General features: G+C 36.7%; 44 protein-coding genes (1 of these 44 only partly in view). 40 read left to right on the top strand and 4 right to left on the bottom strand.

Annotated features, from left to right (window positions below):
• Window positions 1–319 precede the first annotated feature (319 nt).
• From spoIIID to AC6CHR_RS14405, 11 genes are all read left to right on the top strand, one after another.
• A complete protein-coding gene (spoIIID, locus tag AC6CHR_RS14455) occupies window positions 320–595 on the top strand; it encodes a sporulation transcriptional regulator SpoIIID (RefSeq protein WP_498249671.1) in 276 nt (91 codons plus the stop codon).
• Window positions 596–866: 271 nt separating this feature from the next.
• Window positions 867–1,868 (top strand): rod shape-determining protein, encoded by a 1,002-nt coding sequence (locus AC6CHR_RS14450; RefSeq protein ID WP_498249669.1) that lies wholly within the window; start codon window positions 867–869, stop codon window positions 1,866–1,868.
• A 274-nt stretch (window positions 1,869–2,142) separates the two neighbouring features.
• Complete coding sequence (locus AC6CHR_RS14445) at window positions 2,143–2,946, top strand: flagellar hook-basal body protein (protein WP_498249667.1); 804 nt, start codon at window positions 2,143–2,145, stop codon at window positions 2,944–2,946.
• 21 nt (window positions 2,947–2,967) lie between these two features.
• On the top strand, window positions 2,968–3,798 hold the full coding sequence (locus AC6CHR_RS14440; RefSeq protein ID WP_498249665.1) for a flagellar hook-basal body protein: 831 nt from the start codon (window positions 2,968–2,970) through the stop codon (window positions 3,796–3,798).
• A gap of 12 nt (window positions 3,799–3,810) precedes the next feature.
• Complete coding sequence (locus AC6CHR_RS14435; protein WP_498249663.1) at window positions 3,811–4,119, top strand: DNA-directed RNA polymerase subunit beta; 309 nt, start codon at window positions 3,811–3,813, stop codon at window positions 4,117–4,119.
• Between the two features lie 137 nt (window positions 4,120–4,256).
• Complete coding sequence (gene fabZ / locus AC6CHR_RS14430; RefSeq protein ID WP_498249661.1) at window positions 4,257–4,697, top strand: 3-hydroxyacyl-ACP dehydratase FabZ; 441 nt, start codon at window positions 4,257–4,259, stop codon at window positions 4,695–4,697.
• A 199-nt stretch (window positions 4,698–4,896) separates the two neighbouring features.
• Complete coding sequence (locus AC6CHR_RS14425) at window positions 4,897–5,217, top strand: hypothetical protein (protein WP_498249659.1); 321 nt, start codon at window positions 4,897–4,899, stop codon at window positions 5,215–5,217.
• 197 nt (window positions 5,218–5,414) lie between these two features.
• Window positions 5,415–5,678, top strand: a complete 264-nt coding sequence (locus tag AC6CHR_RS14420) for a spore coat associated protein CotJA (RefSeq protein ID WP_498249657.1) — start codon at window positions 5,415–5,417, stop codon at window positions 5,676–5,678.
• A gap of 2 nt (window positions 5,679–5,680) precedes the next feature.
• Window positions 5,681–5,941 carry a spore coat protein CotJB gene (locus AC6CHR_RS14415; protein ID WP_498249687.1) on the top strand — a complete coding sequence of 87 codons (261 nt, stop codon included), beginning with the start codon at window positions 5,681–5,683 and terminating at the stop codon, window positions 5,939–5,941.
• 62 nt (window positions 5,942–6,003) lie between these two features.
• Entirely contained in the window at window positions 6,004–6,573 is a 570-nt protein-coding gene (gene cotJC, locus AC6CHR_RS14410) for a spore coat protein CotJC (RefSeq protein ID WP_498249655.1), read from the top strand.
• Window positions 6,574–7,046: 473 nt separating this feature from the next.
• Window positions 7,047–7,937 (top strand): peptidoglycan-binding domain-containing protein, encoded by an 891-nt coding sequence (locus AC6CHR_RS14405; protein WP_498249653.1) that lies wholly within the window; start codon window positions 7,047–7,049, stop codon window positions 7,935–7,937.
• A 255-nt stretch (window positions 7,938–8,192) separates the two neighbouring features.
• On the opposite strand, the gene AC6CHR_RS14400 is transcribed toward AC6CHR_RS14405, so the two are convergent.
• Window positions 8,193–8,720 (bottom strand): YwpF family protein, encoded by a 528-nt coding sequence (locus AC6CHR_RS14400; RefSeq protein WP_498249651.1) that lies wholly within the window; start codon window positions 8,718–8,720, stop codon window positions 8,193–8,195.
• Window positions 8,689–9,102, bottom strand: coding sequence for a helix-turn-helix domain-containing protein (locus tag AC6CHR_RS14395; protein WP_498249649.1), 414 nt, complete (start codon window positions 9,100–9,102; stop codon window positions 8,689–8,691). Before AC6CHR_RS14395 ends, AC6CHR_RS14400 begins: the two co-directional genes overlap by 32 nt.
• 251 nt (window positions 9,103–9,353) lie before the next feature.
• Between AC6CHR_RS14395 and AC6CHR_RS14390 the strand changes: the two genes are divergently transcribed.
• Both AC6CHR_RS14390 and ssb read left to right on the top strand, forming a co-directional pair.
• Window positions 9,354–9,758, top strand: coding sequence for a hypothetical protein (locus AC6CHR_RS14390; RefSeq protein ID WP_498249647.1), 405 nt, complete (start codon window positions 9,354–9,356; stop codon window positions 9,756–9,758).
• Between the two features lie 218 nt (window positions 9,759–9,976).
• On the top strand, window positions 9,977–10,324 hold the full coding sequence (gene ssb / locus AC6CHR_RS14385; protein WP_498249646.1) for a single-stranded DNA-binding protein: 348 nt from the start codon (window positions 9,977–9,979) through the stop codon (window positions 10,322–10,324).
• A 309-nt stretch (window positions 10,325–10,633) separates the two neighbouring features.
• On the opposite strand, the gene AC6CHR_RS14380 is transcribed toward ssb, so the two are convergent.
• Both AC6CHR_RS14380 and AC6CHR_RS14375 read right to left on the bottom strand, forming a co-directional pair.
• Complete coding sequence (locus tag AC6CHR_RS14380; RefSeq protein ID WP_498249644.1) at window positions 10,634–13,399, bottom strand: DEAD/DEAH box helicase; 2,766 nt, start codon at window positions 13,397–13,399, stop codon at window positions 10,634–10,636.
• Window positions 13,392–15,026 (bottom strand): SWIM zinc finger family protein, encoded by a 1,635-nt coding sequence (locus AC6CHR_RS14375; protein ID WP_498249643.1) that lies wholly within the window; start codon window positions 15,024–15,026, stop codon window positions 13,392–13,394. The genes AC6CHR_RS14380 and AC6CHR_RS14375 overlap by 8 nt, the downstream gene beginning before the upstream one ends.
• A 312-nt stretch (window positions 15,027–15,338) precedes the next feature.
• Between AC6CHR_RS14375 and AC6CHR_RS14370 the strand changes: the two genes are divergently transcribed.
• The 27 genes from AC6CHR_RS14370 to AC6CHR_RS14240 all read left to right on the top strand — a co-directional run.
• On the top strand, window positions 15,339–15,482 hold the full coding sequence (locus tag AC6CHR_RS14370) for a YwzD family small protein (protein WP_498249641.1): 144 nt from the start codon (window positions 15,339–15,341) through the stop codon (window positions 15,480–15,482).
• Window positions 15,483–15,668: 186 nt separating this feature from the next.
• Window positions 15,669–16,220 carry an REP-associated tyrosine transposase gene (locus AC6CHR_RS14365; RefSeq protein WP_498249640.1) on the top strand — a complete coding sequence of 184 codons (552 nt, stop codon included), beginning with the start codon at window positions 15,669–15,671 and terminating at the stop codon, window positions 16,218–16,220.
• 120 nt (window positions 16,221–16,340) lie between these two features.
• On the top strand, window positions 16,341–16,733 hold the full coding sequence (locus AC6CHR_RS14360; protein WP_498249639.1) for a hypothetical protein: 393 nt from the start codon (window positions 16,341–16,343) through the stop codon (window positions 16,731–16,733).
• Window positions 16,734–17,105: 372 nt separating this feature from the next.
• Window positions 17,106–19,514: a beta-glucosidase gene (locus AC6CHR_RS14355; protein ID WP_498249638.1), complete on the top strand. Its 2,409-nt coding sequence runs from the start codon at window positions 17,106–17,108 to the stop codon at window positions 19,512–19,514.
• A 38-nt stretch (window positions 19,515–19,552) separates the two neighbouring features.
• A complete protein-coding gene (locus AC6CHR_RS14350) occupies window positions 19,553–20,863 on the top strand; it encodes a prolyl oligopeptidase family serine peptidase (protein ID WP_498249637.1) in 1,311 nt (436 codons plus the stop codon).
• 310 nt (window positions 20,864–21,173) lie between these two features.
• A complete protein-coding gene (locus AC6CHR_RS14345) occupies window positions 21,174–22,202 on the top strand; it encodes a sugar-binding protein (RefSeq protein WP_498249636.1) in 1,029 nt (342 codons plus the stop codon).
• Window positions 22,199–23,689, top strand: a complete 1,491-nt coding sequence (locus AC6CHR_RS14340; RefSeq protein ID WP_498249635.1) for a sensor histidine kinase — start codon at window positions 22,199–22,201, stop codon at window positions 23,687–23,689. The genes AC6CHR_RS14345 and AC6CHR_RS14340 overlap by 4 nt, the downstream gene beginning before the upstream one ends.
• A gap of 14 nt (window positions 23,690–23,703) precedes the next feature.
• Window positions 23,704–25,152, top strand: a complete 1,449-nt coding sequence (locus AC6CHR_RS14335) for a response regulator (protein ID WP_498249634.1) — start codon at window positions 23,704–23,706, stop codon at window positions 25,150–25,152.
• Between the two features lie 125 nt (window positions 25,153–25,277).
• Window positions 25,278–26,579 (top strand): ABC transporter substrate-binding protein, encoded by a 1,302-nt coding sequence (locus AC6CHR_RS14330; protein WP_498249633.1) that lies wholly within the window; start codon window positions 25,278–25,280, stop codon window positions 26,577–26,579.
• A 183-nt stretch (window positions 26,580–26,762) separates the two neighbouring features.
• On the top strand, window positions 26,763–27,647 hold the full coding sequence (locus tag AC6CHR_RS14325) for a carbohydrate ABC transporter permease (RefSeq protein WP_498249686.1): 885 nt from the start codon (window positions 26,763–26,765) through the stop codon (window positions 27,645–27,647).
• Between the two features lies 1 nt (window position 27,648).
• Window positions 27,649–28,470 carry a carbohydrate ABC transporter permease gene (locus tag AC6CHR_RS14320; RefSeq protein WP_498249632.1) on the top strand — a complete coding sequence of 274 codons (822 nt, stop codon included), beginning with the start codon at window positions 27,649–27,651 and terminating at the stop codon, window positions 28,468–28,470.
• A 337-nt stretch (window positions 28,471–28,807) separates the two neighbouring features.
• Complete coding sequence (locus tag AC6CHR_RS14315; protein WP_498249631.1) at window positions 28,808–30,283, top strand: glycosyltransferase family protein; 1,476 nt, start codon at window positions 28,808–28,810, stop codon at window positions 30,281–30,283.
• Window positions 30,284–30,387: 104 nt separating this feature from the next.
• Complete coding sequence (locus tag AC6CHR_RS14310) at window positions 30,388–30,765, top strand: GtrA family protein (RefSeq protein WP_498249630.1); 378 nt, start codon at window positions 30,388–30,390, stop codon at window positions 30,763–30,765.
• Window positions 30,766–31,761: a glycosyltransferase family 2 protein gene (locus tag AC6CHR_RS14305; protein WP_498249629.1), complete on the top strand. Its 996-nt coding sequence runs from the start codon at window positions 30,766–30,768 to the stop codon at window positions 31,759–31,761.
• A gap of 343 nt (window positions 31,762–32,104) precedes the next feature.
• Window positions 32,105–32,998: an ROK family protein gene (locus AC6CHR_RS14300; RefSeq protein ID WP_498249628.1), complete on the top strand. Its 894-nt coding sequence runs from the start codon at window positions 32,105–32,107 to the stop codon at window positions 32,996–32,998.
• Window positions 32,999–33,552: 554 nt separating this feature from the next.
• Window positions 33,553–33,684, top strand: a complete 132-nt coding sequence (locus AC6CHR_RS14295) for a hypothetical protein (RefSeq protein WP_498249626.1) — start codon at window positions 33,553–33,555, stop codon at window positions 33,682–33,684.
• 271 nt (window positions 33,685–33,955) lie between these two features.
• On the top strand, window positions 33,956–34,702 hold the full coding sequence (locus tag AC6CHR_RS14290; protein WP_498249625.1) for a YveK family protein: 747 nt from the start codon (window positions 33,956–33,958) through the stop codon (window positions 34,700–34,702).
• A gap of 46 nt (window positions 34,703–34,748) precedes the next feature.
• The gene (locus AC6CHR_RS14285) at window positions 34,749–35,393 is read left to right on the top strand and encodes a CpsD/CapB family tyrosine-protein kinase (RefSeq protein ID WP_498249624.1); all 645 of its coding nucleotides are present in this window, start codon (window positions 34,749–34,751) and stop codon (window positions 35,391–35,393) included.
• 114 nt (window positions 35,394–35,507) lie between these two features.
• A complete protein-coding gene (locus AC6CHR_RS14280) occupies window positions 35,508–36,272 on the top strand; it encodes a tyrosine-protein phosphatase (RefSeq protein WP_498249623.1) in 765 nt (254 codons plus the stop codon).
• Window positions 36,273–36,496: 224 nt separating this feature from the next.
• Window positions 36,497–38,317, top strand: a complete 1,821-nt coding sequence (locus AC6CHR_RS14275; protein ID WP_498249622.1) for a polysaccharide biosynthesis protein — start codon at window positions 36,497–36,499, stop codon at window positions 38,315–38,317.
• A 29-nt stretch (window positions 38,318–38,346) separates the two neighbouring features.
• Window positions 38,347–39,234, top strand: a complete 888-nt coding sequence (gene galU / locus AC6CHR_RS14270; protein WP_498249621.1) for a UTP--glucose-1-phosphate uridylyltransferase GalU — start codon at window positions 38,347–38,349, stop codon at window positions 39,232–39,234.
• A 60-nt stretch (window positions 39,235–39,294) separates the two neighbouring features.
• Window positions 39,295–40,524 carry a DegT/DnrJ/EryC1/StrS family aminotransferase gene (locus tag AC6CHR_RS14265; protein ID WP_498249620.1) on the top strand — a complete coding sequence of 410 codons (1,230 nt, stop codon included), beginning with the start codon at window positions 39,295–39,297 and terminating at the stop codon, window positions 40,522–40,524.
• Window positions 40,524–41,639, top strand: coding sequence for an ATP-grasp domain-containing protein (locus AC6CHR_RS14260; RefSeq protein WP_498249619.1), 1,116 nt, complete (start codon window positions 40,524–40,526; stop codon window positions 41,637–41,639). Before AC6CHR_RS14265 ends, AC6CHR_RS14260 begins: the two co-directional genes overlap by 1 nt.
• 69 nt (window positions 41,640–41,708) lie before the next feature.
• Window positions 41,709–42,614 (top strand): NAD-dependent epimerase/dehydratase family protein, encoded by a 906-nt coding sequence (locus AC6CHR_RS14255; RefSeq protein WP_498249618.1) that lies wholly within the window; start codon window positions 41,709–41,711, stop codon window positions 42,612–42,614.
• Window positions 42,595–43,209, top strand: a complete 615-nt coding sequence (locus AC6CHR_RS14250; RefSeq protein WP_498249617.1) for a sugar transferase — start codon at window positions 42,595–42,597, stop codon at window positions 43,207–43,209. Before AC6CHR_RS14255 ends, AC6CHR_RS14250 begins: the two co-directional genes overlap by 20 nt.
• Window positions 43,209–44,471 carry a glycosyltransferase gene (locus tag AC6CHR_RS14245; protein WP_498249616.1) on the top strand — a complete coding sequence of 421 codons (1,263 nt, stop codon included), beginning with the start codon at window positions 43,209–43,211 and terminating at the stop codon, window positions 44,469–44,471. Before AC6CHR_RS14250 ends, AC6CHR_RS14245 begins: the two co-directional genes overlap by 1 nt.
• A 100-nt stretch (window positions 44,472–44,571) precedes the next feature.
• Window positions 44,572–45,118, top strand: the 5' portion of a protein-coding gene (locus AC6CHR_RS14240) for a glycosyltransferase family 2 protein (protein ID WP_498249615.1). 404 nt of this gene lie beyond the right edge of the window; the window shows 547 of its 951 coding nt (coding positions 1–547); its start codon is at window positions 44,572–44,574; its stop codon lies off the right edge, out of view.

Raw genomic sequence — 45,118 nt, 5'->3', positions numbered from 1 at the left:
TACCGACAAATTTCTCGGGAAATAATCAATGATTCTACAAAAATAATCTGTTAATATTCACGCTAAAATATTCTGAAATAAAAATAAATTTACATAAACCCTTGTCCCTCTTGACATTTCGTGCATAATCCCTAACCCAAGCTAATAAAATGTTACAAACCTATCAAAGAGAGTGTTTGAGGTGAGGGATCGTGAGTGTATGTTCAAAACGCAGTAATAGAGGCATCATACGATCATCTAAGAGAAAGTCAGCCAAACTATCTTAGTATGCGAGTCTCATTTCACACTTCTCACATCCATATTAGGGAGGTCGAGTGGTGTGCACGATTACATCAAAGAACGCACAATCAAGATTGGGAAGTATATCGTGGAGACAAAGAAAACAGTTCGCGTAATCGCGAAGGAATTTGGAGTTTCCAAAAGTACTGTTCACAAAGATTTAACAGAAAGGCTACCAGAAATTAACCCTGATCTTGCAAATGAAGTAAAAGAAATACTTGATTATCATAAATCAATCAGACATTTACGAGGAGGAGAGGCCACTAAGCTTAAATACAAGAAGGACGAGATTTTAGAGGAAGCACCAGTTAAATAATTTCAAAAGAAAAAGATTTAATATAAATACGAAACGAGCAACGATGATAGGCTTTATCCGAAAGAAAAGGCAATGTATGAAAAACAACAATCATTTCGAAAATAGCTTTTGAATATCAAGCTATCTATCTGATTCTTTGTGAATCGACATATCCCTACATAACCTATGAAATTTTTTTACAAAATCATACTATTTTTTCAATTTTATGATACAATATTTAATTAGGTTAGTTATTCTGGGAATGAAGATTTGCAAGGAGGATATAGATAGAATGTTTGCGAGGGATATTGGTATAGATCTTGGTACTGCTAATGTATTGATCCATTTAAAAGGAAAAGGCATTGTGCTTAATGAGCCATCGGTTGTAGCCTTAGATAAGAATTCAGGAAGAGTACTTGCTGTAGGTGAGGAAGCTAGACGTATGGTAGGACGTACTCCTGGGAATATTGTTGCAATTCGTCCATTAAAGGATGGAGTTATTGCAGATTTTGAAGTAACAGAGGCAATGCTAAAGCATTTCATTAATAAGTTGAATATAAAAGGCTTATTTTCAAAACCACGTATGCTTATTTGTTGTCCAACGAACATAACATCAGTTGAACAAAAGGCAATTAGAGAAGCTGCTGAAAAAAGCGGTGGAAAAAATGTTTTCCTTGAGGAAGAACCGAAAGTAGCAGCGATTGGTGCTGGTATGGACATCTTCCAGCCTTATGGAAATATGGTTGTTGATATTGGCGGTGGAACAACAGATGTCGCTGTGTTATCAATGGGCGATATTGTCACCGCCTCTTCAATTAAAATGGCAGGGGATAAGTTTGACCTTGAAATTTTAAATTATATTAAACGAGAGTACAAGCTCCTAATCGGTGAACGTACTGCTGAAGACATCAAAATTAATGTTGCAACGGTATTCCCAGGCGCACGTTATGAAGAGATTGATATACGTGGTCGTGATATGGTAACAGGTTTACCTCGCACAATTACAGTGAATTCAAAGGAAATTGAAGATGCACTTCGTGAACCTGTCTCTGGAATTGTACAAGCAGCTAAAAGTGTATTAGAACGTACTCCACCAGAGCTATCTGCAGACATCATTGATCGCGGTGTGATCCTAACAGGTGGCGGCGCTCTTCTAAATGGTTTAGACCAACTTCTTGCAGAAGAGCTTAAAGTACCAGTCTTGGTTGCAGAAGCACCAATGGATTGTGTAGCGATTGGCACGGGTATTATGCTTGATAATATGGATCGTCTACCACGTAAAAAATTCAGTTAATAGATAATTTATAAAAAGAGTCTTTATTAGTAGACTCTTTTTATCCATATTAAACGAATGAATATCAATCAATTTCCACAACTTGACCTCTCATTCAAACCTCATCGAATTTTATAATTTCGAAATAAAAAAACAATTTAATTAGTATCTAACAAACTTTTCCTGAAAATATGTAATGAGAAAAAAATGGTTATCCCTTATAATAAAGTTTAGGGAATTCTGTCGAAAAAAGAATTCAAATGGACGGAAATAGTTAAATGAAGGTGGCGAACACATGTTAAGAGGTTTATATACATCAACAGCAGGAATGCTAGCACAACAAAAACGGACGGAAATGCTTTCTAATAATATCGCTAACGCTAATACACCTGGTTATAAAGTGGATCAGGCTTCCGTTCGTGCGTTTCCAGAAATGTTACTTAAAAGAATGGACAATCAAGCTGTACCTAGTACTGTTGGGTCCGTAAATACGGGTGTCTATTTGCAAGAGATTACTAGTCAATTCAACCAAGGTGGTTTGCGAGAAACAGGTTTAGCGAGTGATGTAGCTCTAATTGAACAGAATGTACCGTTAAATCCAGAAACAAATGTAAAGGGAGCACTCCTTTTCGCTGTTGAAAATCAAGCTGGTGAAGAACGCTATACTCGAAATGGGCATTTCACACTTGATGAAAATGGATTATTGCTTTCAGATGGAAATCAAGTCCTTTCAACTACGGGACAGCCAATCTCAATTCAGTCTAGCAACTACCAAATCTCAGGTGATGGCGAAGTTTTTGTAGACAATGAATTCATTGGGCAACTTGACGTCCGTTTTGAAGCAGATGTCCGCAACCTTGTAAAAGAAGGAAATGGTTTATATCGTGCAGTGGACGGTCAAGTCTTGCCAACTGCCCTAAACAATCCTGAAATACAATACAATGTGAAACAGAACTTTTTAGAAACCTCTACAGTTGATGTTGGACGTTCCTATACAGATATGATGACAGCGTATCGTTCTTTTGAAGCAAATCAAAAGGTATTACAAGCGTATGATAAAAGTATGGATAAGGCCGTGAACGAAATTGGTCGCATCTAATCTTAACAGGGGGAACCAATGATGTTACGTTCGATGATTACAGCAACGAATACAATGGGACAGCTTCAACAACAACTTGATACAATTGGCAGCAATTTAGCGAATGTTAATACACAAGGATATAAAAGAACAGAGACAAGTTTTTCTGAACTGGTTCGTCAACAATTTAATAATCAACCAAATATAAATAATGAAATTGGTCGTACTAGTGAATTAGGTATTAGACAAGGAACTGGCGCTAAGCTAGGAAGTACTCTTGTTTTCTCACAGGGAAGTTTACAACAAACGGGTAGATCGTTGGATATTGCCTTTACTTCACCAAATCAATTTCTTCAAATCGATGTCGACGGGGAAACCCAGTATACAAGAGATGGATCGTTGTATTTATCACCAACGACTGATGGAACAAACCGATTCATGCTCACAACAGCTGAAGGTAGACAGGTTCTAGATGAAAATCAAAACCCAATTATTTTTGATGATACATTTAAGGAATTACTGATTTCAGATGATGGGACAATTACAGCAGTGCCAAAAACGGATGCTGATCCCGCGCAGATTTATGGACTAGGTGTCGTTCAAGTTGACCGCCCACAAATGCTTGTTTCAAATGGTCATAATCGTTATGGCTTAGGTGACCTAGATGGTGTGCAAATAAATGACGTACTAACATATTTAGAAGGTGCCTTACGCGGAGATGTAGCTATGCAGCAAGGCTCACTCGAAATGTCCAATGTTGATTTATCAAAGGAAATGACCGATTTAATGATCTCACAACGGTCCTATCAGATGAATGCTAAGTCCATCACAATGGGTGACCAAATGCTGGGATTAATAAATGGTGTAAGATAGGAGTTAAGACTATTGGTTGCAAAAGAAGCGGCAAAAGTAGCGAGTAGAGAAGAAGTTAAAAAGGCAAAAAAGTCCAAAGAGACTAAAAAGGCCAATAAAGCTAATAAATCTCAAGAAACAACTGAAAAGAATAAGAAAATCCGAATCCGTATTCGCTTACTACCTATTTGGTTGAGGGTTTTGTTGGTACTTATTTTCATGGTCGTTAGTATTCTTGTCGGTCTCATTGTAGGCTATAGTGTTATTGGAAGTGGAGACGTAAGCGACGCACTAGATCAATCAACATGGCAGCATATTATTGATTTAGTTGAAAAAAAATAAGCTGAATACGAAACTTTGTACAATTGGAAGGTGAAAACCTTCCTTTTGTCGTATAATAGGCAATGAAAGCTTTACATAGTTAAGAGAAACTTAAATCAATTAAGTAATAAAAGCCAAAATACAAGGAGTTCATACATATGTTAAATATCGAAGAAATTAAAGAAATCATTCCACATCGTTATCCATTTTTATTAGTTGACCGCGTATTAGAGGTTGAAGAAGGGAAACGAGCAGTTGGTATTAAAAATGTGACAGCAAATGAAGAGTTTTTTAATGGCCATTTCCCAGATTATCCTGTGATGCCAGGTGTTCTTATTGTTGAAGCACTTGCTCAAGTTGGTGCGGTTGCCATGCTTAAAAAAGAAGAAAACCGTGGCAGATTAGCATTTTTCACTGGAATTGATAATTGTCGCTTTAAAAAACAAGTAAAACCTGGTGACCAACTCCGACTTGAAGTAGAAATTATCCGCTCAAGAGGAGCACTCGGTAAAGGGAAGGCAACCGCGACAGTAGATGGTGAGCTAGTATGTGAAGCGGAAATTATGTTTGCTTTAGGGGAGAAAAAAGCAGAAGAGTAAGTGAATTCTAAATAAGCGAATATATCGTAAAGAGGCATTTGACCAAGTCTAGGTCATATGTCTCTTTTTTCGTTAAATGAGTTTCAGATCGTTATTCTATGTCTATATGTAATATATGAATGAAACGAAACGTTTAGGGCACCATAGAAACAGAAGCTTGACCAAATACCTAAATTAAAAATCGAAAGGAGCAACAACATTGAATAAAAAATGGCTATTAACGATAACCGGTTCTCTACTTGCAGCAATGATTGTCACAGGTTGTGCGGATGATGAAGATCCAGCACCACCAGAGGATGATGCAAATAATCAAGAGCAGCAAGAAGATAATGGTGACATGGGAACAGATGAAAACATGGATATGGAAGAAGACAATCAGGACGGCGGATTGCTTGATGACGAAGGCACAACAGATGATGGAGTTGAAGGTGATACTGGCGGTACAACAGGAGAAGGAACAGATGATGCAGGTGGCGTAACTGGAGAGAAAAATCCAGAGGATAACAAAGAAGATAAATAATAACAGATGAAACGAGGTCAACCTTATTGGTTGGCCTTTTTTTGTGTGCCAGTTGATCTAAACGAAACACTGCAACAAGTCCCACATTAAGTTATTTTTGCCGAATCATTCATAATACACTTGGCCCAATGAATAGGATGGTGGTAGAGCACGAAAAGCTATGTGCCGATATCATGTAAAAAAGAGGTGGATGAAAAGTGAAAAGTGGCAATAATCCCCATGATCAACAGGCACCATTCACTAGAGTGAAAGCCTGGCAACCCTTTCATAGTCGTTTTGATCCATGCCGACCAATCGGTTTGAAATATTACTCAACTCCTCCGAATCTTTATATGGGATTTCAGCCACCAAACCTCCAGCAGTTCCCAGCTAAGACTGCCTTGAGAAAGGGAACGCTATGGCCAGCATTGTATGACCCTTATGAAAACCCATATGAAGGAAAAGGAGGCAAGAACCAGTGAATGTGAAGCAATTACCAGATGAGTATTATCGTCTCCTAGAGGAAATTCAAGCGGTTGACTTTGTCCTTGTCGAGCTGACCCTTTATTTAGATACACATCCAACTGATGTTCAAGCCCTCCAACAATTTAATCAATATGCCGCACATAGTAAGCAGCTCAAACAGGTATTTGAAGAAAAATTTGGTATGCTTCAGCAGTTTGGAGGCAGTTTTGCAGATGCAAATTGGAGCTGGGGAACAGCACCATGGCCATGGCAAGTGTAGAAAGATTGATAATGGGGATCAGGAAGTTCTGATCCCTTATAAACGAAAGGGGAAAATAAATTATGTGGGTATACGAAAAGAAGCTTCAATATCCTGTAAAGGTCAGTACCTGTAATCCTACCCTTGCCAAATACTTGATCGAGCAATACGGGGGTGCTGATGGTGAACTAGCAGCAGCTCTTCGCTATCTAAACCAACGATATACAATTCCTGATAAAGTAGTAGGATTGTTAAATGATATCGGCACAGAAGAATTTGCCCACTTAGAAATGATTGCCACAATGATCTATAAACTAACTAAGGATGCAACACCAGAACAATTACGAGCCGCAGGCCTAGCCCCACACTATGTAAATCATGATTCTGCACTATTCTATGAAAACGCAGCAGGGGTACCATTCACAGCATCCTACATACAAGCAAAGGGAGACCCTATTGCCGATCTATACGAAGACATCGCTGCAGAAGAAAAGGCAAGAGCAACCTACCAATGGATTATCAACATCTCAGATGACCCCGACCTCAATGATAGCTTAGCCTTCTTAAGAGAACGTGAAATTGTCCACTCTCAACGCTTTAGAGAAGCGGTCGAGATATTAAAGGATGACCGACAACAGAAGAAGATCTTTTAATCGTATAGCTCGGAACCCTTTGTTTGGGTCCGAGTTTATTTGTATTTGGGACTCTACTCATTGAGACGCCTAAAGTATTCAAATGTCTGCACATTTAATTTGAGTAGCTGTGTCAAGTTCTGCGCCGATAAAAGGGTCGTAATTTGTCGAATGATAGATTTTTCGGTAAAGTTGATAGATTTTTAACCGAAGTATCCGTAAAAGTTGATAAATTTCCTCGCAAAGTTGATAGATTTTTAAAGTCAAAGGTACTCTCCAATAAAAATACATGTAGAAGTCCCCTAGAAAACGATAAACGGTTAGTAAATACCTTAGATAGTAGAGAATAATTACTGATTTTAGCGGAAAAATAAGTTAAAATTGATTTGCATATTATTATCCCTTGAAATAAAGTGGAATATTTGTAATATATTTGAAACAAAAGCTTCCTTATTCCGTCTATTAAGATGTAATAATAATAAGGAGGAATTTTAATGTTAAAAAAAGTAATTATATCGGCACTTTTAGTTACACCCTTAATTTCGTTTGATTCTAATCCACTACCTTTTCAATCAACAGTTTCTGTATCGGCAGCAAAATTGGGCAATAATATTGATTTATCATATTTAAAGAAAAAATTAATACCAGGGGTATCCAAAAATCAAATTAAAGAAATGTTAGGATCCAACTATTCTATCACTAAAAACCAAATTAACGGGTATGAATTATGGAGTTATAAACTTGGAACTGTAGAAGGATACGAGTTTAAAAGTGAAAATGAAGACGAAATTGATGTTAAAGGAATTGAGAATGGTCAACTTAAATTCCAAATTTCAATCACTTTTGACAATAATGTATTAGAAAGTGTAATTATCTATTACTTAAATAGTAATGGTAAAGTTGAAGACTATTTTAAAGCTGACACTGGATATGTAAGGGAATCACCTGGTAAAGTTAAATTAAATAGTAAATTTATAGATTTTGGTGATCGTGGGGAGCAAGTCAAAAAAGTTCAATATCAGCTCATGCTCAACGGTTTTAGTTTACCTCGTTATGGAAGTGATGGCGTATTTGGGGAAGAGACAGAGAAAGCTGTACGTGAATTTCAAAAATATCAAGGTATACTTGTTGACGGTATTGTGGGTCCTATAACATTACAAAAGCTAGGGATTTCTACTGTGGATAATAATGTTACTTACTCTGGTGCTATAGTTAAAAAGGGCTCAATAGGTAAGAATGTGAAACGTATACAAGTTGTCGTGGGTGTTACTGCTGACGGTATTTTTGGACCAAAGACAGAGGCCGCTGTAAAGGCATATCAAAAGAGTCAAGGTCTTAAGGTGGACGGACTTGTAGGTAAGAATACTTGGAATAAAATGTTTTAAAAACGAGATTCCGCCAAAAGTGTTTTCGTAATATGAACTGTTATAGGAATTGAGAATTCATAGTACTCAATTTGCTTAATGACTATGTCATTTTTAAAACAAATTTTCAATATCTAAAGAAGAATCCAAATGTACACTTTTTCTTAGAAAAACCAACATTTAGAAAAGTGCCTTAAAACAAAAAGCCCTTCTATTAGGAGGGCTTTTAATACTTATTATATTGAGAATAATATGATATTCAGTTATTAACTATTCCTATAATTTCGTCGTTTCCTTACGCTGATGGACATTTTCTGTGAAGGCTTCAATAAGATGATCGCCTGATAAGCCTTGTCCCATCAACGAACGAAGTAGTACCTCTGGGTCATGCATTGGCCGCGATGTTAGTAGGCGTCCATCTAATAAGATGGATAAGTGTTTTTCAAGTTTTGTAATCGTTTTAACTTTTACAATAATTTGCGCAGGGGCATTGCTTTTTTTAGAAATCGTTACAAAAGCCCTCATTTTCTTTTGATTCTCAAATAACTGATCAAAAAACGAATGCTGGTCCTTTGGAATTAAAGCTTCAATTAACCATGAGTTTTCGCCATCTTCTCTGTTAAGGACTAGCCCATCCTCAAGTGGGATCTCGCGGCTTATTTTTTCCTGATCGCTCTCAATCTCAATTTTCAACCCTACAAGCTTAAACGTTTTCATCATCTTCACCTCACTTTTATATAGTATAGCATAAGAGATATTTTCTAAAAATCGATCAACGCTCAGCCAACCGACTAGTTTTACCAATAATCGTGACCAACATCTCTTCAATTAAACGACGGTCTCTTGTTTTGACTAGTAGTAACTGATGTAAGCTTGTTGTTAACTTTGGATTTTTAACTAAATGATCAACTACTTCTGATAGGGAATCCTTGGTTTCATATTCACCATATACCTCAAAAAGGATTTCAGTCGTAGGTGTATCCTTGCCAATAAGATGATCAATGCTTACTTCAAAGAGTTTACTTAATGCTAGAAGATAAGATAAATCAGGCTCTTGTTCACCAGTTTCAAGCTTTGTTATTACAGTCCGAGAAACACTAACTTTCTCAGCCAATTCCGCTTGTGACCAACCCCTGCGTTCTCGATAAAACTTCATATTCATTTTAAACTTCTCAAGCTCTCCCATACAGTAAACCATCCCCCCTAAAGAAATAATGTTCTCTATACGATCTATTTCCAATTTGTTCAAAAAAAGGACATATATAGATAATAAGACCTATTAAGAGGATAACGTAAAAACAAATCGAAAGATAGGGATAAATCCGATTTTTTCGTTAAATTTCGTCAAATTTCACTAAATAACCCAATTTTGTAAGCGTTGTCTTTTAATATAATCAATTATACTAATTATGAAAATAATAGAAAAGAGGTCATAGGATGATTGAATTTAAGCTAAAGTGTATTTATTTAAAACAACCAAGTGATGCATTTCAGGTAAAAGAGACTAGAACAGAAGAACTGGTTAATTTAAAAGTAGGTGATTACAAATCAGGGATAGCAAACTATCATCATTTTAGTGTCCCATTAAATGCAACCGTGGATATACAATACGAAACACTAGATAAAAAAGGACTCTTAAAAGTAATCTTTCAACTAGTACAACGAAATCTATCGATGAACTATTTCACATGGGATGAGGTCAAACAACACTACATAGAAACACCCCTAGAAAAAGACGTACTACAATCTCTCTCCTTTCAAAAAATTCTTCATAGTATAAGCTTCTCAGGGGACAGTCAATTCTCCTTTATCGTAAACTCACTACAACGAACGGTAGATTAAAGCTAAAAAAACAGAGTAGACAGAAAAAACGTCCAAAACAGGTAAAATAACCAATTAAAGAGCGAACCCACAGCTATCAAACGTAAAATGAGAGAAAACAGTAATAGAAAAAGTTGTTTCTCTAGCTAGTTGTTAAAGGAAATGGGTTTTTACTCATTTTTCCAATTCTCTTTCATCATATACAATACAGTTGTATACAAAAAGAGAGGAGGAGCGAAGTGATCAATCAAGTTATTTTAGTAGGCAGATTGACGAAGGACCCGGAAATCCGTTACACAACAGAAGGTGCCCCAGTAGCAAATTTTACACTTGCTGTAAGTCGGCAATTTCGAAATGCTGCTGGTGAAATCGACACTGATTTTGTCAATTGTACCGTTTGGAGACGAACAGCTGAAAATACGGCAAATTACTGCCGAAAAGGTTCCATTGTTGGAGTCACAGGAAGAATCCAAACACGAAATTATGAAAATGCAGAACGAAACCGTGTATACGTCACAGAAGTCCTAGCAGATTCCGTCCGTTTTATGAGTGCCAAACCACGTGAACTAGTTGAACAGGAAAGTTAGACTAGCAATCAGATTTCCTCATTAGAAAAAATCAATATTTATCCTCTTTTCTCCTCATATCGAAAGGCTGATGAACGAGAGAAATCTGTTACATCAGCCGAATTTTTTGAGACTAGCAATTGAGAGGAAGTACGAGGGTATGAATCATCTGTACGTTTAGTAGTATAAAAAAAAAACGACAGGAATCCTGTCGCTTACTTAACCTTCTTTTCAATTAACGTGATCAGTTTTTCCCATTGTGGAGTCTTTTTTTCTGATTCATTCTTCTTCGTCTTTTTCTGCTTTGTTGCCATTAGTTGGACCCCTTTTCTAACTCATTGATAAGCTAAACAGCTCTTCAAGTTCATCTGAGGAAAGCTCCGTTATCCAATTTTCACTTTGAATGATTTCATCGTTTAATGACTGCTTTTTCTCAAGCATTTCATCAATTTTTTCTTCGATTGTTCCAGTTGTAATCATCTTATGAACATGGACAAAACGATCCTGGCCGATCCGATAAGCACGGTCTGTTGCTTGGTTTTCAACGGCTGGATTCCACCAACGATCATAGTGAATAACATGATTAGCGGCCGTTAAATTTAAGCCAGTGCCCCCAGCCTTCAGAGAAAGAATTAAGATTGGATATTCTTTATTCTGGAAAGACTCAACCATGCGATCGCGCTCTGCCTTCATCACACTTCCGTTTAAGAATAACACCTTATCATCCAATTCCTTTTCAAGTAAGCTTTTCATCATTTCACCCATACCAATGTATTGAGTGAAAATTAAACAGCTTTCCTGTTGTTCACGGATATTAGTCGTTAACTCAAGAAGCTTTTCAATCTTATGTGAACGTGAAACGAGCTGTTTAGGCTGCTGTTCCTTCAAATACAGGGCCGGATGATTACAAATTTGCTTAAGCTTACCAAGCATTTTTAAAATCAATGCCTTCCGCTGCATCCCCGCAAGCGAAGATACTTGTTCAAAGGTATCCTTAACCAATTGCTCATAAAGAGAGGCCTGCTCGATTGATAATGGAACATATTCCTTTTGTTCCTGTTTATCAGGAAGATTTAAGGCAACCTGTTCATCACTCTTCGTACGTCTAAGTAAAAATGGCTTAATATACCGCTGCAGCTGTTCAATCTGTTCAACATTTCTTTCCTTTTCAATCGGGAGGACATAGCGCTTATGAAAGCTATGTAAGCTGCCTAAATAGCCACGATTTAAGAAATCATAAATTGACCAAAGCTCAGTCAAGCGATTTTCCATCGGAGTACCTGTCAACGCAATATGATGCTGACCACGGAGTTTGCGGATTGCGCGTGACTGTTTTGTATGAGCATTTTTAATATTTTGGGCCTCATCTAGACACACTGTGCTCCAGGTGATTGCCGAAATCTCTTCAAAATCAGCGTGTGATAAGCCATAAGAGGTTAACACAATGTCTGCACCTTTAATCGATTTGGCAAATTGCTCACCCTTGGCGCGGTTGCCACCATAATGAAGCTTGACCTTAAGATTAGGCGAGAACTTTTCAAATTCCTTTTGCCAGTTTCCAAGTACTGAGGTTGGTGCAATAATCAGCGCTGGCTGTTCCGGATTCTCAGCTGCTTTTACATATAAAAAGTAGGCGATCATTTGGATTGTTTTTCCTAAGCCCATGTCATCTGCTAGGCAAGCTCCAAACGATACACTACGTAAAAATAATAGCCAATCAACACCATTTTGCTGATATGGTCTCAAGGATCCAAGGAATTCCTCTGGTATATCATGTGTTGGTAGTTCACTAGTATCAGTTAGACGTTTAAGCATTTTCTTCATCTGCTGATTTAATTCGATCTGGATATTAGCAAAAGCTCTAGTATCGAGCTGTTCTTCAACATCGGCATCAACATCTTTTGCCGTCAGCTCTTGCTGAAGGATATCGGAGAGATGCATACCTTCGCGATCAGCCTTTTTCAGAATTGCTTGAACCTGTTTAATAAAAGCGGGATCAAGTTTGATCCATTGTCCTCTGAAATTAACGAGACGTCGTTGCTGTGAAACAAGCTGAGTAAATTCCTCTTCACTCATCTCAACACCATTTGTGGCAAAGCGCCAATTAAAATCAATCAATGAATTCATGCCAACAAACGACTGCCCACGTGGTGAAGAAGATACCTTAGCTTTAAGCATGAGCTGTGAGTCTTTGACAACTTGCCACCATGAAGGAAGGAGGATCTCGACACCCATATTTATCAGCGTTTCACTAGCATCTGTTAAAAATAACCATGCTTCATCCTCGGTGACAAAAGTTGTACCTGTTTGAAAACTAAGCCATGGGACAACTTTTGAAAAGCGTTCTTGTTCACGCTCGATTTTTTGCGCGAAGGGACGCCACTTTTTCGGAAGATCTCCGCCACCTTGAAAGTGGACAATTTCGTTTTCGTTATCCTTACTGCGCAACAGAATTTCAAGTTGCCAATCCTCACCGTCTGTTTCAGGTTCATTGAGTCGCAACCCTACTGTAAATGGAGTATCGTCAATACGCCAACCAATCTTTTCAAGGAAATCTGCTTCATCAACGAAATGGCCTTGGAAGGTGGTCAGTACAGGATATCGATTGACAATGTCATCCCAAGCATTCTTAATAACAAGATCCTTTTCGATCAAGTCAGAAATGGCTGCTGAAAACCATTCTAATGCAAAACCCTCTAACTCGTTCGTTGCATCCTTAAAACGGATCATCCCATGCTTCCAAGCTTCGAAGTCTGGGAGGTACTTTCCTGCTGCAATAAGTTCATAGATTGAATGGGCATGGTTCGCTAGTACTTGGGCATCATCAGTTAAAGATATTGTAGCAAGCGAATTATAGGTTTCTTTTCCAAGCAACTCGACCATCATCCATGGACTAAGCAATACAGAAGGCATCCCAATATAGCTAATGTCTTCAAGCTTTGTACCGTAGAAGGAGGACTCATGCCAGGTGAAAAGGTAGCGGGCAAATTCATTCGTGTCGATCGGTCGTTCATCATGTTCAGTTGTACAGTATAGATAAAAATGGTAATTCTCAATTTGTTCTGTATGAACAACAATGTTAACCGAATTAATCATGAATCAGTTTCCCCTTCTTTAGTTCTTCTTTAAAAGCGCGGAGTCGTTTATGTTCGTCAGATAATTGCTGAATATAGTTTTCCCACACTTCTTCTCGTTTCAGTTTTTTATATTGTGACTTAATTCGTTTTAAGTAACGTACTGCCTGCTTATAGTTTTCCCGAGATCGCAGGTTAATCTCATCCTTGACAGATTTCACATAGAGTGGCAAGAGGACACCAGGATCACTCTTTTCAATCGTCTTTAACACGTATGTATCAAGCTCATATAAGGTAAAACCAAGTAAGGTCTGTAGTTCAATCCAGGTCCGATACTTTTCTTTATTCAATAGGAAATCATTATACTCTGCATAGCTATATGGAAGCAATTTATTGCAAGCTAGTTCAAAAAGCTTCTCATCCTTCATTGCATCACCGTACGCCTTAGATAATTGAACAATATAGCGAATCGTTCCCCGTTTTTCTTCAAATGATAACGAGGTATTCATATACTCTGTCGAAAGATTCATCATATAGGAAAGCCAAGTTGAAAGACGTTTCCAATTTTTCTTTTTCAAAATGTCATCTGCCCAATTAAATGTAATCGGTAAGGAAGTAGGAGTTAACTTCTGGAGATTGCTAAAAATCTGCTCATCTCGAGACTGAAGAAAGTCCATATGCATTAATGCCGTTTCCAGTTCTGGTCCATAGGATGGGTCAGCATCTTGCTCATATTCCAGACGTTCCTCAAGCCACTCACGTTCAATCGTTATAAACTTGTCACGTCGTAATAATTCAATCCAAAGCAATTGATAAAGGTTGATTCGCTCATATTGATAATATTTACTTGTATATAGAAGCTCCCTAAAACGCTCGACACTGTCAATCAATAACGGATCAAGTGCAAAGGGTAAGGCATAACGCTTCATTTCACTGATCGCAGCTCGGACATTGTCAATCAGCTGATCCATATAAGGATAAATAATATGCTGTAACATATAGTCAGTAGGCTTCGTCTTATTAAGGAGCTGTAAAATTTTCAAAAAGACGTGCACAGATGCCTGAACAATAAAAAATTGTTTCATCTCAGGAGACTTAGGAGCCTTTTTCTTAAGGGTAGGATAATATTGATAAAATAGTCCCTGAAAAAGCTGATGTGGCGGAGAAATTTGTTCATACCAAATCTCATACTCACGATCAAAGAAAGCAACCCAGCTAGCCAAAGATGACTCGCCATACTCCTGGTCAGGCTTTAATAAAGAACTTGCCTTTCGAACGGATTTTAAGATATCATCAACTGGCTTTTCTTCTTTCCATAGGTCAACAAACGTGCCGACTCGATCAACACTTGCATATACATAAAGGAAAGTAGCGATCTGGTGCCTGCAAATCGTTTCTGTTGAATGACATGTGCACGTACTCATGACAAAGTCATCCATATCAATCGCAACCTGGACGCTTGTAATGTCCTGTACCTTAGCAAACACAAGATGATTTTCACTATTTACATTATAAATACTGCCCTGTCGAAATAAGATGAGGCCCTTTTTAATTAAACTCCGATCAGTTTCATCTTCACGAGAAAGCAAATGTTTAATTTGTTCACCGGCACCAAGCACAAGTTCCTTACTAAGTTCCCGACCAAGCATAGGCATTGAACCCCTTTCGAAATAAAAACTAATTCTTCTATTATAACGCATAAATGATGTAGCAAAAAGGTTTAGCAAGAGAATTAACTGAGGACATAAAAAAGAAGCTACTTTCGAAATGTATTTACGAGTAAAAAGACAAGTTGTTTTTACGTTACTCAGAATCACCAAATAAAGAAAACGATATCTACTTGTTCACAATTGAAAGTTAATTGGCTCTTATTAAGAACACCTACTTGTACTATTCTTTAGTTGCAAGTATAATAGTCTCATATTGTCTGATATTGTAAATAAGAAAGGGATTTATAAAACATGAAGGCTGGACAGCTAAAACAAGAAGAACTGCTACAAATTCTGCTAAGCGCTCACGATAAAGGCGAAAGAAAGACTGACATGACAATGAATGAATTATTAGAAGACCTAATCATACAAATTAAGAAAGTATATACAGCATAAAAATGCGGGCGCCTTAGGCGCTCGCATTTTTTAGTTTTTGGGGCCAGTCCCCAAAAAAGCAATATACCGCTCGAAAAGGGAAAAATGCGTTTAATGGGGCCAGGCCCCATTAAAGGAATTTCAACTTTAATCAAGAACAAAATAAAGAGTACCACCACAACAAACAAAGATGAAAGGTGTGTAACAATGGCGCGAAAAAAAAGAATCTGGTTTCCTGGTGCTACCTACCACATAACAGCTAGAGGAAATCGAAAAGAATTGATATTCTATGACAACAGAGATAAATACAAATATATCGACCTTCTAAAGGAAACCCGTAGAAAGTACCCGTTCTTACTCCACGCCTATTGCCTAATGAATAATCATCTCCATCTCCAACTAGAAACAAAAGAAGACTCGATCAGCCAAATTATGGGTCTCATCCATACAAAATATGCTATCTACTTCAACAATAGACACTCATTAATAGGCCACGTATTTCAAGATAGGTATGGATCAAATCTTATCCATAATGCAAATTACTTCCTAACAGTCAGTCGTTACATCCACCTCAATCCGGTAGAAGCCAATCTCGTTTCAAAGCCTGAGGACTACCAATGGAGCAGCTACCGTGAATACATCACCTCTACGAAAAATCCCGTCGTAACAACCAGCAAAACCCTCTCATACTTCACAAACTCAAATATTAAATTTTACAGAAGTTTTATAGAAGAAACTGGGGATGAAACTGAAAAGTAACAAAGTGGAGGGGCCAGTCCCCAGTCAAAGTGTCGGGGACTGGCCCCTTAACACTTTAACAAATATGACTAGCCAACCAGTTTGAAAAATTGTAAAATTATGTAGAAGGAGGTGGATGAAATGGAAGAAAGATTAAGTAGGATCGAAGACATGTTAGCACAGTTAATCTCAATGGTAGGTGGGATGAGAACGGAACAAACAGCAATGAAAGAAGAACAGTCGACAATGAAGTTAGATTTAACAACAATGAAAGAAGAACAATCAACAATGAAATCAAATTTAACAGCAATGAAAGATGATCAATCAGCAATGAAAGAAGAACAATCAACAATGAAGTCAGATCTAACAGCAATGAAAGAAGAACAGCAAACCATGCGAAGTGAAAATGAAGAGAGACATATTGAACTTATCAGTCGTTTTGAATCATTAGAAGCGGATCATGAGCACACATGGCAAAAGGCAGTTCGCAATGAAAGAGAAATTGCAAAAATTAAACACCAATTTGAGTTGTAAATCCACTGGCAGCTATCATCCACATACCCACACTACAAAAAAATCCAAAAAGAAATTACGCTATTATCGTTTTATGAAAAAATATCTGCATTGATAGATTTCCATATTAAAAAGTAACAACCTACATTGAGTCGAGTAGGTTGTTACTTTTTTCTTTAGTCTGTTAAAGGGGCCAGTCCCCAGTCAAAACGTAGTGGGGACTGGCCCCATTTTTGAATTAGAATAATAAAATGCTAGAAATAGCAAAAAAGTACAGAAGTTTCAACATTCTGATTGTTTTGAGTGTTGGTAAGATAGAAGGAGTAGTATTTCACATAGGTGATGAGAGACAACAAAATGTAAGCGTTTTAAAAAATAAAAGGAGTGAGAAATATGTTGGAAAAAATGAAAAAGAAAAGAAGGCAGAAGGTCTTAGTAATTGTCCTTGCTTCTGGGGTCGTTATTTCCGGACTTAGCTTGGAATCTGTATTAGCAAATAGCGCATACGCTAAGACACATCAGGTTGTAAAAGGTGGAAATGAAAATGTGGAAGTACAGCAGGTTGCTATTCCTCAGCTAGTAGATGAAGCGTCAATTGATTCTGTTGTGGCAGCAATGACATTGCAAGAAAAATCCTTTTTGGTTGTTGGTGGTAATAAAGGCGGGCTAACAGGTGAAAATGGAGAAATAATTGGTGGACAAGCCACAAAGGTTCCTGGAGCTGCAGGACAAACCCAAGCAATACCGCGTTTAGGCATCCCTGCAATTGTAATGGCTGATGGACCTATGGGAGTTAGAATAAATGCTACTAGAACGGACGATGACAAAACCTATTACGCAACCAAATTCCCGTCACCAACCGTTTTAGCATCTACATGGGATACTGAATTGGTCAAAGAAGTTGGTGATGCAACAAGCGATGAAATGAAGGCATATGGTATCGATCTTCTTCTTTCCCCAGGAATGAATATTCAGAGTTACCTTCTAAACGGCAGAAATTTCGAGTATTTCTCAGAAGATCCTGTGGTTACTGGAAAAATGGCAACAGCATTTGTAAATGCTGTTGAAGATAATGGTGTGGGCACAACCATTAAGCATTTTGCTGCTTTTAACCAACGAACAAACAACAATGGAAATATGGTTGTCAGTCAAAGGGCATTAAGAGAAATCTACCTAAAGGGTTTTGAAATGACTGTAAAAGAAGCTGACCCATGGACGATTATGGATTCCTACAATCAGCTAAATGGTACTTATGCAACGGAAAATAAAGAATTATTAACCGATGTATTGAGAAAAGATTTTGGTTTTACCGGCTTTGCTATGACGGATTGGGAATTTGCTGAAAGAAAGATTGTTAAGCAGGTGGAAGCAGGAACAAACTTATTTATGCCTGGTAATGCTACTCAGTCAGAAAGTATTGTTGATGCTGTAAATATCGGTAATTTGGATGAAGCTATTCTAGACCGAAATGTTAAAGAAATACTTCGTATTGTGGTTAAAACACCTACTTTTAAAGGTGCAGTAGCTTCAAATAATCCTGATCTTGAAGCAGGGGCAAAAGTCGCACGAAAAGCCGCTGCTGATGGAATGGTCCTACTTCAAAATAAAAAATCAGCATTACCGATTCAAAATAATGTAAGCGCATCCTTGTTTGGCGTGCCAATCAGTGAAATTAACACGGGTGGAAGAGGAAGTGCACTAGTAAATGCTCAAAATCAAATTGGAATTGCAGAAGGGCTAAAAAATGCAGGGCTATCTTTAAATACATCACTTATCGAAAAATACGATGATTATGTTTCAGAATTAAGAAGTCAAGATGCCTATAAAGGTACCCCAGGTACGTTTGGTTCTGTTGGACCAAAACTGCCTGAAATGGATATTAGTGAAGATGTAATAGAAGCAGCTGAAAATACAGATGTTGGTATTGTCGTTATTGGAACAGCTCCTGGGTCTTATGCTGTTGACCGTGATAAAGAAGACTTCTACCTCTCTGAATCTCAACAAGAAGTGGTCAGAAATGTCTCAAATGCCTATCATGCCAAAGGAAAGAAAGTCATTGCAGTATTAAATGTAGAAGGACCGATAGAAGTGGAAAGCTGGAAAGATAAAGTAGATGGAATTGTACTTGCGTGGCAGCCAGGCCAAGAACTAGGAAATGCAGTTGCTGATGTTTTAACTGGGAAAGTAAATCCATCAGGTAAACTCACACAAACATTCCCAGTGGACTACAGCGATCTTCCTTATGCGGATCGATACCCTGGATCTGCCAGCGGCTTCCCATATGAGGAAGATATCTATGTAGGATATCGTTACAATACAACATTTAATGTAAAGTCTTCCTATGAATTCGGCTATGGATTATCCTATACAACTTTCGACTATAGTAAGGTAAGGGTGACAAACAACAATAATTTCAAAAATAAAATTACCGTTCATGCAACAGTAGAAAATACAGGGAATGTAGCAGGAAGAGAAGCAGTACAGGTGTACGTTTCAGCTCCTGACGGTAAGCTTGAAAAGCCAGAACTAGAGTTGAAGGCGTTTACGAAAACAAAAGAATTACTTCCGGGAAAAAAAGAGAATTTAAAATTTGAGCTTAATACAAAAGACATTGCATCATTTGATGAGGGGTTATCGGCATGGGTAATAGAAAAGGGAACATATGAAGTAAAAGTAGGGGCTTCATCTACAAAAATTAAAGAAACAGCTACATTTAAAATAGATAAGGATATTCTTGTAGAAGAGGTGAATGATGTTTTAGAACCACAAGTACCAATTGATAGATTGTCTAAGTTTGATTAAAGGATGAATTTAGAAGTAAAAGGAGGAGGGAAATGTAAATGGTAAAACACCTAAAAAAAGTCATGTTTTTTATTTTAACAGTTGCAATGACACTTTCGATCAGTTTTGATACGTTTGCGAAGGAAGCGAAGGTGAAAGAAACATCTTATCAAACTGTTACAGAAATACATGACTGGGGTGCAGCGATTACAAAGGTAATTGTGGATATAGGTAAGCCAATACCCCAAGACTCAGTAACTAAGGATACGTTTAACGTTCATGTAACAAGAAGTGACGACAGGTTATCAAATCCGTTATTGGAAAAAGGGTACCGTACAGTAACAAACGCCTATGTGGCTGGAAAAAATGGCGAACCTACTGTTAGAGGAAAATATGTTGTATTAGAATTGGAAATCGGACCAAACGTATCTTTAGGCTCAGCGCTGAACTATTACAGCGGAGCTAATGTATGGATTGATTCAGAATATACCATTACACAAGTGCAAGATATTGGTTTGAATTCAGGAACAATTTCAGGTCTTGTTGTTAATATGTTTGACGGAGGAACAAGAGAACTTGTAGATGATTTCTCGACTGGAAAAGCTATTGATGATGGTATTACTTTAACTTATGCAGATTATGCACCAAAAAAAGACAAGGGGAAAAATCCATTAATCATCTGGTTACATGGTGGTGGTGAAGGTGGTACAGACCCAACTATCCCACTATCAGCAAATAAAGCCGTTAACTTTATCACTGATGACATACAATCTTATTTTGGTGGAGCATATGTTTTAGCACCTCAGACACCAACTAAATGGATGGATGGTTATCTAACTGGAGGAGCAGACGGAACTTCAAAGTATGAAGAAGCACTTATGGCATTAATCAAAGATTATGTGGCCAATAACCCTGATATCGATGCTAACAGAATTTATATTGGTGGGGCATCCAATGGTGGATATATGACAATGCTTATGGTTCGCGATTATCCAGGGTACTTTGCAGCTGCATTCCCAGTATGTGAAGGTCTAAACGATTCATTAGTTACTGAGGCAGATATCGAGAACATAGGAAAGACTCCAATTTGGTTCGTTACGGCAAAAAATGATTCAACATTACTACCAAAGAATAACACACTTCCAACCTATGATCGTTTGATCGAAGCTGGAGCTCAAGATGTTCAATTAACCTTATTTGATGATGTGCACGATACTACAGGCTTATTCAAAAATGCTGATGGAACACCATATCAATACAATGGTCATTGGTCATGGATCTATGTATATAACAATGAAGTTGAATCAACGTATAATGGGAAAACAACATCAATCATGGAATGGATGGCTTCCCAATCGTTAAATAAATAATCAGATAGGTAGATTTTCTGTAATTTCAACAAGACAGAAAGTGTCTAAAAAACGAAAGGTTTTTTTCCTTGGTAGATAATGATCAACCTTTATTTCAAAGCTACAGCATTGATAGATTTCCATATTAATAAGTAACATCCTGCATTGAATCATGTAGGTTGTTACTTTTTTCTTTAGTCCGTTAAAGGGGCCAGTCCCCAATCAAAGAGTAGTGGGGACTGGCCCCACCATCCCCACCCACAAAATCTCCCCCTACCAATTCTCACAAATATCGTCTACAATAACAGAAAACGCTTACAGGTGGGATTACATGCGCTATTTTCGTCATTTCCTATATATCATCACGTTTCTAGTATTCTTTCTAACTAGTGGACTAACATTATATTACGGAAAAGAGACCTTTCATTTTGCTGAGGGGCCTGACCCCACACAAGCTGTCCAAGGGCCAGTCCCCACAACAACTACAGCAAAATACCATTTCGTCCTCATCCCAGAAGAACTAGACAACGACTACTGGCGCTTAGTCGAACAGGGTGCGCGCGATGCTGCCAAGTTCCATAACGTCTATCTAGAGTATCTAGGCCCTAAACAAGCTAACAATGATGAGCATCTAAAAACAATCGACATGGCAATCGCAGGCCTTGTCGACGGGGTCATTACTCAGGGTCTTGGTGAGGAGGAATTTAGTGAACTTGTTACCAAAGCGAAGGAAAAGGTGATTCCGATCGTCACGATTGACACAGATGCACCGGAAAGCGCGCGGGATGTCTATGTGGGCACAGATAATTATTACTCGGGCTTTCTCGCTGGCAAGGCGATGATTAATGATACAAAGGGTGCTCAGCAAGTAGCAATTATAACTGGGAGACAAGACGCATCACATCAAAAGCTCAGAGTTGAGGGTTTTAAGGATGCGATCGCAACAGAGGATCGTATCGAGGTGATAGCGGTGGAGGAATCAAATATTACAGAGCTTGGAGCAAGTGAAGCCGCCCATAAAATCCTTAGGCAGTATCCAACGATCACGGCCTTCTATGGAACGAGTGCGCTCGATGGCATCGGCATTGCCAAGGTGGTGAGCAACGTCAAAGCGCAAGACAATCTCTATATCATTGGCTTTGACATCCTTCCAGAAACTCTTGAATACATGGAGAACGGCACCATTGAAGCAACCGTTGTGCAATTTCCCTATCAAATGGGCTACGAGGCTGTCGAGAAACTAATTCAACACACAAATGGAGAGGAACTTGAACCACTCCAGCATACTGACACAAAGGTGATCCATAAAGAAGACCTGCCAATATCGCCGTCAGCCATGGGAGAAGAGGGCCAACTATGACTAGCATTCGCAACAAGCTCTTATTATACTTCTTAGCATTTGTCGTTCTATTTAATGTGGTATCCTACTCGATTTACTTTAGCAGTACCCAATTCGTTGAAGAATATCACGGCAGCTTTGAACGCTTTTTACTATTCAATGAAATCACCCAACAATCAACGCAAATCTATGAAAAAATCAATGCCTATGTCGTTGAAAAGGACATGATGTATGTCGACGAATACAAAGATATTAAGCTACGTCTAAAAGAAAATAATAATCGACTCACCGATGAAGCAATGACGGGAATCAATAAAGCTGAACTAGCAAAATACCAGCGGATGGTCAATAACTTAATCTATGAAAGTGACATTACCATTGAGGCAGTCCGCTTTAATAATTTTGATCAATATACCAAACATGCGAAGGAAGTCCGCAATATCTCATCCTATATTCTTGAATCAACCTTACAACTCTTGAACTTGGAGCTCGCAGACTATCAAGTGTTTTATCAAGAAATGGAAGAACGTCAAACTGCCTTTAAATGGTTCATCATCAATCTGTTCAGTTCAACACTATTATTCGCACTATTTACAGCTGTCTGGTTCTCACGAGGCCTAACGAGACCACTTCGAAGTCTATCGATAGCCGCAAAGGAGATCTCGGCAGGGAACTTCGATGGACCGCCAATAACGGTAAAGACAAATGATGAACTAAAGGTGTTAAGTGAATCATTTGAACAAATGCGCGAAAATATTAAACAACTAATCGAAGAAATCAAAGAAAAATCAGAGCTCGACACATTACTTAAAGAGCTGGAATTGAAACATTTACAAAATCAAATCAACCCGCATTTCCTATTTAATACACTAAACACCGTCTCACGAATGGCCTACTTAGAAGACGCAGCCGTCACATCACGTCTGATCCAATCAGTCTCAACATTGTTGCGATCAAGCCTTGAGGACATCAATAAATCAGTCACACTAAGAGAAGAAACAAACGTTGTAAAAGAATACTTTTATATTCAAAAAACAAGATTTGCGGAGCGAATCACCTTTCAAACAAACATAGACGAAAGCTGTTTAGACGTGAGAATTCCCTCTCTAACCCTACAGCCATTAGTTGAAAATTCATTCATCCACGGCATCGAAAACCTTGAAGAAGGCGGCATCATTAGCCTAACCATCTCACGCGTTCAAGACGAAGTCATTGTAGAGGTAGCCGACAACGGAAAAGGAATCGACGAAAAAAAGAAGCAACAAATCCTATCCAAAGAGAAAATTGATTTACAAGAAGAACACCAAGGACACTCAACAGGCATCGGTCTGCGCAACGTCATCAAACGTCTAGAACTAGTCTACAAAAAACCAGACATATTAGAAATACTCTCTGAAAAAGACAAAGGAACGATCATTCGGATAAAACTACCTGGGGCCTGTCCCCACGACTTCACTGATGGGGCCAGACCCCAAGACATCGATGCTGGGGCCAGTCCCCAAAAATAAGGAGGAACCACAACATGAACATCATAATCGTCGACGATGAAATGATCGAACGAAAAGCAATGAAACGTTTCATAGAAGAAAGTGTCCCCAACAGTCTCGTCGTAGGCGAGGCTGCCAACGGGCGAAAGGCCATCGAACTTGCAAAGCAACATCAACCAGATCTGATGATCATGGATATTCATATGCCAGGGATCGATGGGCTTGAAGCGACCAGACAGATAATCGCCGAGCTTCCGAACACAAAGTTCATCATGGTTTCAGCCTACAACTCCTTTGACTATGCAAAAGAAGCGATGAAACAGGGGGTCAAGGAATACATCTTAAAACCGAGCAATAAACAAGAAACCCTTGAAGCAATATTTAGAGTAGAAAAAGAAATCAAACAAGAACGTCAGCTTGCCGAACTGACAAACCGGCAGATTATTGAAACACAGACTTTAGCCCAAAAGCAGATTATCACAGCAATTATCCAAAATGAGCAAACATCAGAAACAGAGCTATTGTACAAAAAACAATTTCCAGAGGCACAGCTAGCCTTTTTTCTCCTGTTTTCAGCCGTAGAACAAATATCAAATCTACTCAAAGAAAAAACCGTTTTCCCATACATAGAGAAGAAGTTAGGCGATAAATTGGCTGTGCTCTTTGTAACAGACAAGAAATCGCCCCATCATGTAAAGGCAGATGCGCTCACCCTTGCCCGGGTATTATGCCAAGCGTTACCGAAAACAACAACAATCGGCATTGGAAGCCCATTTGCCCAGCTAGATAAATTGCCAATATCCTACCAACAGGCATTACTAGCTTCTAGCCAGTTATCAAAGGATGCCAATGTCTCATATGGCTATCCTCAAGTAAAAGAAGAAAATGAAGACAATACCATCGCTAAGATTGAAAAATCACTACTCAACGAAATCCAAGCTGGCAGACTTGAGCAAGCGAACGATTACTTTGCGTTATATTACAAGCTCTTAAACAAAGAACTAGATGATCAAGGCCTTACTCAACATCTCAGAGAATGGGGAATTCGCTTAAAACAGAGCCTAGAAAATCAAGGGACAATCATGCGCGACCTACCGATATTAAACGCGAAAACAACAGAAGATTTTCTTGCGATCATTCGCCAACTCTGTGAACAAAGCATCCTTCAAAAAGAAGGCAATGATGCCATATCAATGGCCAAAAAATATATCAAACTTCATTATCAAGATTCCTTCAGCCTTGAGGATGTTGCCGATTATGTTGATCTGACACCAACGTATTTTACAAAGCTGTTTAAGGAGCAAACAAAACAAACATTCATTGACTATGTAACAGATTACCGAATAGAAAAATCAAAGGAGCTCCTACTCAGCACCAAGCTAAGCCTAAAAGAAATTGCGTATGAAGTCGGCTACAAAGATCCCAATTATTTTAGTCGAGTGTTTAAAAAATGGACAAATGTATCACCAAAGCAATATCGATAGCGAGATGATACAACCACAAAATAATCCTAAAATAAATAAAATAGTGCAGAAGATAAGTGAATTAATCGCTTTCATCTCCCGATATAATGATACTGTAAACGATTTCAACACAAGGGGGATTTAAGATGAAAAAGAGCTTTCTTTTAGCACTATTTTTAGTTTTCTCACTAATTGTTTCAGCATGTAGTTCAAATTCAAGTACTGACGAAAAATCAGACGATAGCAAAAAAGCGGATGGCGGAAGTGATGAACAAGCAACATTAGATATCTTTAGCTGGTGGACAGGTGCTGGTGAAGAGGATGGATTAAAAGCACTTTTAGCGATGTTTGAAGAAAAATATCCAGATGTGCCAATTGAAAATGCAGCAGTAGCGGGGGGCGCTGGAACGAATGCAAAAGCTGTTTTAGCTAGCCGTATGCAAGGGGACGATCCACCGGCAACCTTCCAAGTCCACGGTGGTGCTGAATTAAACGAAGGCTGGGTAGCCGCAGATAAAATGGAATCTCTTAATGATTTCTATGAAGAAGAAGATCTAATGGATAAATTTCCAGAGGATTTAATTGATATGGTCAGCAAAGATGGAGACATCTACTCCGTACCAGTCAATATTCACCGTGCAAATGTATTATGGTTCAACAAAAAGGTCTTTGAAGATAATGGCTTAGAAGCACCAACTACATTTGACGAGTTTTTTGAAGTAGCAGATGCACTAAAAGCAAAAGGAATCACACCACTTGCACTTGGCGATAAAGAGCCTTGGGTTGCAACACATCTTTATGAAACAGTTCTGTTAGCAGAACTAGGGTCTGAGGACTATGGCAAGCTTTGGACTGGTGAACTAGCATTTGATGATGAAAAAGTAGTCAAAGCAGCCGAAACATTCAAAAAAATGCTTAGTTATATTAACGAAGACCACGCATCACGTAACTGGCAGGATGCTTCTCAATTAGTAGCAAACGGTGAAGCAGCAATGAACGTAATGGGTGACTGGGCAAAAGGCTACTTCGTTAACGATTTAAAACTAGTTGTGAATGAAGATTTTGGCTATGTGCCAACACCTGGGACTGATGGTTTATTCCAAGTGATCACTGACACATTCGGCTTACCAAAAGGCGTTGAAAATCCAGAAGGCGTAAAGAAATTTTTAAGCGTGTTAGCATCTGTTGAAGGTCAAGATGCATTCAACACATTAAAAGGGTCGATTCCAGCACGTGTTGATGCAGACGTAGTCAAATATGATCAATATGGAAAAGATACAATGATTGACTTCAAAGCTAGCAAACTAGCACCAAGTTTAGCTCATGGATCAGCCGCATCTGAAGGCTTCCTGACAAAAGTAAACCAAAGCATCAACATCTTTGTTACACAGCAAGACGTTAAACAATTCACAGACTCTTTAGTTGCTGCCGCAGCTGAATTGAAATAATTTACATTAGGGGGTGAGAGTAAGTTTCATTCCCCTTTTTTTGGGGACAGTCCCCAAGACTAGAGCAGTGGGGACTGTCCCCACAAGGAGGAGAATCAGATGGAAGCAACAACCAAACCAACAAAACCACAGCAAAACACAGCAACCACTCTATCTAAAAAGAAGCTATCAAGAGATCATCTCATGGCCATCGCCTTTATCCTGCCATCATTAATCTTAATTTTAATTTTTGTTTACGGCTTTATCGGATGGACCGGTTATGTATCATTCAGTAATTGGAACACACTTGTTCCAGACTTTTCATTTGTCGGCTTGAAAAACTATCTCTACTTGTTCCAAGACTTCCGTTTCCAAGCGGACTTGCGTAACACGATCTTTTTCACCGTTTTATTTATTGGCTTTGTGATCATCAGTGGGATGGGTCTCGCGGTTTTACTTGACCAAAAAATCAAAGGAGAACCAATCTTCCGAAACCTATTCTTCTTCCCAATGGCCCTCTCATTTGTCGTAACAGGAGTTGTTTGGCAATGGCTGTTAAACCCATCAACAGGGGTAAACATCTTTTTTAACAAACTTGGTCTCAGTCCGAAATGGTACACAGACACAACAATTTTAGCAGGCTTCAATTGGGGAAAAATAGAATTTGGGATTCCCGTCGCGATTATTGCTGTGACGATTGCAGCAGTTTGGCAAATGACAGGCTTTTCACTTGCAATGTATTTAGCGGGGTTACGTGGTATTCCCGATGAAGTACGCGAAGCAGCACGCATGGACGGTGCATCAGAATTTCTTATCTATCGAAAAATCATTCTACCATTATTAGCTCCAATCACGGTCAGTGTGATCATCATTATGGCACATATTTCCCTGAAAATATTCGACCTCATCTACGCGATGACAGGACCAGGTGCAAACTTCGTAACAGACGTACCTGGTGTCTACATGTTCGAAACGACATTCCGGGGCAATTACTACGCAAACGGTGCGGCCATTGCCGTGATCATGCTCGTATCTGTGGCGATTTTCATCGTTCCTTACTTAATCCACAGCAGAAAAGGAGAGGCTTAACATGGCATTACAACGATTTAATAAATCAATCATCTATATCATCCTAATTGCGATGAGTCTCTTCTTTCTCATGCCAGTATACGTGATGATCATTACCAGCTTAAAACCATATGACGAAGTCACCCTAGCAACAATGTGGCAGCTGCCAACCAGCTTCGACTTTAGTGGATATACAGAAGCCTTTACAAAGCTCTCACCCAACTTAATCAATTCATTTTATCTCGTCATCCCAGCAACACTTTTATCAGCATTACTAGGAGCAATGAACGGCTATGTCCTAGCAAAATGGAAATTCAAAGGGGCAGACATCTTATTCACAGTTATCTTATTCGGAATGTTCATCCCGTATCAAAGTATTTTAATCCCATTAATCCAATTTTTACGTGAAGTCGGCCTCTACAACACAATTCCTGGACTGATCTTTGTCCACGTAGTTTACGGCCTACCAATCACAACCCTAATGTTCCGTAACTTCTACGCGAACATCCCAGACGAAATGATTGAATCAGCGAAAATTGATGGCGCTGGCTTCCTCGGAATCTTCCGTCACATCATGATTCCATTATCGATTACAAGCTTTGTCGTCGTCGCGATCTGGCAGTTCACAAACATTTGGAATGAGTTCCTGTTCGCCGTAACAATCACGACATCGGATCAACAACCAATTATGGTAGCCCTCCAAAATCTATCAGGAAGCCAAATCGTTCATTGGAATGTGCAAATGGCTGGTGCGTTGTTAGCGGCGCTGCCAACATTGCTGGTTTATATTCTATTAGGGAAGTATTTTGTGAAAGGGTTGTTGGCAGGTTCGGTGAAGGGGTAATAATAAATAGGATAATTAAGATGAAACCTCACATATCCTGTGGGGTCTCTTTATTTTTTTAAGTTTATATAAGTCTACAACAACAAGGAATTATTATTGGAAATTCAAAAAACAGCAATTGTAATTATATTGAAAATAGTTTAAAGTATACCATGCATATCAAACTAGATTAATTTGGGATTTAGGGTAAAATATGGATGAACCTCATTGGTATGACTATTCTTTGATTAAATATATAAAATTTTTGCTGGTATTAATAGTTAAATAAGAAAACTTGATATCGTACAAATTGTATCCAAATAAAAACAATAGGACGGAAATGCTAGGGGGGAGAGGATTGAACCAAATGATTCATCGGTTGAATAGAAGTATATTCATTATTTTTATGATTATTATAGTAGTGATTTTAGGTTTAAATATAAGTACTAGTAGAGGATATCACTCGATTGATAGGCTACCACCTAAATCTTTTAATTTGATTACACTAATCCTAGCAATTGTTATCATTGCGATTATGATTTTGTCTAGATCTAAAATGATTAATTTTCTTAATAACATCTCCAAAAAAACTTACATCGTTATATCACTAATTTTAATCAGTCTATTTATACAGTTGCTCTCTGTATGGTTGTTTCGTGTTAATTTATCCTGGGATTTCGGAACAATTGTTAGCAATGCTAAGCTTTTGTTAGAAGGAAAACCACTTAATGACTATTTTATTAAGTATCCTAATAACATTTTAGTGACTTGCATGCTAGCTATTGTTGGAAAAATTGCAACACCAGACCTTTTTAGTTATCAAGTTTTTAATATCATGATCATTACAGGTAGCCAATATTTAATTTATCGTATTACATCTAAAATTGCCGGAAGCTCAGTTGGTATATTGAGTTTATTTTTTAGTGTCGTTTTCTTTCCATACATTTTCTACGCACCTATTGTTTATACAGATACCATTTCCCTTATTTTTCTATTAATTCCAATAAATATCCTCTTAGGAGAAAATGGTAAGTTTAAGCATGGTATAACCTTAATCATTATTGCTTCAAGTATCTTATCATTTGGAATGATACTAAAGGGATCACTAATTATTTTTCTGATCGCTTTAAGCATTGTTTTATTTATGTTTTCTGAGAAATGGAGAAGGGTTTATTTCATGATACCGTTTATTGTGTTGGTAGTGATTAAAGCTCTTTTTAACTTTGGGATATATGATAGTGGAATAATTGATAAGCAACAGGTTGAAAGATATAGCTTTCCCGTAACCCATTGGCTAGTTATGGCCCAGAATGGAGAGCGTTATGGGAAATACGCATCAAGTGATTTTGTTTGGACACATAACCTTTTGGAAAAAAATTCAAAGGAAAAGGTGAAGCAAATTCATTATAAGGAGTTACAAAAGCGTTGGAAGGAGAAAGGATTCCTCGGTACAGTTCAATTTAATATTGAAAAATTAAATCACACCTGGACGGATGCAACATATTATTCACTTAATAAGTTGAAAAGAGTACCTGTTCATCCAGAAAACTTCAATCGGCTTGTTGATGCAAAATCTGGACACCTTATACAAGGGTATGCACGTATCCAACATCTTATTCTAGTAGCAGGGTTATTATTGATGATTATGATAAAAAATAAGAATGCATTTATAACATTTGCAATGCTTTCTATTATTGGATTTTTCCTGTTTTTCCTCATATGGGAAACCAGATCACGTTATATCGTAAGTTTAACTCCATTACTGATCATATTAAGCTGTGTTGGTTATTTTGGATTGAATAAGGAAGAAGATTACCTGAGTAACGTGGAGTAATAGTAGGAAAGGTTCTGTAATAAAAAGGAATTGTAAAGAATTTGTTAATCCCTCCTTTTGCAAGAGATCAGTTGCTGAATAAGTATATTATTTAGGAGATAAGTATGGGAAAATTACTTAAATTTGGAACAGTTGGTGTATTTAATACCCTTATAACAATAGGTAGTTATATGTTGCTTTTTGGTGCCGGCATTCACTTTATAATGGCAAACATCATTGCATATGGACTAGGTGTAATAAATAGTTATTATTGGAATAAAAATTGGGTGTTTAAAGCGAACTCAAGGAATAAAGAGCTATTTTGGAAGTTTATTATCGTCAATCTCATAACATTATCCTTTAACACCTTAAGTCTTTATGTTTTGGTAGATTATCTATATATTCACCCGATAATAGGACAACTATTTTCTATTGTCGTTGGAATGATGATGAATTATCTTTTAAATCTAAAATGGACATTTAACAATATTGGAGGAAAATAAATGAAAGACCTTATTTCCGTTGTTGTTCCGATGTATTATGAAGAAGAAGTGGCAGAGGAATGCTATAAACGGTTAAAAGATGTTATGGAAAACAACAAGATTAAATATGAATTTATTTTTGTAAATGACGGAAGTACGGACAGAACAATAGATATATTGAAGGACATTGCAATGAAAGATCATCGAGCAAAGATCGTTAACTTCTCACGTAACTTTGGACATCAAACAGCCGTAACAGCAGGAATTGATTATGCTAGTGGTGAAGCAATTATCATAATAGATGCCGATTTACAAGACCCTCCCGAGCTAATCCCGAGCCTAATTGCGAAATGGAAGGAAGGCTATGAGGTTGTTTATGCGAAAAGAAAGAAGCGAATCGGTGAATCCTGGTTCAAACTAATAACAGCTAAATACTTTTACAAGTTTATTAATTATATGTCTGATATTGAAATTCCTAAGGATACTGGCGATTTCCGAATTATTGATCGTAAAGTAGCGCATGTATTCAAGACTATGACAGAACGAAATCGGTTCGTTCGAGGCATGTTCTCATGGGTTGGTTTTACACAGACATATATAGAATATGAAAGAGATGAACGATTTGCTGGTGAAACAAAATATCCATTTAAGAAGATGGTGAAATTTGCTTCAGATGGTATTATTGCCTTTTCGACAAAGCCTTTAAGAGTGGTCATGACACTGGGTTTTATATCTGTCTTCATTTCATTGTTTGTGCTTATCTATACAATTATTATTAAATTATTTGGACATCAAGTACAAGCTGGCTGGGCATCGATCATGGTTGCAATTACATTTTTTAGTGGTAGTCAATTATTAGGTCTTGGAATTGTCGGACAATATATCGCTAGAATATACGATGAAAGCAAAAATCGCCCAATGTATATTGTTAGAGATACAGTTAATTTAGAAGCAGAAGATCGACTAGAATCTTACACTTCTATAAAAGATCATAAAGAAATGGTTAAAACTAGATAAAGAAACCCTAATGTTGGACAATCTAAAAAGATATGTTCGGGATTAGGGTTTTTCTCTATGATGTGAATAAATAAAAGGAAATTTAATATTGAGAAAAATGGGAAGGATATATTATCATTATTTGGGAAATGAAGTAGGATTGTTGTTTCCATAGCGCAGATCATTAAAGATATAGATAGTCAATCTTCAAGTTTTTAGAAAAATGATAATTTATAAACCGATAATTATTAAAAAATACTTTCATTAATTTCTATTGCTGATAAACTAAATGATAGATTATATCGTGAAGAGTTAAGGCGAATTTAAAGGAAATTATCGTAGAAATAAAAGGGGGAAACACCAAATGTACACAATCGGAATCGACCTAGGCGGCACAAACCTGCGCATCGGTCTCTTCAACGAGCAAGGAGAAATCCTCGAAGAGCACAGCTGCCCAACAGAAGCGGAAAAGGGCCCAGAATATGCCGTCACCAATATGACAGAAATCATCAACAAGCTAAAAGCACAATACGATATCAAAGCAGTAGGCATCGGCTCCCCAGGACCACTTGACCCATATGAAGGCGTCATCATCGAGCCGCCAAACCTGACTGGCTGGGTGAACATACCACTAGTGAAAATGCTAGAGGACAAAATCGGTCTACCAGTCAAACTAGAGAACGATGCAAATGCAGCAGCCCTAGCCGAAGCAACACTTGGCGCAGGGAAAGGAGCAAGCAGTGTCTTCTTTATCACCGTAAGCACAGGAATCGGTGGCGGCTATGTCGCCGATGGGCAGCTAGTATCAGGCGCGCAAGGAAGTGCTGGAGAAATTGGCAACATGATCGTCAACCCTGATCCAAACGCTTACCAAGGACCAGGCCTTAATAAAGGTGCATTAGAAGGTCTAGCAAGCGGTACAGCAATCGGTCGCATTGGAAATGAACGACTAGGCATTACAAACGGTGCCCAAGGAGTCTTCCAGCTAGTGGAACAAGGAGATCAAGCAGCACAAGCCATTCTAGATGAAACCATTAATTACCTTGCAATCGGCTTAGCGAATATCGTACATACGGTGAATCCGGAGGTTATTGTAATTGGTGGTGGAGTAATGAAGTCTAAGGAGCTAATTTTGCAACCATTAATAGAAAGAACGAAGCAATATTTGTATCCGAGTTTGAGGGAAAGCTTTATTTTAAGACCTGCTTTACTTGATCAGAAGGCTGGATTGATTGGTGCGGGGTTATTGCCTAAATAAATGTAAAACAAAAGACCAATTCTCTATGTAATTAAAAGGGAATAGGTCTTTTTTATTCGAAAATTCTTTGCTCTAAGTATAATAGCGCGAGTAATGCTAAGATTTAAGTAAAATCTGTTATGTTTCTTTATATTAATTATCATATTTTACCCAAACAATTATTTAATTCTTTGTTCCATAATTTTATATAGTGTCTACCTTCTTGTTAGCAAACATTTCAATTTTAACATTGGTATTTTAAGAATCTCCTTTTAAAACTATTACGCCTCTAACTGTAGGGGTATATATAGGGTATAACAACTAAAGAATTAGTACTCGATAAATAAAGAATGATTACATGAAAATTGATATTTGTCGAAAGAGAAATATTGAAAAATGTATATATATAGGATCAATTACCTATATACAGAAATGATTATTTTGAAATTTCCCTTCAAATGTACTGTAAATCATGTATAATAATACCGATGAAGAATAAGACGATAGTATAGACATTTCGACAAAAGTCTTAATAAAGGGAAATTATAATATTTATAAAAGGGAGAGAGAAATTAGTGGCTAATTGGACAACACCGGAGGAAATGGCAAGAAAACGTGAAATAAAGAAAAAGGTCATCACATTCACACTACCATTCATTGCAATTATTATTGGAGCACTAGTAACAATAGCAGCAAACGGACTATAAGATAATTAGGACTGATTCTAAAATGTAAGGTGTCTAGAGTCAGTCCTTCATATATGTAAGGACTTTTTTCGCTATATGGTACAATTTACCCTAAAATAAATGTAAATTTATTGTCAAAAACATGCTAAAATAAGTCCAGTAGGAAAGATACGGTTGAAATTCCACCAATTCTGTAAGAAAATGTAGAATGTGTTGTGGATATTTTACCCATTATTTAATATAATCATTTAGTTAGTGTTAATTTAATAGATCAAAATTTTTGGAGGTTATCATGGAAGAAACGATCAGCTTGAAAGAACTGTTTCTCACATTAAAGAAACGTCTTTCCCTCATTATAATCATTACTGCAATAGCGACCGCAACTAGTGGTCTTGTAAGCTACTTTTTCTTAACACCAATTTATCAATCTTCAACACAGATTCTAGTAAATCAATCAAAAAGTGAACAACAGGCTTATAACGTAAGTGAAGTACAAACGAACCTTCAGTTAATAAACACATATAACGTAATTATTAAAAGTCCTGCAATTTTAGATAAAGTTATTGAACAAGAGAAGTTAGATATGTCAGCAGGAGCACTAAACGAGTTAGTTGCTGTTTCAAGTGAACAAAATTCACAGGTTGTAAACATTACCGTTCAAAATGAAGATCCGAAACAGGCGGCAAATATTGCTAATTCAATTGCTACGACATTTCAATCTGAAATTTCAACAATAATGAAAGTGGACAATGTTAGCATTTTAACACAAGCTCAGCTCGGTGAAGATCCATCACCAATAAAACCAAAGCCATTATTAAATATGGCGATAGCATTAGTAGTAGGGTTAATGGCTGGAGTAGGTTTGGCCTTTTTACAGGAGTATCTTGATAATACAATAAAAAATGAACAAGATATTGAAAATCAGTTAGGTCTTCCTGTACTTGGAGCGATTACAACTATTAATATGGATGAAGAATCAAACGGAAAATCTAAGATGTCAACTACGTTAGGAACGCGAGGTGAGTCAGTTGGCTCGTAAGGATCGAAAGCAAATATTTCAATTACAAAATAGAAGTTTAATTTCAATGACTAATCCTAAATCACCAATAGCAGAACAATTCCGAACTATTCGAACGAATATCGAATTCTCTAGTGTTGACGAGGATCTACAAACGATAATTGTTACATCTTCAGGGCCTGCTGAAGGAAAATCTACAACAACTGCAAACTTAGCTGTTGTATTTGCACAGCAAGGGAAACGCGTGTTGCTAATTGATGCCGATTTACGTAAACCAACCGTACATTACACTTTTGGTAAAGAAAATCATGTGGGGTTATCTAATGTCCTAACTAGACAATTAACACTTGAAGAAGCTGTTAGTGTAACTTCACAAGATAAGTTATCAGTTTTATCAAGCGGACCAATTCCGCCAAATCCATCTGAATTACTGGGTTCAAAGGGAATGAAAGCTCTTTTGGAGCAAGCAAAGATCGAATATGATGTGATTATTTTGGATACACCGCCAGTATTAGCGGTTACAGATGCTCAAATTCTTTCAAATTCAGCAGATGGTGTTGTTCTTGTTGTAAGTAGCGGGAAAACAGAAATAGATTTAGCTAAGAAAGCAAAAGAACTTCTTGAAAGTGCAAAAGCTAAAATATTAGGGGTTGTATTAAATAATAAAAAAGTAGAAGACACTCAATACTACTATTATTACGGGGGGAAATAGTCACTTTCGACAGTTTACCCCTCTTTTCTTTGGTAAATAGATAGCAATAAAATCATTATGGGTTAATGTGGAAGGCGCGAGTTGGACTAGTATATTCTGGTGGAGGTGTACAATTTGATAGATATTCATAGTCATATATTGCCTGGTGTGGATGATGGTGCACAAACGATGGAAGATTCAATAAATATGGCAAGGTTAGCGGTTGAAGAAGGAATTACGAAAATCATTGCTACTCCTCATCATCAAAATGGGAAGTATATGAATAGTAAGAATGATATTTTAAATAGAGTAATAGAACTTAATCGTGTACTTCAAAATGAGAATATATCTTTAGAGGTATTGCCAGGACAGGAAACAAGAATTTATGGTGAATTGGTTGAGGATCTAGATAAGGGAGAGATTCTTCCACTTAATAATACCAACTACTTATTTATTGAGTTACCTTCTGGGCATGTGCCAAGGTATACGGAGAGGCTTTTGTTTGATGTTCAGCTGAAGGGATTAACTCCGATTATTGTACATCCTGAAAGAAATGCAGAAGTAATTGAAAATCCGGATAAATTGCTTAATCTCGTAAAAAAAGGGACGCTAACACAGGTTACCGCTGGGAGTATTACCGGGCACTTTGGAAAGAAGATTCAGAAGTTTTCCATGCAGTTGATTGAGGCGAATATGACACATTTTATTTCTTCTGATGCTCATAATGTATCAACTAGAAGCTTTAAGATTAGGGAATCGATTTCTGGAATAGAGAAGGAGTTTGGGAAACAGGCGGTATATTATTTTCGAGAGAATGCGGAGTTGCTTGCACAAGGGCAATCTGTTAATAAGCAAGAACCGAGCGAGATTAGGCGTAAGAAGTTTTTGGGGATATTTTAGAATTTTGTTAAATGAAGGAGAATTCAAAAAACTAAACCCATTGAGATAACAAATCGTTATATAAATCAAGATGCACCAATGGATAAACTATTAGAAATCCAAAAGGCTTTAAATGAAGGAAATAAAATTAGACATGAATAAATGTCTAATCAAAGAACACAAAGCTTGCGTTTTTTCATTAGATATTTATTTTGACGATATTATATTGTAAAGAAGGGGTAGAATTGAGTTATTTAAAACGAGTTTCATTATTAGTGGGGATGGATTCAACAATTGTATTATTCTCAATATTTATTGGTTATTATATTCTAAATCCTTATTTTAACTTCTATAATTTACAAATGTTATTGATTAGTTCTTTGACTTTGCTTATAAGTCATCATATATTTGCTTTTATTTATCGGTTATATCATAAGGCTTGGGAATATGCGAGTGTTGGTGAACTAGTTACGATTGTTAAGGGAGTTACATTATCAATTCTTACAGCAGCTGTCGTTCAGTCAGTAATAAGTGGTAATGTATATGTACGAGTTTTGTTTATTACCTGGCTGCTTCACATGTGTCTAATTGGTGGAACAAGATTTTCTTGGAGAATCGTAAGGGATCGCTATGTAAAATCTAAAGTAGAAAAAAAGAATGCATTGATAGTTGGTGCAGGGTCAGCTGGAACAATGCTTGTTAGACAATTATTGAAAAGTAGTGGTAGTGAGCTGAATCCAGTTGCGTTCGTAGATGATGATCAATCAAAGCAAAAGCTTCAAATATATGGTGTGAATGTATTAGGGAAAACGGAAGACATTTTCAATATTGTTGAAAAGAAAGATATCGATAATATTATAATCGCGATACCATCTTTGAGCAAAAGTGAAATTCAACGAATTTATCAAGAATGTATTAAAACAAAGGCAAAGGCAAAAATTATGCCAAAGATTGAAGATATTGCGACAGGTAAAGTATCTGTTAATCAATTTCGTGATGTACAAGTTGAGGATTTATTAGGTCGTGATCCAGTAGAGTTAAATATTGAAAGTATTTCTAAGAAGCTTACTGGTAAAACAATTCTAGTAACTGGAGCTGGGGGATCGATCGGTTCTGAAATTTGTCGCCAAGTTTGTAAGTTTAAACCTAAGAAACTGTTGCTTTTAGGTCATGGTGAAAATTCAATATATTCTATTGATATGGAATTGAAAACCCAATATAAATCAGATTTTGAAATTATTCCAGTGATCGCTGATGTACAGGATCGCCATCGTATTTTTGATGTGATGGAAGAGCATAAACCTGATGTTGTCTATCATGCTGCTGCGCATAAGCATGTGCCTTTGATGGAATATAATCCTAAAGAGGCAGTGAAAAACAATGTGATAGGGACGAAGAATGTGGCTGAAGCATCCGATACGTTTGGCGTAGGGAACTTTGTACTTGTTTCCTCAGATAAAGCTGTCAACCCTACCAATGTTATGGGTTCTACTAAAAGGATTGCAGAAATGGTTATTCAAGAATTAGATAAACACAGTCAGACGAATTTTGTTGCGGTTCGTTTTGGTAATGTTCTTGGTAGTCGTGGCAGTGTTATCCCGTTATTTAAGAATCAAATTCAAGCTGGTGGACCGGTAACGGTAACACATCCTGATATGACAAGGTACTTTATGACAATTCCAGAGGCTTCCAGGCTTGTTATGCAGGCAGGTACGCTTGCACGTGGTGGAGAGATTTTTGTCTTGGATATGGGTGAGCCAGTAAAGATTGTTGATTTGGCGGAAAACCTTATACGTTTGTCGGGATATACAGTTGACGAAATTGGAATAGAGTTTGCTGGTATACGTCCTGGTGAGAAGATGTATGAAGAACTATTAGGAGAAAAAGAAGTTCATAGTAAGGCTGTATTCCCAAAGATTTTCATTGGTAAGTCAGTTGAAGTAGATTATACAAAAGTTGAAACTTTAATTGATAATTATCCTACTTATGATTCTAGCTATATAAGAGATTATGTTTTATCCCTAGCAAATAAAAAGGAAGAATTACTGATACAAAGTTCAAATTAAATATAAGAGAAATATAAGAGGTGAATGATATGCAGAAAGTAAGAAAAGCGATTATTCCTGCTGCCGGTTTAGGGACAAGGTTTTTACCGGCGACAAAGGCGATGCCAAAAGAAATGTTACCTATAGTTGATAAACCGACGATTCAATATATTGTTGAAGAAGCAGTTGAATCTGGTATTGAAGATATTATCATTGTGACTGGTAAAGGAAAAAGAGCGATCGAGGATCATTTTGATAACTCATTTGAACTAGAGCAAAGCTTATTAGAAAAAGGGAAGCTTGAGCTTTTAAATGAAGTTCAAAAATCTTCAAATGTTGATATACACTATATTCGTCAAAAAGAGCCTAAGGGATTGGGGCATGCAGTCTGGTGTGCAAGGAAATTTATAGGTAATGAACCATTTGCTGTTCTTCTAGGTGATGATATTGTTCAGGCTCAAAAGCCTTGCTTAAAACAGCTAATTGAAGAGTACGAAAGTACACTTTCTTCTATTATAGGTGTACAGAATGTTCCTGAGAATGAAACTCATCGCTATGGGATTATTGATCCTCTTTTAAATACAGGTAGAAGATATCAGGTGAATCGATTTGTTGAAAAACCTGAGCTAGGTACTGCTCCTTCTAATTTAGCCATAATGGGAAGATATATTTTGAACCCTGAGATATTTATGTTTTTGGAAAGACAAGAAACCGGTGCTGGTGGAGAGATACAGTTGACTGATGCAATTCAGAGATTGAATGAGATTCAGAGAGTGTTTGCTTATGATTTTGAGGGTACTCGGTATGATGTTGGGGAGAAGATTGGGTTTATAAAGACTACGATTGACTTTGCGCTTAAAGATGAAAAATTGAGAGAAGATTTGGTGAAATTTCTTTTTAATAGATTAGAGATAGAGCAAGTTCCGGAGAAGGGCTAGTACGGGAGGTTATATCACTTGGGTAATTTAGTTAAAAAACATAAGCGAGGAGGGTCTAAAATGATTGTTACCGAGATAAGAAATATACCTTTTTCGCCGCCAGATATTACTGAGGCTGAAATTGAAGAAGTGATAAAAGCAATGAAGTCAGGTTGGATTACAACTGGCCCTAGAACAAAAGAGTTTGAAAATAAAATAGCTGAATATGTTGGTACAAATAAAGCTGTTTGTTTAAACTCTGCTACAGCAGCTATGGAGCTTACCCTTCGGATTTTAGGGATAGGACCTGGTGATGAGGTAATTACTTCTGCTTATACTTACACAGCATCTGCTTCCGTTATTGATCATGTTGGAGCAAAAATTGTATTAGTTGATACGGCTCCAGGTTCGTTTGAAATGGATTATTCAAAACTTGCTGAAGCAATTACAGAGAAGACAAAAGCAATCATTCCAGTAGATATAGCCGGGAAGATGTGCGATTACGATGCCATTTATGAAATAGTAGAAAGTAAGAAGGATTTGTTTAAGGCTAGTAATGAATTTCAATGGTTATTTAATAGAGTAATTGTGATGACTGATGCTGCCCATGCTTTTGGTGCTAAGAGAAAAGGTATGAAATGTGGACAAGTTGCAGATTTTACCTGCTTTTCTTTCCATGCAGTAAAGAATTTGACAACTGCCGAAGGTGGTTCAGTTGTATGGAGAAATGACCTAGGATTAGATGATGAGTGGCTATATAAGCAGTTCATGCTATACAGTCTTCATGGTCAATCTAAAGACGCTCTTGCAAAAACACAAAAAGGTTCATGGGAATATGACATTGTCTATCCCGCTTATAAGTGCAATATGACCGATATTATGGCTGGCTTTGGTTTGATCCAACTTAATAGATATGAAGGGCTGTTGTCAAGACGTAAAGAGATTATTGATATGTATGATAAAGCTCTTTTGCCATTAGATATTCAAAGATTACAGCAGTATGGTGAGGATTTCGCTTCGTCAGGACATTTATACTTAGCGAGGATTCCGGGTATTGGGGAAACAGAAAGAAATGAAATTATTGTTAAGATGGCTGAGGTTGGAGTTGCATGTAACGTCCATTATAAGCCATTACCTATGTTTACTGCTTATAAAAATTTAGGATTTGATATAAAAAATTATCCAAATGCTTATGCGCAATATGTAAATGAAATTACACTTCCGCTTCATACTTTGTTGAGTGATGAGGATGTGGAGTATGTTGTTTCAAACTTAAAAGAATCCTTGAAAACCATTGGAGGGCACTATTAATGAATCGTAAGGTGTTAATTTTAGGTGTTGCTTCTGTACAAATGGATGCAATATTAGAATTTAAAAAATTAGGTTACGAAACCTTCGCTTGTGCCATGGCAAAAGATGGACCTGGTGCTGATGTAGTTGATCATTTTGAAGAGATAAATATTTTAGATGTTGAGTTATTAATTAAATATATTTACGAAAATGAAATTTCATCAGTATATTCAGTAGGGTCGGATTTGGCTATGCCTGTGGCATGTCAAATAAGTGAACGGTTAAATATGCCTCACTTTGTTACTGTAGAAACTGCTAAAATTTGTAATAATAAAGATTTAATGAGAACAACTTTAGGTAAGGACTTTAATGGTAACGTAAGATTTCAAGTAGTTAAAAGTTTAGAAGAACAAATTGAGTTAACATATCCATTTATTCTTAAACCTGCCGATTCCCAAGGACAAAGAGGGGTGAAGTTAGTTAATAACTTCGAGGAATACTTAGAAAGTTATAAAGATGCTAAAAGGTATTCACGGTCAGGACTAGTAATTTTAGAACAATATATTTCAGGGCCAGAATTATCCGTAAATGGTTACATTGTAAATGGAGAAGTTATGTTCTTGATTTCATCTGACCGAGAAACTTGGCCTGAATATACAGGATTAATTCATAAGCATGTTGTTCCAACAGTAAATCTTACAAAAGAAACAACAGCTGATTTAAAACATATAATTGAGTCAGCTTCTAAAAGGTTGGGAATTAATAATGGCCCCGTCTATGCACAAATAAAATTAGAACAAGGTAAGCCTTATATTATTGAAATTACACCTCGATTAGATGGATGCCATATGTGGAATCTTTTAAATTATTATACAGGAGTTAACTTGTTAAAACTTACCTTTGAACATTTACTGAATAATGACATTTCTGAATTAGAGAAGATGAATGCGGAATTTAGAGATGGATATGTATTGGAATTTATTTGTCAACAACCAAATGCCAATGCTGATTACTCAGCATACCAAAATGAAATAAAAAAGTCGCTATTTAACTTCAATTATTATAATGAAGGTGAAACTATTCGACCTGTTAATGGCAAATTAGATAAAATTGGATATTTTATCTATAAAATATAAGAGATATTCAAACTGATATAGTATTGTGAATGAATTAATCACTATTATAATGAGAATGTGGTGTTTGTATTGAAAATTGCTATTACTGGTGGTTCAGGATTTTTAGGTAAATATATTGTAGAGAGTATTAAAAATGAAAATAATACACCAATAATATTTTCAAAGAGAATAGTAAATAATGCTGAAAATGCATGTGAATATCGGCATACAGATTATTCATATGCAGACTTAATAGAAAAGCTAATCGACATAGATGCTGTAGTACACCTTGCGGCCAAGAGAGGTAGTCAAGGAAGAATATCTGAATTTCATGATAATGAGATTTTAACACAAAACCTGTATGATGCTTGTTTTAAACTAGATATTATAAATGTAGTATACGCTTCGACTATTTCAGTTTACTCTGATGAGAAGATGCTTCCCTGGACAGAAGAACAGCTTCCTGCACCAGAACTAATGTATGGTGTTAGTAAGTTGGCTAATGAATATATTGGTAATATATATTCAAGAAAAAAGGGGATGTATATTAAAAACTTGAGGTTTGCCCACTTATATGGATTCAATGAGAAAAATAATTATATGATTAATCGTTTTTTTAGACAGGCTTTTCATCGTGAACAACTTATATTAAATGCAAAAAGTGTAGCTAAAAGAGAATTTCTTTATGCAAAAGACGCAGCTAATGCTGTCGTACGTGCATTAAAACAAAATTCAATCTCAGGAACCTTTAATATTGGCAGTGGAGAGGCGTTAACTAACAGGGAAGTTGCGGAAACAATTAATAAAGTATTTTTGAATACTAATAACTTATTGTTAAAAGATTTGAGTGCGGACGAAGGAATTCACACTTCATTTATGGACAGTAATATGGCGGAAAGAATTTTTAATTTCTCACCTGACTATACCTTTTCGGAAGCGATATCTGAAATTTATACATTGATGCGGGGGTTAGATGATGTACCATTATGGTATTAAACGTATTTTTGATGTGGTAGCGTCCCTATTGGCATTGCCAATTCTATTGGTCATAATGATTCCAGTAGCAATATTAATAAAACTGGAAGATAAAGGCCCTGTTTTTTACAATGCTCCAAGACTAGGAAAAAATATGAAAGAATTTAAAATGTATAAATTTCGTTCCATGAAGGCAAGTGCACCAGATATTCGAAATGAAGATGGCAGTACTTTTAACTCTGAAAATGACTCTAGAGTTACAAAAATAGGTAAAATATTAAGAAAGATGAGTATTGACGAACTTCCTCAATTTCTTAATGTATTAAAAGGAGATATGAGTTTTGTTGGACCGAGACCTAGTCCATTAGGTAATAAAGATCTTTATCCAAAAGAGTATTTTAGAAAGTTTGATGCTAGACCGGGAATTACGGGTTATAATCAAGCGATGTTAAGGAATAAATCTACATTTGAGCAACGTGTCTCAAACGATTTGTTTTATGTAGCAAATATATCAATTGTTTTGGATATAAAAATAATATATATGACATTCGTCTCTGTAATAAAATCGAAAAATATAAATCGTTTTGATAATGAGAAGGAAAAGGTGGGACTCTAGTGAAAAATTGCTTGATACTTCTAACCAATTATTATCCTTTTCATAAAGGCGAAGAGTATTTAGAATCGGAAATTGAGCATTTAGCTGCTAATTTCCATCAAATCTTTGTGGTAGCAACTATGGTATCTTATGATATGAGGCAGACAAGGAAGGTTCCAGAAAATGTAACAGTCTTACCAGTTGGGATTAAGCATTCCATTTTCGGAAAGGCGAACATGGTTGTAAGACAATATAAAAAAATCTATAAAGACCCAGAAAAGAAGAAAATGATCAAAGAAGATTCAAAAGGAAGGTTTTTACCTAAAATTTATTGTTATTATTTTGAAAGTCGTGCTATGGATATATATGATCAGGTGAGGTATAAATTTGATAATTACGATTTTGATCAGTATGAGTCTATTACTATATATAGTTATTGGCTATACATTACAGCAAGAGTAACTTTAGAATTAAAGAATGACTATTTTAAAGATAGAAAACCGTACACAGTAACTAGAGCGCATAGATATGATTTATATGAATATGCTGCACCATTAAAATATTTACCTGAAAGAGATTACTTATTAAGTGGATTAAATGCTATTTATCCTTGTTCTCAGGACGGTGTTGATATTTTGAATAAGACGTATCCTGCATATAAGAACAAGATACATGTAAAGAGATTAGGAACTATATCTACTAACGTAGTAAGTCATACTAATAAAGATAAGTTATATATTGTAAGTTGTTCGGTTGTTCGTAAAGTGAAAAGACTCGACCTTTTAATTGATGCGTTGGTAGAGTTAGAAAAAAAGGCTATCCCATTCTTATGGACTCATATTGGTGGAGGCCCAGAATTTGAAAAAATTAAACAATTAGCTTCAAAAAAGTTAGCTATAAAAAACGTCCATTTTACGGGTTTTTTAAAAAATAAAGATGTATTAAATTGGTATAAGGAAAATCCGGCTACTGTTTTTGTAAATCTATCGTCATCTGAAGGAGTACCTGTAGCTATTATGGAAGCAATTTCTATGGGCCTTCCGGTTATCGCTACTGATGTTGGTGGTACAAGAGAAATTGTTGATAATAATAAAAATGGATTCCTGCTTGATAAGGAATGTACAATTATTGAAATTGTTGAGAGTCTTGTGAAGTATTATGATATGTATGAAAAAGATTATAATTTTATGCGTAACAATGCATTGGAAATCTGGAATGAAATTTGTAATGCTGAACAACTCTATTCTAGTTTTTCATATAAACTATCAATTAACGGTCAATAATTGATAGTTTTGATAATTTCACATTATATATTTTTTCAATTTATAAATAGGTTTAATTAATTATTATTCATTTATGAGAAGAAATGGAAAGGAATAATATATGTTAATCTCATTAATAATACCAGTATTTAATGCTGAAAGTCATCTCACTAAGTGTTTGGATAGTGTTAAAAATCAGACTTATAAAAATTTAGAGATACTATTAATTAATGATGGTTCAACAGATAAGAGTGCTGTAATCTGTGAAAAATATTCAAAGGGTGATGAAAGGTTTATTACTATTCACAAAGAAAATGGGGGAGTTTCATCTGCAAGAAATATTGGATTAAAAAATGCAAAAGGAAAATTTGTTGGCTTCATTGATCCAGATGATTGGCTTGAACATAATATGATAGAGCGGATGCATCAGTTAGTAGAGAGTAATAATGCAGATATGTCTATATGTGGATATTTCAGGGAAAAATATGGAGCAACTAATAATACTGCAATTAATTCAAAAATTATTAATCTAAATAAAATAGATGTATTGAATGGGATGATAGATAATAATAGCATTAAAGGATATCTGTGGAATAAACTATTTTCATTAGAAATAATAAAACAGAATACACATTTACTTTTTGAAGAACAAATACATTTCTGTGAGG

The sequence above is a fragment of the Metabacillus sp. GQ13 genome (genome assembly GCF_059758525.1).
This window is presented reverse-complemented; position numbering and strand designations above follow the sequence as displayed.

Excerpts from the sequence above, each read along its gene's own strand:
- AC6CHR_RS14450 (WP_498249669.1), top strand. The coding sequence starts at position 867 with ATGTTTGCGAGGGATATTGGTATAGATCTTGGTACTGCTAATGTATTG.
- AC6CHR_RS14445 (WP_498249667.1), top strand. The coding sequence starts at position 2,143 with ATGTTAAGAGGTTTATATACATCAACAGCAGGAATGCTAGCACAACAA.
- AC6CHR_RS14440 (WP_498249665.1), top strand. The coding sequence starts at position 2,968 with ATGTTACGTTCGATGATTACAGCAACGAATACAATGGGACAGCTTCAA.
- fabZ (WP_498249661.1), top strand. The coding sequence starts at position 4,257 with ATGTTAAATATCGAAGAAATTAAAGAAATCATTCCACATCGTTATCCA.
- cotJC (WP_498249655.1), top strand. The coding sequence starts at position 6,004 with ATGTGGGTATACGAAAAGAAGCTTCAATATCCTGTAAAGGTCAGTACC.
- AC6CHR_RS14405 (WP_498249653.1), top strand. The coding sequence starts at position 7,047 with ATGTTAAAAAAAGTAATTATATCGGCACTTTTAGTTACACCCTTAATT.
- AC6CHR_RS14395 (WP_498249649.1), bottom strand. The coding sequence starts at position 9,102 with ATGGGAGAGCTTGAGAAGTTTAAAATGAATATGAAGTTTTATCGAGAA.
- AC6CHR_RS14390 (WP_498249647.1), top strand. The coding sequence starts at position 9,354 with ATGATTGAATTTAAGCTAAAGTGTATTTATTTAAAACAACCAAGTGAT.
- AC6CHR_RS14380 (WP_498249644.1), bottom strand. The coding sequence starts at position 13,399 with ATGATTAATTCGGTTAACATTGTTGTTCATACAGAACAAATTGAGAAT.
- AC6CHR_RS14375 (WP_498249643.1), bottom strand. The coding sequence starts at position 15,026 with ATGCTTGGTCGGGAACTTAGTAAGGAACTTGTGCTTGGTGCCGGTGAA.
- AC6CHR_RS14370 (WP_498249641.1), top strand. The coding sequence starts at position 15,339 with ATGAAGGCTGGACAGCTAAAACAAGAAGAACTGCTACAAATTCTGCTA.
- AC6CHR_RS14365 (WP_498249640.1), top strand. The coding sequence starts at position 15,669 with ATGGCGCGAAAAAAAAGAATCTGGTTTCCTGGTGCTACCTACCACATA.
- AC6CHR_RS14360 (WP_498249639.1), top strand. The coding sequence starts at position 16,341 with ATGGAAGAAAGATTAAGTAGGATCGAAGACATGTTAGCACAGTTAATC.
- AC6CHR_RS14355 (WP_498249638.1), top strand. The coding sequence starts at position 17,106 with ATGTTGGAAAAAATGAAAAAGAAAAGAAGGCAGAAGGTCTTAGTAATT.
- AC6CHR_RS14350 (WP_498249637.1), top strand. The coding sequence starts at position 19,553 with ATGGTAAAACACCTAAAAAAAGTCATGTTTTTTATTTTAACAGTTGCA.
- AC6CHR_RS14345 (WP_498249636.1), top strand. The coding sequence starts at position 21,174 with ATGCGCTATTTTCGTCATTTCCTATATATCATCACGTTTCTAGTATTC.
- AC6CHR_RS14340 (WP_498249635.1), top strand. The coding sequence starts at position 22,199 with ATGACTAGCATTCGCAACAAGCTCTTATTATACTTCTTAGCATTTGTC.
- AC6CHR_RS14335 (WP_498249634.1), top strand. The coding sequence starts at position 23,704 with ATGAACATCATAATCGTCGACGATGAAATGATCGAACGAAAAGCAATG.
- AC6CHR_RS14330 (WP_498249633.1), top strand. The coding sequence starts at position 25,278 with ATGAAAAAGAGCTTTCTTTTAGCACTATTTTTAGTTTTCTCACTAATT.
- AC6CHR_RS14325 (WP_498249686.1), top strand. The coding sequence starts at position 26,763 with ATGGCCATCGCCTTTATCCTGCCATCATTAATCTTAATTTTAATTTTT.
- AC6CHR_RS14320 (WP_498249632.1), top strand. The coding sequence starts at position 27,649 with ATGGCATTACAACGATTTAATAAATCAATCATCTATATCATCCTAATT.
- AC6CHR_RS14310 (WP_498249630.1), top strand. The coding sequence starts at position 30,388 with ATGGGAAAATTACTTAAATTTGGAACAGTTGGTGTATTTAATACCCTT.
- AC6CHR_RS14305 (WP_498249629.1), top strand. The coding sequence starts at position 30,766 with ATGAAAGACCTTATTTCCGTTGTTGTTCCGATGTATTATGAAGAAGAA.
- AC6CHR_RS14300 (WP_498249628.1), top strand. The coding sequence starts at position 32,105 with ATGTACACAATCGGAATCGACCTAGGCGGCACAAACCTGCGCATCGGT.
- AC6CHR_RS14290 (WP_498249625.1), top strand. The coding sequence starts at position 33,956 with ATGGAAGAAACGATCAGCTTGAAAGAACTGTTTCTCACATTAAAGAAA.
- AC6CHR_RS14285 (WP_498249624.1), top strand. The coding sequence starts at position 34,749 with ATGACTAATCCTAAATCACCAATAGCAGAACAATTCCGAACTATTCGA.
- galU (WP_498249621.1), top strand. The coding sequence starts at position 38,347 with ATGCAGAAAGTAAGAAAAGCGATTATTCCTGCTGCCGGTTTAGGGACA.
- AC6CHR_RS14265 (WP_498249620.1), top strand. The coding sequence starts at position 39,295 with ATGATTGTTACCGAGATAAGAAATATACCTTTTTCGCCGCCAGATATT.
- AC6CHR_RS14260 (WP_498249619.1), top strand. The coding sequence starts at position 40,524 with ATGAATCGTAAGGTGTTAATTTTAGGTGTTGCTTCTGTACAAATGGAT.
- AC6CHR_RS14250 (WP_498249617.1), top strand. The coding sequence starts at position 42,595 with ATGTACCATTATGGTATTAAACGTATTTTTGATGTGGTAGCGTCCCTA.